The 57,671-nt window shown below is 63.0% G+C and carries 36 protein-coding genes (1 of these 36 running past the window's edge); 18 read left to right on the top strand and 18 right to left on the bottom strand.

The window, feature by feature from the left end; translation table 11 throughout:
* Nucleotides 1-2,344, bottom strand: partial view of an amino acid adenylation domain-containing protein gene (locus AC07S6_RS23165; RefSeq protein WP_495113146.1) — the 5' portion only. It extends 9,512 nt beyond the left edge of the window; 2,344 of the gene's 11,856 nt are visible here — the first part of the coding sequence; the start codon lies at nucleotides 2,342-2,344; its stop codon lies beyond the left edge, outside the window.
* Between the two features lie 3 nt (nucleotides 2,345-2,347).
* Nucleotides 2,348-16,381 carry a non-ribosomal peptide synthase/polyketide synthase gene (locus AC07S6_RS23160; protein WP_495113145.1) on the bottom strand — a complete coding sequence of 4,678 codons (14,034 nt, stop codon included), beginning with the start codon at nucleotides 16,379-16,381 and terminating at the stop codon, nucleotides 2,348-2,350.
* A 211-nt stretch (nucleotides 16,382-16,592) separates the two neighbouring features.
* Here AC07S6_RS23160 and AC07S6_RS23155 point away from each other — a divergent pair, with 211 nt between their 5' ends.
* The 3 genes from AC07S6_RS23155 (at nucleotide 16,593) to AC07S6_RS23145 (ending at nucleotide 18,447) form a co-directional block, all read left to right on the top strand.
* Entirely contained in the window at nucleotides 16,593-16,844 is a 252-nt protein-coding gene (locus AC07S6_RS23155) for a type II toxin-antitoxin system HicA family toxin (RefSeq protein WP_116665433.1), read from the top strand.
* Complete coding sequence (locus tag AC07S6_RS23150; RefSeq protein WP_495113144.1) at nucleotides 16,841-17,203, top strand: type II toxin-antitoxin system HicB family antitoxin; 363 nt, start codon at nucleotides 16,841-16,843, stop codon at nucleotides 17,201-17,203. Before AC07S6_RS23155 ends, AC07S6_RS23150 begins: the two co-directional genes overlap by 4 nt.
* A 239-nt stretch (nucleotides 17,204-17,442) precedes the next feature.
* Complete coding sequence (locus AC07S6_RS23145; protein ID WP_495113143.1) at nucleotides 17,443-18,447, top strand: family 2 encapsulin nanocompartment cargo protein terpene cyclase; 1,005 nt, start codon at nucleotides 17,443-17,445, stop codon at nucleotides 18,445-18,447.
* Between the two features lie 13 nt (nucleotides 18,448-18,460).
* Here the strand turns inward: AC07S6_RS23145 and AC07S6_RS23140 are convergent, their stop codons facing one another.
* Complete coding sequence (locus AC07S6_RS23140; protein ID WP_495113142.1) at nucleotides 18,461-19,633, bottom strand: MFS transporter; 1,173 nt, start codon at nucleotides 19,631-19,633, stop codon at nucleotides 18,461-18,463.
* Nucleotides 19,634-19,765: 132 nt separating this feature from the next.
* Between AC07S6_RS23140 and AC07S6_RS23135 the strand changes: the two genes are divergently transcribed.
* Nucleotides 19,766-20,353, top strand: a complete 588-nt coding sequence (locus AC07S6_RS23135; RefSeq protein ID WP_495113141.1) for a TetR/AcrR family transcriptional regulator — start codon at nucleotides 19,766-19,768, stop codon at nucleotides 20,351-20,353.
* Here AC07S6_RS23135 and AC07S6_RS23130 read toward each other — a convergent pair.
* Both AC07S6_RS23130 and AC07S6_RS23125 read right to left on the bottom strand, forming a co-directional pair.
* Nucleotides 20,337-21,692 (bottom strand): MATE family efflux transporter, encoded by a 1,356-nt coding sequence (locus AC07S6_RS23130; RefSeq protein ID WP_212614121.1) that lies wholly within the window; start codon nucleotides 21,690-21,692, stop codon nucleotides 20,337-20,339. The two genes, AC07S6_RS23135 and AC07S6_RS23130, sit on opposite strands and share 17 nt — an antisense overlap.
* A gap of 80 nt (nucleotides 21,693-21,772) precedes the next feature.
* Nucleotides 21,773-22,603, bottom strand: coding sequence for an IclR family transcriptional regulator (locus AC07S6_RS23125; RefSeq protein ID WP_495113140.1), 831 nt, complete (start codon nucleotides 22,601-22,603; stop codon nucleotides 21,773-21,775).
* A gap of 242 nt (nucleotides 22,604-22,845) precedes the next feature.
* Between AC07S6_RS23125 and AC07S6_RS23120 the strand changes: the two genes are divergently transcribed.
* Genes AC07S6_RS23120 through AC07S6_RS23090 form a run of 7 tightly spaced genes read left to right on the top strand, consistent with a single transcriptional unit; the run spans nucleotide 22,846 to nucleotide 29,284 of the window.
* Nucleotides 22,846-23,874 carry an ABC transporter ATP-binding protein gene (locus AC07S6_RS23120; protein ID WP_495113139.1) on the top strand — a complete coding sequence of 343 codons (1,029 nt, stop codon included), beginning with the start codon at nucleotides 22,846-22,848 and terminating at the stop codon, nucleotides 23,872-23,874.
* A complete protein-coding gene (locus tag AC07S6_RS23115) occupies nucleotides 23,871-24,716 on the top strand; it encodes an ABC transporter permease (RefSeq protein ID WP_495113138.1) in 846 nt (281 codons plus the stop codon). The genes AC07S6_RS23120 and AC07S6_RS23115 overlap by 4 nt, the downstream gene beginning before the upstream one ends.
* A 4-nt stretch (nucleotides 24,717-24,720) precedes the next feature.
* The gene (locus tag AC07S6_RS23110; protein ID WP_495113137.1) at nucleotides 24,721-25,515 is read left to right on the top strand and encodes an ABC transporter permease; all 795 of its coding nucleotides are present in this window, start codon (nucleotides 24,721-24,723) and stop codon (nucleotides 25,513-25,515) included.
* Nucleotides 25,515-25,805, top strand: coding sequence for a (2Fe-2S)-binding protein (locus AC07S6_RS23105; protein ID WP_014718832.1), 291 nt, complete (start codon nucleotides 25,515-25,517; stop codon nucleotides 25,803-25,805). Before AC07S6_RS23110 ends, AC07S6_RS23105 begins: the two co-directional genes overlap by 1 nt.
* Nucleotides 25,802-27,145, top strand: a complete 1,344-nt coding sequence (locus AC07S6_RS23100; protein WP_495113136.1) for an FAD/NAD(P)-dependent oxidoreductase — start codon at nucleotides 25,802-25,804, stop codon at nucleotides 27,143-27,145. The genes AC07S6_RS23105 and AC07S6_RS23100 overlap by 4 nt, the downstream gene beginning before the upstream one ends.
* A complete protein-coding gene (locus tag AC07S6_RS23095; protein ID WP_197882092.1) occupies nucleotides 27,142-28,239 on the top strand; it encodes an NAD(P)/FAD-dependent oxidoreductase in 1,098 nt (365 codons plus the stop codon). The genes AC07S6_RS23100 and AC07S6_RS23095 overlap by 4 nt, the downstream gene beginning before the upstream one ends.
* A gap of 13 nt (nucleotides 28,240-28,252) precedes the next feature.
* Nucleotides 28,253-29,284 carry an ABC transporter substrate-binding protein gene (locus AC07S6_RS23090; RefSeq protein WP_495113135.1) on the top strand — a complete coding sequence of 344 codons (1,032 nt, stop codon included), beginning with the start codon at nucleotides 28,253-28,255 and terminating at the stop codon, nucleotides 29,282-29,284.
* 3 nt (nucleotides 29,285-29,287) lie between these two features.
* Here AC07S6_RS23090 and AC07S6_RS23085 read toward each other — a convergent pair whose 3' ends face one another.
* On the bottom strand, nucleotides 29,288-29,935 hold the full coding sequence (locus AC07S6_RS23085; RefSeq protein WP_495113134.1) for an isochorismatase family protein: 648 nt from the start codon (nucleotides 29,933-29,935) through the stop codon (nucleotides 29,288-29,290).
* Between the two features lie 222 nt (nucleotides 29,936-30,157).
* Nucleotides 30,158-30,931, bottom strand: coding sequence for an L-iditol 2-dehydrogenase (locus AC07S6_RS23080; RefSeq protein ID WP_495113133.1), 774 nt, complete (start codon nucleotides 30,929-30,931; stop codon nucleotides 30,158-30,160).
* Nucleotides 30,932-31,185: 254 nt separating this feature from the next.
* Here AC07S6_RS23080 and AC07S6_RS23075 point away from each other — a divergent pair, with 254 nt between their 5' ends.
* The 3 genes from AC07S6_RS23075 to AC07S6_RS23065 all read left to right on the top strand — a co-directional run bounded on the left by AC07S6_RS23075 (nucleotide 31,186) and on the right by AC07S6_RS23065 (nucleotide 34,287).
* Nucleotides 31,186-32,112, top strand: a complete 927-nt coding sequence (locus AC07S6_RS23075; protein ID WP_495113132.1) for a helix-turn-helix domain-containing protein — start codon at nucleotides 31,186-31,188, stop codon at nucleotides 32,110-32,112.
* 178 nt (nucleotides 32,113-32,290) lie between these two features.
* Nucleotides 32,291-33,241, top strand: coding sequence for a nucleoside-specific channel-forming protein Tsx (locus AC07S6_RS23070; RefSeq protein WP_495113131.1), 951 nt, complete (start codon nucleotides 32,291-32,293; stop codon nucleotides 33,239-33,241).
* A gap of 14 nt (nucleotides 33,242-33,255) precedes the next feature.
* Nucleotides 33,256-34,287, top strand: a complete 1,032-nt coding sequence (locus tag AC07S6_RS23065; RefSeq protein ID WP_105226571.1) for a purine-nucleoside phosphorylase — start codon at nucleotides 33,256-33,258, stop codon at nucleotides 34,285-34,287.
* Nucleotides 34,288-34,437: 150 nt separating this feature from the next.
* Here the strand turns inward: AC07S6_RS23065 and AC07S6_RS23060 are convergent, their stop codons facing one another.
* The 6 genes from AC07S6_RS23060 to AC07S6_RS23035 all read right to left on the bottom strand — a co-directional run bounded on the left by AC07S6_RS23060 (nucleotide 34,438) and on the right by AC07S6_RS23035 (nucleotide 37,767).
* On the bottom strand, nucleotides 34,438-35,397 hold the full coding sequence (locus tag AC07S6_RS23060) for a quinone oxidoreductase family protein (RefSeq protein ID WP_495113130.1): 960 nt from the start codon (nucleotides 35,395-35,397) through the stop codon (nucleotides 34,438-34,440).
* A 28-nt stretch (nucleotides 35,398-35,425) separates the two neighbouring features.
* Nucleotides 35,426-35,599 (bottom strand): DUF1427 family protein, encoded by a 174-nt coding sequence (locus tag AC07S6_RS23055; RefSeq protein WP_014718843.1) that lies wholly within the window; start codon nucleotides 35,597-35,599, stop codon nucleotides 35,426-35,428.
* Between the two features lie 69 nt (nucleotides 35,600-35,668).
* Complete coding sequence (locus AC07S6_RS23050; protein ID WP_032902889.1) at nucleotides 35,669-36,445, bottom strand: AraC family transcriptional regulator; 777 nt, start codon at nucleotides 36,443-36,445, stop codon at nucleotides 35,669-35,671.
* A gap of 114 nt (nucleotides 36,446-36,559) precedes the next feature.
* Nucleotides 36,560-36,730, bottom strand: a complete 171-nt coding sequence (locus tag AC07S6_RS23045) for a metallothionein (protein WP_019816816.1) — start codon at nucleotides 36,728-36,730, stop codon at nucleotides 36,560-36,562.
* 88 nt (nucleotides 36,731-36,818) lie between these two features.
* Nucleotides 36,819-37,274 (bottom strand): DMT family transporter, encoded by a 456-nt coding sequence (locus AC07S6_RS23040; protein ID WP_014718845.1) that lies wholly within the window; start codon nucleotides 37,272-37,274, stop codon nucleotides 36,819-36,821.
* 4 nt (nucleotides 37,275-37,278) lie between these two features.
* Entirely contained in the window at nucleotides 37,279-37,767 is a 489-nt protein-coding gene (locus AC07S6_RS23035; RefSeq protein WP_197883834.1) for a DMT family transporter, read from the bottom strand.
* Between the two features lie 119 nt (nucleotides 37,768-37,886).
* Here AC07S6_RS23035 and AC07S6_RS23030 point away from each other — a divergent pair, with 119 nt between their 5' ends.
* Together AC07S6_RS23030 and AC07S6_RS23025 are read left to right on the top strand one after the other, a co-directional pair.
* Nucleotides 37,887-38,819 (top strand): LysR family transcriptional regulator, encoded by a 933-nt coding sequence (locus AC07S6_RS23030; protein WP_495113129.1) that lies wholly within the window; start codon nucleotides 37,887-37,889, stop codon nucleotides 38,817-38,819.
* Between the two features lie 142 nt (nucleotides 38,820-38,961).
* Nucleotides 38,962-39,219 carry a type II toxin-antitoxin system Phd/YefM family antitoxin gene (locus AC07S6_RS23025; RefSeq protein WP_197883830.1) on the top strand — a complete coding sequence of 86 codons (258 nt, stop codon included), beginning with the start codon at nucleotides 38,962-38,964 and terminating at the stop codon, nucleotides 39,217-39,219.
* Between the two features lie 12 nt (nucleotides 39,220-39,231).
* Here the strand turns inward: AC07S6_RS23025 and AC07S6_RS23020 are convergent, their stop codons facing one another.
* From AC07S6_RS23020 to AC07S6_RS23000, 5 genes are all read right to left on the bottom strand, one after another.
* Nucleotides 39,232-40,551 carry an Nramp family divalent metal transporter gene (locus tag AC07S6_RS23020; RefSeq protein ID WP_054918680.1) on the bottom strand — a complete coding sequence of 440 codons (1,320 nt, stop codon included), beginning with the start codon at nucleotides 40,549-40,551 and terminating at the stop codon, nucleotides 39,232-39,234.
* A gap of 42 nt (nucleotides 40,552-40,593) precedes the next feature.
* The gene (locus AC07S6_RS23015; protein WP_495113128.1) at nucleotides 40,594-42,147 is read right to left on the bottom strand and encodes a DUF726 domain-containing protein; all 1,554 of its coding nucleotides are present in this window, start codon (nucleotides 42,145-42,147) and stop codon (nucleotides 40,594-40,596) included.
* A 133-nt stretch (nucleotides 42,148-42,280) separates the two neighbouring features.
* Entirely contained in the window at nucleotides 42,281-42,586 is a 306-nt protein-coding gene (locus AC07S6_RS23010) for an XRE family transcriptional regulator (protein WP_105226565.1), read from the bottom strand.
* The gene (locus tag AC07S6_RS23005) at nucleotides 42,579-42,944 is read right to left on the bottom strand and encodes a type II toxin-antitoxin system RelE/ParE family toxin (protein WP_495113127.1); all 366 of its coding nucleotides are present in this window, start codon (nucleotides 42,942-42,944) and stop codon (nucleotides 42,579-42,581) included. Before AC07S6_RS23005 ends, AC07S6_RS23010 begins: the two co-directional genes overlap by 8 nt.
* Nucleotides 42,945-43,156: 212 nt before the next feature.
* A complete protein-coding gene (locus tag AC07S6_RS23000) occupies nucleotides 43,157-54,544 on the bottom strand; it encodes an autotransporter-associated beta strand repeat-containing protein (RefSeq protein ID WP_495113126.1) in 11,388 nt (3,795 codons plus the stop codon).
* Nucleotides 54,545-54,975: 431 nt separating this feature from the next.
* On the opposite strand from AC07S6_RS23000, the gene AC07S6_RS22995 reads away from it, so the two are divergent.
* Both AC07S6_RS22995 and AC07S6_RS22990 read left to right on the top strand, forming a co-directional pair.
* On the top strand, nucleotides 54,976-56,787 hold the full coding sequence (locus AC07S6_RS22995) for a monovalent cation:proton antiporter-2 (CPA2) family protein (protein WP_495113125.1): 1,812 nt from the start codon (nucleotides 54,976-54,978) through the stop codon (nucleotides 56,785-56,787).
* 72 nt (nucleotides 56,788-56,859) lie between these two features.
* Complete coding sequence (locus AC07S6_RS22990) at nucleotides 56,860-57,414, top strand: DcrB/PsbP domain-containing protein (RefSeq protein WP_490615379.1); 555 nt, start codon at nucleotides 56,860-56,862, stop codon at nucleotides 57,412-57,414.
* The last annotated feature ends 257 nt before the right edge of the window (nucleotides 57,415-57,671 follow it).

The raw sequence follows: 57,671 nt of genomic DNA, 5'->3' as shown, positions 1-57,671 counted from the left end.
GCGGGCCGTCCAACGGCATGGCTTCGCCGCCGATATGGATCTGGCGCAAGGCACCATAGGTCCTTGGGCCTGCTGCCAGGCAATCTTGCAGGAACAGCTTCCAGTAGGCCGTGGGCAAGTCGGCCAGGGTAACGCCCTGGGTGATGATCTGCCGGTACAGCTCGGCACCGTCCCACAACTGCGGGCCACGCAGTACCACGGTGGCACCAAGGGTCAGCGCCGGGTACAGCTGCTCGACGAAACCGTCGAAGTTCAAGGTGGCAAACTGCAACACTCGGTCCTGGGCAACCAGCTGCGAGTAATCCGCCGCGATGCCAGCGAACTCACTCAGTGCTGCATGGCTGATGGCAACCCCCTTGGGCTTGCCTGTGGAGCCGGAGGTATAGATCACATACGCCAGGCTCTGGGGCTCGACATCAACCGGCAAATTATCGTCGGCACGCAACGCCAACTGCGCCTGGACCCGGTCGATGTCCACCGCCAGCACCTGGGCCGGCAACGGCAGGCGCCCATGCAGGTGCGATTGAGTCAACACCAGGCCCACACCACTGTCCTCAAGCATATGCGCCAGGCGTTCGCGGGGGTACTCAGGGTCCAGCGGCACATAGGCCGCTCCTGTCTTGAGCACCGCGAGCAAGCTGACCACCATGGCAAAGGAGCGCTCCACGGCGATCCCCACCAGCCCTTGGGGGCCGACGCCCTGAGCCAGCAGGTAATGCGCCAGGCGGTTGGCCTGACGGTTCAGTTCCCCATAGCTGAGGGTCTGATCATCCAGGGCCAGGGCTTGACGTTCCGGCTGCTGATCAGCCTGGGCTTCAAACAGCCGGTGTACAGCCTCAAAGGGGGTGACACCGGCCGGAGTGTTCCAGTCCTGGAGCATCCTGTGTTGCTCAGCGGCACCCACTATTGGCAGTTCACAGAGGCGGCTGCGGGGTGCACTCACCACCGCCTGCAGCAGGTGCTGCCAATGTTGCGCCAAGCGCTCGATGGTGGCGGCATCGAACAGGTCGGTGGCGTAGGTCAGCGCGGCCCAAAGCCCGTCGGCGGATTCATGGGTGTCCAGGCTCAGGTCAAAATGGGTGGTCTGGCTGTCCCAGTCCAGTTCCACCACACGCAGGCCCGGTAACTGCTGGCCTTCGCGGCCGCCTTGGGCATCGGTCTGGTGGTTGAACATCACCTGGAACAATGGGTTGTGGCTCAAGCTGCGCTCGGGCTGCAACGCCACCACCAGTTGTTCGAACGGCAGGTCCTGATGGGCCTGGGCCTCCAGGGCGCGGCGTTTGGTTTGTTGCAGCAGCTCGGCAAAGCTCATCTGCCCGTCAAGGTCAGCCTTGAGTACCTGGGTGTTGACGAAGAAGCCGATCAGCCGCTCGGTTTCGACGCGGTTACGGTTGGCGTTCGGCACGCCAATGCGGATATCCGACTGCCCGCTGTAGCGATACAAAAGGGCTTGGAACGACGCCAGCAGTAGCATGAACGCGGTCACGCCCTCTTGCTGCGCCAGGCGCTTGAGCCCCGCCACCAGCGTCGGTTGCAGATGCACCTGCAGGCTTGCACCGCGATGGCTTTGCTGCGCCGGGCGCGGGCGGTCAAGCGGCAATTCCAGCACCGGTTGCTCGCCGCCCAGCAGGGCCTGCCAATACGCGAGTTGGCGCGCCTGTTCCCCGGCTTCCATCCAGCCGCGTTGCCACAGCGCGTAGTCGGCGTACTGGATCGGCAGTTCCGGGAGTTGCAGGTCATGGCCCTGGCTATGGGCGGCGTAGAGCTGCACCAGTTCCTCCACCATCACCTGCATCGACCAGCCATCGGAGACGATGTGGTGCTGCACCATCACCAGCACATGCTCATCCTCGGCCAGTTGCAACAGCGTCACACGCAACAACGGCGCCTGGTGCAAATCGAACGGCCGCGCCACCTCCTCTTCCACCCGCGCCATCAACTGCGCTTGGTCGACATGCGCCTGCTGGATCTGCACCCGCGCCTGCGGCATCACTGCCTGCCACAGGCGTTGACCGTCATCGACCAATTGCGTGCGCAAGCTTTCATGCCGGGCCAGCAGGCTGTCGAAACTGCGTTGTAACGCTGCCAGGTCCAAGTGCCCGTGCAAACGCAGGGCGCCAGGGATGTGGTAGGCGGTGCTGTCCTTGTCCAGTTGCCAGAGGAACCACTGGCGTTCCTGGGCGTAAGACAACGTCGGTGTGTCGCTGTCGTGGCGGGTCGGAGCAATCGGCAGTTGAGCGAAACTCATGCCCCGGCTTTGCAGGCGCTGGTAAAACTGCTGGCGCTGCTCCAGAGGCAAGCGAAGAAAGCGCGACACCAGGTCGATATTCGGGTTGGAAAGCATGGTTCAAATCGCCTCTAGTTCGCTCAAGAAGTCACGAAGGTCATCAAAATCTTCCACGCTGCCGGCGCGGAAAGTGGCTGCGGCCTGCACGTAGGCGCGCAGCGATTCAGTCTGGAACAGTTCCATCAACGGTACGTCCAGGCCGAGCTCGGCCTGCACCCGCGAGGTAATCTGGATCGCCAGCAAGGAGTGGCCACCGACATCAAAGAAGTTGTCGTTCAGGCCCACTTGCGGCAGGTGCAGGATGTCGGCCCAGATCGTGGCGATCTGCTGCTCAAGCTCGGTTTGCGGGGCCAGGTACTGCTGCTGCATCTGGCTCGCATCCGGCAGCGGCAAGCCCTTGCGGTCGAGCTTGCCGTTGGGGGTCAGCGGCATCTGCGCCAGGAATACGAAGTGGCTGGGCACCATGTAGTCCGGCAGGTCGGCTTTCAGGGCACGACGCAGGGCGTCACGGAACTCAACCTGGTCGGCCAGGCTGGCGTCGGCCGGTACCACATAGGCCACCAGTTGTTTGCCGGTCGGCCCCTCCTGGGCGACCACCACGGTTTCACCGACACTGGCTTGCTCACGCAAACGCGCTTCGATTTCCCCCAGTTCGATACGGAAACCGCGAATTTTCACCTGATGGTCGACACGCCCCAGGTAATCCACCACGCCATCCGGACGCCCGCGGGTCAGGTCGCCACTGCGATACACGCGGCTGCCGGGCTTGCCGAACGGGTCCGGCACGAAACGCTCGGCAGTCAGTGCCGGGCGCTCCAGATAACCCCGCGCCACGCCCTCGCCGCCCAGGTACAACTCGCCGGCCACGCCGATAGGTTGCAGGTTCAGTTGCGCGTCCAAGACATAACCGCTGCGGTTACCCAACAAGGTGCCGATGGGCGCGTAGACGGCGCCGCAAGGGTCGCCCTTGCGTGCCTTCCACAGCAACGGCGTGACCACGGTTTCGGTCGGGCCGTAGCCGTTGAACAGGTATTCAGGCTTCAGCGCGCGCCAGGCCAGGTCATAGCTGGCCTGGGCCACCGCATCACCGCCAAAGCAGTAGACGCGCACCGCAGGAGGGTTGCCGTCGCGCTCGGCATGTTCGGCCAACTGTTGCAGGTACACCGGGGGGAATACCGCCATGGTCACGTTATGGCGATGCATCTGCTCGTAGGTGTATTCCGGCAGCCATAGGCTGTCATCACGGATCAACACGCTGGCGCCATTGATCAGCGGGTGCATCCAGCCTTCGTGGGAGCCGTCGAAGGCGAAGGACATGAAGTGCAATTCGCAATCGGCCGGGGAGGTTTCATAGCGCTCGCCAGTGGCGATGATATGCGCCACCAGCGGGCCGTGTGACACCGCCACGCCCTTGGGCAAACCGGTGGAGCCGGAGGTGTAGATCACGTAGGCGAGGTTGTCGCCATCCAGAGCCACATCCGGTGCCGTATCGCTGTAACCGGCCCATTCTTCGGTGCGATCAATCGCCAGAGTATCCAGACCCTCGGGGACTGGCAGTTGCTGCAACGCCCGGCTGTGAGTCAGCAGCAGTTGCGCACGGCTGTCTTGCATCATGTACAGCAGGCGATCACGTGGGTATTCGATATCCAGCGGCACATACACACCGCCGGCTTTCATCACCGCCAGGAACGCCACCATGATCTCGGCACTGCGCGGCATGGCGATGGCCACCCGCACTTCCGCGCCGACGCCACGGGCGATCAAGGCATGGGCCAGGCGGTTGGCCTGGCGATCCAGTTCACCGTAAGTCAGGGTTTGCGCGTCGAATTTAACCGCCACTGCGTCCGGGGTTTGCCGGGCGCGATCGCCGACCAATTCATGCACCAGGCGCTCGGCTGAAAAACCGGTGTCGGCCTGATTCCACAGCTCAAGAATCTGCTGTTGCTCATCCTCGCCCAGCAAGCTCAATTGGCTGATGGGTTGCTGTGGGTCGATCACCATTGCCCGCAAGAGGTTCTGCCAATGCCCGGCCATGCGCTCGATGGTCGCCACGGCGAACAGATCGGTGGCATAACTCAGAGAGGCCCGCAGGGCCGTCTGGCTTTCTTCCACATCCAGCGCCAGGTCGAACTGGGCCACGCCTTCGTCCAGGTCCAGGACTTCGACGTGCAGGTCGGCCAGGCGATGCAGATGGCTGTCGGCAGCGCTCACACGGTGGTTGAACAACACTTGGAACAACGGGCTCAGGCTAAGGCTGCGCTCCGGTTGCAATGCCTGCACAAGCTGTTCGAACGGCAGGTCCTGGTGAGCCTGGGCCTCCAGGGAACGCTGACGCACCTGGTGCAGCAGTTGCTCGGTGCTCATTTGCCCGTGGATATCGGCCTTGAGCACTTGGGTGTTGACGAAGAAGCCGATCAACCCCTCGGTTTCCAGGCGATTGCGGTTGGCAATCGGCACGCCCACGCGCACATCTTCCTGGCCGCTGTAGCGATGTAGCAACGCCTGGTAAGACGCCAGCAGCAGCATCGGCAGCGTGACGCCAGCGTGCTGCGCCAGTGCGCGCAAACTGCCCAACAACTCCGGATGCAACTCGATACCCAAGCGTGCGCCACGATGGCTTGGCTGTGCCGGGCGCGGATGGTCGAACGGCAACTCCAGCACCGGTTGCTCGCCGCTCAACAGCTCGCGCCAGTAGGCCAGTTGACGCGCCTGCTCCCCCGCCTCCATCCAACCGCGCTGCCACACGGCATAATCGGCGTACTGGATCGGCAGCGCCGGCAATTGCACGTCTTGGCCTTGGCTGTTAGCGGCATACGCCTGCACCAACTCTTCGACCATCAACTGCATCGACCAGCCGTCAGAGACGATGTGATGCTGCACCAGCACGAGCACGTGGTCGTCCTCGGCCAGGCGCAGCAAGGTAACCCGCAGCAGCGGCCCACGCAGCAGGTCGAAAGGCTGGGCGACCACCTGCGCGACCCGCGCCTTGAGGCCGGCATAGTCGCTGTCGACCTGCTCGATATCGACCCGGCCCTGGGCGTCAATGACTTGAACTGCGCCGGTGGCGTCCTGACGGAAATACGTGCGCAGGCTTTCATGGCGAGCCAGCAAGCTATCAAAGCTCTCTTGCAGCGCGGTCAGGTCCAACGGCCCCTGCAAACGCAAGGCGCTGGGGATGTGATACGCGGCGCCGGCCGGGGCCAGTTGCCAGAGGAACCACTGGCGCTCCTGGGCATAAGATAGCGGCAGAGGCTGCGTGCGGTCGGCCTTGATCAACGCCGGCGCGGTGACGCCCTCCTCGCCCAAGGCCCGCACGAAATCACCCAGTAGCGGCTGTTCGAACAAGGCCTTGAGTGGGACTTCCAGCGCCAGGGCCTGACGCACCCGTGACACCACCCGCGTGGCCAGCAATGAATGCCCGCCCAACTCGAAGAAATGATCGTCGAGGCCCACCCGGGGCAATTCCAGTACCTCGGCCCAGATCGCCGCTACCTGCTGCTCACGCGGGGTGACGGGCGCTACATGGCCCTTGAGCGACAGGCTGGCATCCGGTTTGGGCAATGCCTTGCGGTCGAGCTTGCCGTTGGGGGTCAGCGGCAGGCTGTCGAGGAACAGCCACTGCGCGGGCACCATGTAGTCCGGCAAGCGCTCGCGCAGCGCGGTTTTATAGACCTGCGACGCCTGCGGCGCGGCGCTGACCAGGTAAGCGATCAGCCGGTCGTTATCGGCCAGCACCACGGCTTCGCGTACGCCGTCGAACTCACGCAAGCAGGCTTCGATTTCACCCAGCTCGATACGGAAACCCCGGACCTTGACCTGATGGTCGACGCGGCCGATGTATTCCACCACGCCGTCGGCCCGATAGCGTGCCAGGTCGCCGGTACGGTACAGGCGTTCGCCCGGAGCCCCAAACGGGTTGGGCACGAAGCGTTCGGCGGTCAGCGCCGGCTGCCCGTGGTAACCCCGCGCCAGGCCGACACCGCCGATCAGCAGCTCACCGGACACACCTTGGGGGCATGGCGTGAGACCGGCATTGAGGATGAACAAGCCGGTATTGGCGATGGGCCGTCCAACGAACGGCAATGCCTGATGCAAACGATGAGCCGCCGACCAGATGGTGGTTTCCGTCGGGCCATAGAGGTTCCACAGCGGGCCTTGCAGGTCGAGCATGCGCTGGGCCAAATCGACGGGCAGCGCTTCGCCACCGCACAGGCAGGCGATGCCACGCAGTGAATGAGCCCGTGGGCTGTCGAGCAACATGCGCCAGGTCGAAGGCGTGGCTTGCAGCACATTCGCCGCCTGACGCTGGGCCAGATCGAGGATCGCCTCGGGGTCGAGGGCCGTTGCCTGGGTGCTCAGCAACACGGTACCGCCGACACTCAGCGGCACATACAGCTCCAGGGCGAAGATGTCGAACGAGAAGGTGGTCAGCGACAACAGCCGCGCATCCTGGCCGATACTCAACGTGCCGGCCATGCCGCTGGTGAAGCTGCACAGCGCCTTGTGACGAACCATCACCCCTTTGGGCTTGCCAGTGGAGCCAGAGGTGTAGATCACGTAGGCCAGATGCTCCGGTGTCACGGCAACCTGGGGATTGTGCTGCGCTGTGCCGGCCTCCTCCACCATCAGCACCTGCACGCCGTGCGGCTGAGCCAGGTGCCCCAGCAGGTGCGGTTGCGTCAGCAATACCCGGGCGCGGCTGTCTTCAAGCATGTAGGCCAGGCGCTCTGCCGGGAATTGTGGGTCGAGCGGCACATAGGCGCCACCGGCCTTGAGGGTCGCGAGCAAGCCAACCACCATGTCCAGGGAACGCTCCACGTGCACCGCCACCAGCACGTCCGGGCCGACGCCCATGTCGATCAGACGATGGGCGAGCCGATTGGCGCGACGGTTGAGTTCGCCGTAGCTCAGGTGCTCGTCATTGAAGTGCAGCGCGATGGCTTCGGGTTGCGCCGCGGCCTGGGCCTCAAACAACTGGTGTACGCAGCGTTCGCGTGGGTAGTCGGTGTCGCTGCGGTTCCAGTCGTGCACCATGTGCTGCCATTGCGACGGGCTGAGCATCGCCAGGTCGTCCAAGGCCACCGAGGCATCCTGCAGGACTGCGCGCAGCAGGTTTTGCCAATGCTCGGCCAAGCGCTCCACGGTCGCCACGTCAAACAGATCCGTGGCGTAAGTCAGCGAGGCCCAGAGACCGTCCACCGATTCCTCGGTTTCCAGGTTCAGGTCGAATTGCGTGCTGTGACCGGCCCAATCCACGGGCTGCAAAGCCAGGCCGGGCAATTGCACCGGGGCTGAACGCAGGCTGTCCTGATGGTTGAACATCACCTGGAACAGCGGGTTATGGCTCAGGCTGCGCTCGGGCTGCAACACTTGCACGAGCTGCTCGAACGGCAGGTCCTGATGGGCCTGCGCCTCCAGGGCACGCTGCTTGACCTGGGCCAGCAACTGGTCGAACGGCATCTGCCCGTGCACGTCAGCTTGCAGCACCTGGGTGTTGACGAAAAAGCCCAGCAGTCGCTCGGTTTCGAAGCGATTACGGTTGGCGACCGGTACGCCGACACGCACCTGTGCCTGGCCGCTGTAGCGGTGCAGCAAGGTCTGGAACGAGGCCAGCAACAGCATGAACAGCGTCACGTCCTGACGCTGGGCCAGGGTCTTGAGTTCAGTCAGCAGCGCACGCTCCAGATGAATCTGGCGGCGCGCGCCACGATGGCTCTGCACTGCGGGGCGTGGATAGTCCAGCGGCAGGTCCAGCAACGAATGCTCGCGCCCCAGACGAGCGCACCAGTAATCGAGCTGGCGTTGTTGTTCCCCAGCCGCCATCCAGTCGCGCTGCCACTGGGCGTAGTCGGCGTACTGGATCGGCAAGGCCGGCAACCCTGCGTCGCCTTGGTACAGCGCCACCCACTCGTCGATCATCACTTGCATCGACCAGCCGTCAGAGATGATGTGGTGCTGGGTGATGACCAGCACATGGTGATCAGGCGCGACGATCAGCAACTTGACGCGCATCAGCGGGCCGTTGCGCAGGTCGAACGGGCGCTGGATCTCTTCGGTGACAGCCTGCTCGATAGCGCCGGCGTCGACCTCTTGTTGTTCAACCGGCACTGCCAGGCCTGGGTGGATGACTTGCACGGTGTGCTCGCCCGCCTCCACAAAGGTGGTGCGCAGCGGTTCATGGCGCTGCACCAGGGCCTCGACGGCGCGCTCCAGCGCCGCGATGTCGAGTTCACCGCGCAGGTGCAAGGCGGTGGGCACATGATAGGCCGCGCTGGTGGGATCCAATTGCCAGAGAAACCACTGCCGCTCCTGGGCAAAGGACAACGCCAGCGGCTGCTCACGGCCAACCGCCTGCATCACAGGCGCGGTATCGGCCTGCACGCCTGCGCACGCCGCTGCGAAAGCGGCCAGCGTCGGCTGCTCGAACAGGGCCCGCAACGGCACTTCCAGCTTGAGATCGTGGCGCACCCGGGAGATCACTTGGGTGGCCAGCAAGGAGTGGCCGCCGCGTTCGAAGAAGTGATCTTCCAGGCCAACCTGCTCGACCTGCAACACTGCTTGCCAGATCGCCGCCAACTCGATTTGCAATGGACTTTGCGGCGCCACGTAGGCGGCGCTGGCCTGGTTCAGGTCGGGTGTGGGCAGCGCACGGCGGTCGAGCTTGCCGTTGTGGTTCAACGGCAAGGCATCGAGGACCACCCAATGGCCCGGCACCATGTAGTCCGGCAACGTCTGGCGCAAGCGCGCCGCCAGTGCCTGTGCCTCCAGCGCTTGGCCTTCGGCGGGCACCACGTACGCCACCAACTGCACGCCGGTCGCGCTCGGCTGCGCAAGCACGGCGGCTTCTCGCACATTTGGCAAGGCTTGCAGGCTGGCTTCGATTTCGCCCATTTCGATACGCAGGCCACGAATCTTCACTTGATGGTCGATACGCCCGACGTACTCCAGCGCACCCGCCGGGTTGTACCGGGCCAGGTCGCCACTGCGATAAAGCCGCGCACCGGGCATGGCGGAAAACGGGTCCGGCAAGAAGCGCTCGGCGGTCAGCGCCGGGCGGTCGAAATAGCGTTGCGCCAAGCCAACCTCGGCACCAATGCACAGCTCGCCCACGCCATCGGTGGCCAACAGTTCGAAACCGCTGTCGAGTACATACAGGCCGCGCCCGGCAATCGCCTGCCCGATTGGCACGCCGTAGGCGTCGTTGGCATCGGCCAATTGGCACTCATGCACGCTAGAGACCACCGTGGCTTCGGTCGGCCCGTAGGTGTTGACCAGCCGCACATTGCCCAAGCCCGCGGCGTACCACGCACGCACGCCCTCCACTGACATGGCTTCACCCCCCACATGTACCTGGCGCAGCTTGCCCAGGGAGCGACGGTGCTCGGCGCACTCTTGCGCCAACAGGTACCAGTAGGCGGCGGGCAGATCGGCCAGGGTCACGCCCTGCTCGACAATCTCTTGCGCCAGTTGCCCGGCATCCCAGAGTTCATCGCCACGCATGATCAACGCCGCGCCCGCACACAGGGGCGGGAAGCACTGTTCGACAAAACCATCGAAGCTGAAGGTCGCAAACTGCAGCACGCGGTCCTCGGCGCTCAGTCGGCTGTACAGCGTGGCGCTGTCACAGAACTGGCCGAGGGCGGCATGGTCGATGGCCACGCCCTTGGGCTGGCCGGTGGAGCCAGAGGTGTAGATCACATAGGCCAGGTCAGCCGCCGCCGCGTGATTAGGCGGATTGGTCGTCGGGTAGCCGGTCAGTTCGTCGCCACTGGCGCTGAAATCCATGCGGGTCAGGCCGCGGGTCAAAGGCAAGTCGGCGAGCAAGCCGGTTTCGCTGAGCAGCACGTCCAGGCGGCTGTCGGCGAGCATGTAGGCCAAACGTTCCGCCGGGTATTCAGGGTCCAGCGGTACGTAGGCCGCCCCGCTTTTGAGCACTGCCAGCAGGCTGACGATCAATTGCGGGCCACGCCGCGAAGCCAGGCCCACCCGTTGACCGGGGCCGACACCAAGCGCCAACAGGCGATGGGCCAGGCGGTTGGCGCGCTGGTTCAACTGGGCGTAGCTCAAGCTGGCGTCACTGGCCTGCACAGCCAGGGCGTCTGGCGTCGCCTCGGCCTGGGCTGCGATACGCTGATGCACGCGCTCGTTGGCCTGGGGCGCTGCGGCTGAGCGGCTCAGAGCGAGCATCTGCCGTTGCACAGGGGCGTCGAGAAGGCGCAGGTTGCCCAGCGGCATGTGAGCGTCTGCGAGCAATTGCGCCAGCAGGTGTTGCAGGTTGGCGCTCAACTGCGCCACGTGCGCCTCGCTGAACTGGGCACGGTCATAACTGAATTCCAGGCGCAGGCTGGCGCCCAGTTCGATGCCGAGGGTCAATGGATAGTGCGTTCGCTCATGGTTGTGCAGGCGACCGAAGGTCAGGCCGGCCGGCGCGCCTTGCTTGAGCGCCTCGGCGACCGGGAAGTTCTCGAACACCAGCAAGGTGTCGAACAGCGCGCCCTGCTGGCCAGCCCAGCCCTGGATGTCGTAGAGCGGCACATGTTCATGGTCGCGCAGGCTGAGATTGAGCGCTTGCAGTTCGCTGAGCCACGTCGCGGCCGACTGGGCTGGCGAGGCTGTGCTGATGATCGGCAAAGTGTTGATGAACAGGCCCAGTTGCTGCTCGATCCCCGGCAGCGGTGCGGAACGCCCGGCCACGGTGGCACCGAAGGCGAGGCAGTCCTGGCCGGTGTAGCGTTGCAGCAACAGGCTCCAAGCCCCTTGCAACAGGGTATTGAGGGTGACTTTGTGCTGGCGTGCGAACTCGCCGAGGCGGCGGGTAAAGTCGCTCTCCAGTGCCACGTGATGGTCAGCCATGCCCACCCCGTCTACCGGCGTGCGCAGCGCTTGCGCCAGCAGAGTCGGCGCCGGCAATGCCGCCAGGGCGGATTTCCAGAACGCTTCGCCCGAGGACTGTTGTTGCAGCCAGGCGAGGTAATCGCGGAACTGCCCCAGCGGCGCCGGCACTGCCTGCCCCGCATAGTGAGCGATGACTTCACCGAGCAACTGCGCGTTACTCCAGCCGTCCATGAGGATGTGGTGGCTGGTGAAGATAAAGTGCCAGGCCGCACCGGCACCGCGCGCCAGCGTCAGGCGAAACAGCGGCGCGGCATTCAGGGCAAAACCGCGTTCGCGTTCGGCCTGGGCCAGGGTGTCGAAATCGGCGTCGGGGTCTTCGATCACTTGCAGTTGCAGGTCGACCTGGCGCTGGATCAGCTGATGAGCACTGTCCAGGCCCAGCCAATGGAAGCTGCTGCGCAGGATGTCGTGACGATCCAGTGCAGCCTGCCAGGCACGCCCGAAGGCGAGCAAATCAAGGCCCTCGATGTCGAGGCGCAACTGGTTGATATAGGCCTGTGCCTCGGGTTCCAACAGGGTGTGGAACAGCATGCCTTGCTGCATCGGCGACAGCGGATAAAGGTCGGCAATGGCCGGCCCGGCCACGGGCAAGGCATCCAGTTGCTGCTGGGTGAGGCGTGCCAGCGGGAAATCCGACGGGCTCACCTGGCCTGCCGGCGTGGCACAACAATGCTCGATCAGCGCCCTGAGTTCGGCTGCGTACTCATCCGCCAGACCTTGAACAGTTGCCGCCTCGAACATTTCCCGGCTGAACCCCCATTGCAACGACAGCTCGCCGCCATATACCTGACCTTCCAGCGTCAGCCAGTTGGCCAGCGGCGCCTCTGGATCCTGGGCCTGGCCACTGCCCTGACTGGCCGGCACGAACAGTGCCGACTCGTTGAACTGACGGTCGAACTGGCCCAGGTAGTTGAAGGTGATGCGCGGCGCGGTAAGGTTCGCAAGGCTTTCCTGTGCGTGTGGCGCGCCCAGATAGCGCAGCAGCCCGTAGCCCAGGCCTTTGTCGGGCACGGCGCGCAGTTGTTCCTTCACCGCCTTGATCGCCTCGGGCAACTCGCCTTCGGCGTGCAGGCGCACCGGGTACAGGCTGGTGAACCAGCCGACAGTGCGGCTCAGGTCGATGTCGTCAAACAGATCTTCACGGCCGTGACCTTCCAATTGGATAAGCGCAGCAGATTGCTCGCTCCAACGGCTGATCACCCGCGCCAGGGCAGTCAACAGCAGGTCGTTGACCTGGGTGCGATAGGCCGCTGGCGCGTCTTGCAGCAGTCGACGGGTGTGCTCGACGTCAAGGCGTGTTTCCAGCTTGGCACCCAGGCGGTTTTGCACGCCGCCTTCGGGGTGATCACACGGCAGTTCGGCGTCGATGGACTGGGCTTGCCAGTACGGCAGTTGCTCCTCGACGGTCTGCGCGTGGCGGTGCAACTGTTGCGCCCAGCGCTGGTAGGCACTGGTTTTTGCCGGCAGCACCTGTTCTCGGTAAGCCTGTTGCAGGTCTTCAAGCAGGATGCGCCAGGACACGCCATCCACCACCAAGTGATGGATCACCAGCAGCAAACGTTGGCTGCCATCGGCCCAATTCACCAACGCGGCGCGCAGCAGCGGGCCTTGGGCAAGGTCAAGGCTGCGCTGGGCTTCATCACACAACACCGCCAGTTCAGCGTCGGTGCTGGCCTGGCATTGCCACAACAGCGATTCGCTGACATCGGCGGCATGGCTCTGCTGCCAGCCGTCAGCCTGCTGCACAAAGCGCAGGCGCAGAGCGTCGTGATGCTGGATCAACCGCGCCAGCGCTGCCTCCAACCGTGCAGGCTCAAGCACCTCAACGGGCACCAGCAACAAGGATTGATTCCAGTGATGCCGCGCCGGGATCGGTTGGGCGAAAAAACTGTGTTGCACGGGCGTCAGCATCACCTCACCACTGACCGGGCCCTGGTCGATCAGGCTGACCTGCTCGAAGCGCGCCACCAGCGCCAGGCTGCGGATGCTCTGGTACTGGAACAGGTCACGTGGGCTCAGGCGAATGCCGGCCTGACGCGCGCGGCTGACCACCTGGATGGAGATGATCGAATCGCCGCCCAGCTCGAAGAAGTTATCGTCCTGGCCGACCTGCTCAACGCCCAGCACGTCGCTCCAGATGGCAGCCAGGGCTGTTTGCAGGTCGCCTTGGGGGGCGACAAATGCCTGCTGCTGCGCCGCATCCGGCAGTGGCAACGCCTTGCGGTCGAGCTTGCCGTTGGCGGTCACCGGCAGCTGGGGCAGCGCAATGAAATGCGTCGGCACCATGTATTCCGGCAAGCTGCCGAGCAACCAGGCCTTGAGATCCGCTGGCGCCTCGCCTGCGTGCACCAGATAGGCGATCAACTGCTTGCCGCCCTGTACCAGTACCACGGCTTCGCGCACGTGTGGATGCTGCATCAGGCGTGCTTCGATTTCGCCCAGCTCGATACGCAAGCCGCGCAATTTGACCTGATGATCGAGGCGGCCGAGGTATTCGATCACCCCATCGGCGCGTTGGCGCACGCGGTCACCGGTGCGATACAGGCGCTCGCCCGTCACGAACGGGCTGGGCACGAAACGTTCGGCAGTCAACGCCGGGCGTCGGTGGTAACTGCGCGCCAGGCCAACGCCGCCCAGGTAGAGTTCGCCACTGACACCGGCCGGCACCGGGTTGAGTTGCGCGTCCAGCACGTAGGTGCCGAGGTTGGCGATGGGGCGGCCGATGGGCACGCTGTCGGCGCCTTCGTCGATGCAGGTCCAGTGCGTGACGTCGATGGCCGCCTCGGTCGGGCCATAGAGGTTGTACAGCGCCGCAGCGGGCAACCTGGCGAACACTTGCTGTTGCGCGTCCAGGGGCAAGGCTTCGCCGCTGCACATAATGCGCGTGAGGCTTGCGCACGCCTGTACGCCCGGCTCATGGATAAACGCCTGCAACATCGACGGCACGAAGTGCAAGGTGGTAATGGCGTGCCGGCCAATGGTGTCGATCAGGCGCGCCGGTTCACGGTGTTCGCCAGGCGCCGCGACCACCAGGCGGGCGCCGGTCATCAGCGGCCAGAAGAACTCCCACACCGACACGTCAAAGCTGAACGGGGTTTTCTGCAACACCGCGTCATTGGCAACCAGGCCATACGCCTGTTGCATCCAGCTCAAGCGGTTGACCAAGGCGCGATGGCTATTGCCGGCGCCTTTGGGCTTGCCGGTGGAGCCCGAGGTGTAGATCACGTAGGCCAGGTTCAGGGCATGCAAGGCCACGTTCGGCGATTCGCTGCTGTAGCCGTCGAGCCATAGCGCCGGCTGGTCCAGGGCAATCACCTGGATACCGGCGACGGGCAGCGACGCCAGCAGGCTCTGCTGGCTGAGCAGCAGTTGTATGCCGCTGTCTTCGATCATGTAGGCCAGGCGTTCCTGGGGATACTCAGGGTCGAGAGGCACGTAGGCGCCACCGGCCTTGAGAATCGCCAGCAGGCCAACCACCATTTCGATGGAGCGCTCGATGCAGATACCCACCAGCACGTCGGGCCCTACGCCCTGCTCGCCCAGGGCATGGGCCAACTGGTTGGCGCGCGCATCCAGCTGGGCGTAGGTCAAGGTGGTGGTACCGAACACCAGTGCCGGTGCATCGGGGCTGCGCCGCGCCTGGTCTTCGATCAGGTGATGAATCCCGCGCTCGGTCGGGTACGCCTCGGTGGTCTGGTTCCAGCTGTGGACCAGCCGTTGCTGTTCAGCCGCGTCAAGCATGGGCAATTCGCCAATGCGCTTTTCGCCATCGAGCACCATGGCCTGCAACAGGCTGATCCAATGCCGGGCCATGCGCTCGATGGTGGGCGTATCGAACAAGTCATTGGCGTAGGTCAGCGCGGCATGCAGGGTGCCGGACTTTTCATAGGTGTCCAGGGTCAGGTCAAACTGGGTGGTGCGGCCTTGCCATTCCACCAGGGCCAATTCCAGCCCCGATGCGGTGCTGACCGAGGCGATGTCGGCGACTACCGGCTGATGGTTATACATCACCTGGAACAGCGGCGTGTGGCTCAGGCTGCGCTCGATTTTCAGCGCTTCCACCAGCCGTTCGAAGGGCAACTCCTGATGGGCCTGGGCGCCCAGAGCATGCTCCTTGATACCTTGCAGCAACTCGGCAACCCGCGTTTGCCCGGTCAGTTCGGTGCGCAAAACCTGGGTGTTGACGAAGAAACCGATCAGCCCCTCGACTTCGGTGCGATTGCGATTGGCAATCGGCACACCGACACGGATATCGCTTTGGCCGGTATAGCGGTGCAACAGCACATTGAAGGCGCCGAGCAGCAGCATGAACAGAGTGACGTTATGTTTTTGCGCGCAGCTGCGCAGTTGCGCGGCCAGTGCCGGCTCAATCGCGAAGTTATGCCGTGTGCCCTGGTAGCTGGGCATGGCCGGGCGCGGGTGGTCGGTGGGCAGCTCCAGAACCGGATGTTCATCGCCCAGGCGAGCCTGCCAGTACTCCAACTGGCGGGCCTGCTCGCCCGCTTCCAGCCAGCGGCGCTGCCACAGGGCGTAGTCGCTGTACTGGATGGGCAGCGCCGGCAGTTGGGGCGCTTCGTTGCGCTCATGGGCGTCATAGCAGCGGATGAACTCGTCGATCAGCACATTCATCGACCAACCGTCGGAAACGATGTGGTGCAGGGTCAGCAGCAGCACGTGTTCCTGCTCGGCAAGCTTGAGCAGTTGCACGCGCAGCAGCGGCCCGTGTTCCAGGTCGAACGGCAGCAGCGATTGACGGGTGGCGGCGGCGTTGACGGCCTGCTCCCGTGCATCGATGGACAAGGCCGTGAAGTCCAGGTGCTCGACGGTCACCGACGGCTCCACCGCCACCTGCGCCAGCCGCTCATCAGCCTGACGCTGGAACACCGTGCGCAGGGTTTCGTGCCGCGCCACCAGGCTGGCGAACGCTTGCTGCAGCGCTGGCAGGCTCAGCGCGCCGCTCAAACGCACTGCGCCGGGCAAATTGTAGGCGCCGCTGGCCGGGTCCAACTGCCATAAAAACCACATGCGCTGCTGCGCGTAGGACAGCGCCTGGCGGTCCTCCACCTCCACCCCTGCCGGAATCGGAAACCTTGAAAAATCCACGCCTTCTTTCTGCAAGGCTTGCAGGAACAGTTGGCGCTTTTCCAGGGGCAGCCCGATAAACCGGCGAGCAAGTTTCAAGGAGTCTTCAGCATTCATTTCTTGGAATCCGGGGCAATAGGCGGGAAGCACAAAGGCACGTCGTCCCTATAAAACGAACCGGGCGGGGAAAAATTAGCGAGGGGATGAGGGGGCGCCGAGTGAGCTGTCATCAGGGGTTACATCAATCCCCGGGAAGCGACTCGAACCTGAGCTAGGATTGACGAACACCACTTTTTGCAACTACATTTAGTTACACGCAGGGAACGCCGTGTCCAAAAATGAAAAGCTGCTCGCCAAACTGCTCAATGAGCACATGGCATTTACCTGGTCTGAGCTCGTCACGTTATTACGCCGATTGGGATACACACAGATTGAAGGGGCTGGAAGCCGGGTCAAGTTCGACATTGGCGACCCCAGTGCAATGATCACCCTCCACAAGCCTCACCCCGGCAACGAACTGAAACACTACATTCGGCGCCAGATCATCGAACAATTGAAATCAGGAGAACTGATTCAGTGAACAACCAACTGAAACACAAAGGCTACATCGGCTCCATCGAAGCCAGCCTCGAAGACAACTGCCTGTTCGGCAAGATCCTCTTCATCAAGGCGCTGGTGAGCTACGAAGGCAAGACGGTCGCAGCGTTGGACGCCGCGTTCAAAGAGGCGGTGGAGGATTACCTCACTACGTGCCAGGCCCTGGGCCAGACACCCGAAAAACCCTGCAAGGGTTCATTCAATGTGCGTGTCGGCCACGACCTGCACCTGGCCGCGGCCCTGGCGGCGACTCGAAAAAAAGTGACGTTGAACGACCTCACGCGCCAGGCGCTCGACGAGTTCCTGCAGCAACATGGCGCAGAGGGGCTTGCCGCCGTTTGAACGCGAGCGTGCAGGCCAGGCGCCGGCGTCCCTGGCGTCTTTCGAGGCTAGGGGCGGGCGCAAGGGGCTAGGTCATGGTGCGCCCTTATCCCTTTCTCCAACGAAATTGATTCCAAACAGAACTAACGTATCCAATTGTATTTTTCGTCCAAGCTTCTAGATTGAAAAATCAAACGCCTTCCTTTCCTGACCCTTGGTCCGCAGTAACGTCCAATGGCATAGACACGCGGAGTCTTGCTATGAACGACATCACCCCACACTCAGCCCTGCCAAAAACCACAACCCGCCTCCAGCTTCCTGCCCTTGAATGCCCGCTACCGCTAAGGGTTGATGAAGCGCTGGGTGAGCACATCAATGAGCTGTTAGTCGGATGGGTGCGGCGAACCGGTATTTTCAAGGGTCAAGTGGCGCACGTAAGGGCCTCGAATTTCGGACGTTTCGTGATGCTGTGCCACCCCGACACCGACGACGTGCAACGCTTGTTGTTGGCGGCAAAATGCATGGCCGCGTTGTTCGCGGTGGACGACCACTATTGTGATGACGAACGACGCGGCGCCAACCCCAAGTTATTGGGTGCGCGCTTATCACGTGCTCTGGCCACAATGGACAAGGCTTACCTGAACCCACCCTACGGTCGCGCACTGAAACACGCCCTTGAAGATGACCCCGTGCTGCGTGGCCTGAAAGGCTACATGAGCCATCTGGACCGCTACGGCACGGCGTCCCAAAAGGCGCGCGTACGGCACGAGACCATCGCCATGTTCGTCAGCATGGGTGCAGAGGCGTCGTGGCGAATCGAACACAGCCTGCCCCACATCTGGGAGTATCTGGCGCATCGTCAGGTCAACAGCTTTATCCCCTGCATGGCCCTCATCGATATCGTTGGCGGCTATGAGCTTGAGGCCGATATCTATTTCTCTGCGCCTGTGCGTGAAGTGGTAACGCTGGCCGCCAGCACAACCATGATCGTCAATGACCTGTTCTCCACCGCTAAAGAGCAACAGCCTGACCTCAGCGATTTCGACCTGCCCTCGTTGCTCGTACACGAACAGGGCCACTCGTTTCAGGATGCACTGGCGCTTAGTGCAGACATTCACAACGCACTCATGCGTCGCTACGAAACCAAGGAAAGACAAGCCCTGGAAGGCGCCTCGCCTTCGCTCCAGCGGTTCCTCGGCGGGGTAAAAGCCTGGTTGGCTGGCAACTACGAATGGCACCGGCACAGCGCTCGCTATCAGGTGTAAATCGACCCGGCATTCAACCCAACCGTCGATACCCCAGCACGGCTGAGCCCATGACGACGCACCCCGCCGCCAGCGCCACCCAAAACCCGCTGGTGGCGCCAAAGTGATCGATCATCCATCCCGAACTGGCGGCGCCAATGGCCACGCCGATGCTCAGGCCGGTGATCAGCCAGGTCATGCCTTCGGTCAGGCGGCTGGCCGGGACGATCTGCTCCACCATGGCCATCGACACAATCAAGGTGGGCGCGAAGAACAGCCCGGAGATAAAGATTGCAGCGGCCAAGCCGGGAATATTGCTCACCAGCAGCAAGGGCAAGGTGGTCAACGCCGTGGCTACGCCGCAGTACAGGAACTGGCGTGGCAATGGTGCCTTGAGTTTGAGGGCACCGAAGGCCAAACCGGCCAGGCACGAACCAATGGCATACACCGACAGCACAATGCTCGCCGCCGCCGGCTGGCCTTGATGCTGGGCGAAGGCCACGCTGACCACATCCACCACGCCGACGATCACGCCCATGGCCAGCAGCAAAATCATCAGGATCAATACCGACGGCGACGCAATCAGCCAGCGACCGTGTGCCCCCTGATGCGCGTGTACCGGTGGCTCGGTTTGCCGTTGCAGCACAAAGGTGGTGACGCCCACCGCCAGCAATAGCACCGCCACCAGGGGCCCGGCTTCTGGGAACACCGCCACGCTCAACCCCACCGAAATGGGCGGGCCGATGATGAAGCACACCTCATCGAGTACCGACTCCAGGGCAAATGCGGTTTGCAGCCTGGGCTGACCACGGTACAACTCGGTCCAGCGCGCCCGCACCATGGCCGACATATTGGGCATGCAGCCCGCCAGCGCGGCGAACAGAAACAGCGTCCAATTCGGCGCCTGCAACCGCGTACACAGCAGCAACATCAATAGCGCCCCGCCGCCGATCAGCGCGGCAATCGGCAGCACCCTGCCCTGGCCGTAGCGGTCCACCCAACGTGACACTTGCGGCGCGCAAATCGCCGTGGCCAGGGCAAACACCGCCGCCACCGAACCGGCCAGGCCATAGCCGCCATGTACCTGGGACAGCATGGTGATCAGGCCGATGCCGGTCATGGATATCGGCATGCGCGCCAGCATGCCCGCGAGCACAAAGGCCCGGGCACCGGGGACCTGGAATAACTCAGCGTAGGGGTTTGCCATCCTGCTTGACCTCTTGCTCGACGCCCTGGGCTTGCTATCTGAATCCATCAGGGCAAAATACATACGACGCGTATGTGGCAGATCATGCTTCGCATACGCAGCGTATGTCAATCACTTAGCCAAGACACGCCCATGAGCCGAGCCCGAGCTGAAATGATCGAAGACACCCGCGCCCGCCTCATAGCGAGCGCGCGCCGGGCCTTCGCCACCCAAGGCTATGCCAATACCTCGATGGATGACTTTACTGCCCGTGCCGGCCTGACGCGCGGTGCGCTGTATCACCACTTTGGTGACAAGAAAGGGCTGCTGGCAGCGGTGGTCGCTCAACTCGACAGCGAGATGGACGTGCGCTTGCAACGCATCTCGGAGCAGGCCGTAGAGCCTTGGAGTGGTTTTTGCGAGCGCTGTCGTGCCTATCTGCGCATGGCCCAGGACCCGGAAATCCAGCGCATTGTATTGCAGGATGCACCGGCGGTACTGGGCGACACCAGCTCCCAACAACACTGCGTGGAGTCCTTGCGCCAATTGCTGGAGGCCCTGATGCAAGCGGGCCTGATGCCTAAGGCACCGAGCCACGCACTGGCGCAGTTGATCAACGGCAGCCTGGTCAATACCGCGTTGTGGATTGCCCGGGATGAACACCCGGGCACACGGCTGGAGGAAGGCTTGCAAGGCCTGGAGTTGCTCCTGCAGGGGCTGAGCCTCACACCAACCGTTTGATCTGCTTATGCCGCCACACCAGGCGGTAATAGGCGATCTGCAATACCAGCATCGCCAGGTAGGTCACCGGAAATGCCATCCACACTCCTTCCAATCCGAAGTGGGCGTTGAACAGATAGGCCATTGGCAGTTCCACGCCAAGCACGCAGAAGATCGAGATCGCCACCGGCATCAGCACCACCCCGCTGGCGCGCATGATGCCGCCGATCACCGCCTGGAAGCCAAATACCAGAATGCTCCAGAGCATGATGTGCAGCAGGTGTTCGGCCCGTACCCGTGCGCTGTCGTCGGTGATGAACAGGCCCAGCAACCAGTGGGACAGCCCATAGCCGAGCACGATCAAGCCACCGGTGAGGCACAGGTTGATCACAAGCCCCGTGCGCAGGATCGGCCCGATACGCTCCAGGCGCCCGGCGCCGATCGCCTGGGCGCCGAGGATCGAGGCGGTGATGGCAATCGACAGCGCCGGGAACTGTACATAGTTGACGATCTGCGTCACCGCGCCATAGGCCGCCGTGGCCTGGGAACCGTGGCCGTTGACCAGGGCCAGGATGACCAACTCCGACAGCGATAGCACCACCATCTGCAAGCCCGTCGGCAGGCCGATGCGCAGGACTTTGCCGAGGATGACGCGGTCCAGGCGCAAGGCGGCAAGCAGCTCGCGGTCTGGCGCCATCACGTGGTTTTTGTGGCGCAGGCGCAGGACCAGAAACAGCATCGCCAAAGCGTTACCCACCAGCCCCGCATACACCGCACTCTGGATGCCCATGGGCGGCAGGCCGATCCAGCCGCGAATCAGCGCAGGCGTCAGCAGCAAGCCCACCAGGGTGGAGACCATCAATGCCAGCAACGGCGAAATCGTGTCGCTGACCCCACGCAACAGTTGGGTATAGAGGATGAACACCAGCAGCAACGGCATGATCAACATCATCATCTGGGCGTAGCCCACGGCATCGTCGAGCACATCCACCGGCGTGCCCAACGCCTGCAATGCCGGGCGCGCAAACAGGCTGCCCAGCACGGCGGCCACTAGGCCCACCAACGCGCCCAGGGTCAGGGTGGCACCGGTAATCACCTTGACCATCCCGGTCTCCTGGGCGCCCCATGCCTGGCCGATCAACACCGAGGCGCCCGCCCCCAGGCCGATCACCAGGGCGATAAAGAAAAACACGATGGGAAACATCCCCGACACCGCGGCCAATGCCTGGGTGCCCAGCATCTGGCCAACGTAAATGCCGTTGAGGGTGCCGGAAAAGCTTTGCAGGAAATTGGACAGCACCATCGGTGCCAGGAACAACAGATAGATTTGCCACAGCGGACGTTGCAAAGGGTTCTGCATGAAAAACGGGGCCTCGAATCACGAAAGCGTCTCAGGGTTATACCGTAACTGGATCCAATATGCTGTTGTGAAGGCCCGGGTTAACCCCCAAAGGTCTGCGACGGCCTGCGCAACGTCGGGTCAAACGGATTGAGCCGCGGCCCGATGGCCGCCGCCTCGCGCTTCAACAACTCCACCACCATCGGCAAGCGGCTCGGCCCCAGGCGGTCGCTGATGGTCGCCACGCTCAACGCCGCGACCGCATACCCGTCGCGGTTGAGGATGGGCACCGCCAGCCCTGCCATGCCTTCCAGCACACCGGTGTTGCGTGCCGCATAACCCAGCTTGCGCACGTTCTCCACTTCGGAGCGCAACAGCACTTCGTCGTACAGGTGGAAGTCCTTGAGCCGTGGCAGGTTGTAGCGGATCACCGTCTCGCGCTCTTCTTCCGGCAGAAACGCCAGGATCGCCAGGCTACCCTGCCCCACACCCAGGGCTACGCGCCCACCGATATCGCCGGTGAAGGTACGAATCGGGTACGGACCCTCGCTGCGGTCCAGGCAAATGGCGTCGAAGCCGCTGCGCGCCAGCAGGAACAGCGAGTCCCCCAGCGACGCGCTCAGGCGCAACAGGCTGGGGCGCACCAGGTCGCGCAGGTTGCCGGTCTTGCCCGCGTTGGCCGCCAACGCGAAGAACTCCAGACTCAAGCGATAGCGTTTGCTGCGTGCATCCTGCTCAACCATGCCTTCGTCCATCAGGCTGCGCAGCAGACGATGGGTGGTGGGTTGGGACAAGCCCACCTGTTGGGCGAGCTGGGTGACCCGCTCGCCGCCCTCGGGTACCTCCCCCAGGGCTCGCAGCACAGCAAACAACCGGGAGACGCTGCCCGCACCGACTTCTTTGCCGCCATCAATTCGCTCAGTGGAATTCATAACACCTAATCTCGTTAATAATTCTGCTCAATGAATAAATCGCAAAATAGTAGTCCGTTGAGTGAAATTTCACCTTCCACCCATCCTAGTCTTCGTCCTAATCTGCGTCCACAGGGGCGAATTGAACAACAACCGGCAGCCGACTTGAGATCGAGCGCCAACGCACCGGCACCGCACTTTTCGCATCTGCCCAAAACAAGAAAGCGCGTTTAGACGCGACTGAATAAAGGTGGAACGCAAACATGGCATTTCTCCAACTCAAGGCCTTGAGCAAACGCTATGGCGCCGTCGATGCGGTGGTCGCCACTGACCTGGCGGTGGAACAAGGCGAGTTCGTTTCCCTGCTCGGCCCTTCAGGCTGTGGCAAGACCACCACCCTGCAAATGATCGCCGGTTTCGTCGACGTCAGCGGCGGCCAGATCCTGCTCGACGGTCGCGACATTACCCACGCAAAACCCGCCAGCCGTGGCCTGGGCGTGGTGTTCCAGAGCTACGCGCTGTTCCCGCATATGAGCGTGCGCGACAACGTCGCCTTCGGCCTGAAGATGCGCAAGGTGTCGGCGGCCGACATCGCCACCCGCGTCAATACCGTGCTGGAGCTGGTGCGCCTGGCCCAGCATGCGCAGCGCTACCCTCGTGAGCTGTCCGGCGGCCAGCGCCAGCGCGTGGCCCTGGCCCGTGCGCTAGTGATCGAACCGCCGGTGTTGTTGCTCGATGAGCCGCTGTCCAACCTCGACGCCAACCTGCGCGAAGAGATGCAATTTGAAATCCGTCGTATCCAGTGCGCGGTGGGCATCACCACCCTGATGGTCACCCATGACCAGGCCGAAGCCCTGTCCATCAGCGACCGTGTGGTGGTGATGCAGGCCGGGCGTGTGACCCAGATCGACGCGCCGTACAAGCTCTATGAGCACCCGCGCACGCGGTTTATCTCGGACTTCGTCGGCAAGGCCAACCTGCTGGCCGGCGACTACGATGCGCTCGGCGCACCCCAAGTGCGTCACGACGGCGGCGCAGGCGAACTGACCCTGAGCCTGCGCCCGGAAAAAATCCAACTGGTGGAGCCTGGCACCGGGCGCATGCAAGGCACAGTACTGGACCGCTACTTTTTCGGCAGCCAATGGCTGTACCGCGTCCACACCGCCCTGGGCGAAATCACTGTGGTGCGCAGTAACGACGGCAGCGCACCTTTGGCTAGCGGCGCGGCAGTGGGCCTGCAATGGCAGGCCGATTTGCTGCGGGTACTGGCCGCCGATGAGGTGCACCCATGAGTCGCGGTTACCTGCTCTCGCTGCCAGCGCTGGTGCTGTTTGCCGGGCTGCTGATCGTGCCGCTGGGCTTGACCCTGGTGCTGTCGTTCAATGTGTTCGACTACCAAGTAGGCGTAAAGGCCGATGAGTGGACCCTGGCCCATTACTGGGCGCTGTTGAGCGACGCCTACTTCTACGAGATTTTCTGGCGCACGTTCTGGATCAGTGCCCTGGTGACGCTACTGTGCGTGGTGATCGGCGTGCCGGAGGCTTACATCCTCAGCCGCATGGGCACGCCGTGGCGCTCGATTTTCCTGATAGTGATCCTCACACCGCTGCTGATCTCGGTGGTGGTACGCGCGTTTGGCTGGAGCCTGCTGCTCGGCGCCGATGGCCTGGTCAACCAGGTGATCCAGGCCCTCGGCGGGCGCCCGATGAAGCTTCTGTATACGCCGTTCGCCGTGATCATTGCCTTGGTGCACGTGATGCTGCCGTTCATGATCATCCCGGTGTGGACCTCCCTGCAAAAGCTCGATCCGTCGGCCGAACAGGCGGCGTTGTCCCTGGGCGCCAGCCAGGCCACGGTGATGCGCAAGATCGTATTGCCCCAAGTGATGCCCGGTGTGCTGTCCGGCACATTGATCGTGTTCGGCCTGGCCGCCAGCTCCTTTGCGATCCCCGGTCTGCTGGGCGGGCGACGCCTGAAGATGGTCGCCACCGTGGTGTACGACCAGTACCTCTCGGAACTCAACTGGCCCATGGGCGCGACCCTCGCGGTGGCGCTGCTGTTGGTCAATCTGCTGATCATGCTGAGCTGGAATCGCATGGTCGAAGGCCGCTACAAAAAGTCCCTGGGGGTTTAAGCGCATGTCCAGAAACGGTCCTTTGGCCCTCAGCTTTCATGCGGTGGTGGTGCTGTTCATGATGGCGCCGCTGGTGGTGGTGTGCCTGGTGGCATTCACGCCAGAGAACACCTTGAGCCTGCCCACGTCGGGCTTCTCCCTGCGCTGGTTTCGCGCAGTGTTCGAACGCGCTGACTTTATCCAGGCGTTCTACAACAGCCTTATCCTGGCCTTCACCGCCGCCACGCTGGCGACCCTGATTGCGGTGCCGGCGGCCCTGGCGATCAGTCGCTATGCGTTCCCGGGGCGCAATTTTTTCAGCGCGCTGTTCCTGTCGCCCATCATCATTCCGCACCTGGTGCTGGGGGTGGCCATGCTGCGCCTGTTTGCGCTGATGGGCGTAAACGGCAGCTTTACCTGGCTGATGCTCGCGCATGTGGTGATCATCACCCCCTATGTGTTGCGCCTGGTATTGGCGGCGGCCATCGGCATTGATCGCAGTGCCGAGCAGGCCGCCGAATCCCTCGGCGCCGGGCGCTTTACGCTGTTCCGGCAGATCACCCTGCCAATGATTTTGCCTGGCGTTGCCGGTGGGTGGTTGCTGGCGTTCATCAACAGTTTCGATGAAGTGACCCTGTCGATTTTCGTCAGCTCGCCGGCCACGCAAACCCTGCCGGTGCGCATGTATGTGTACGCCACCGAGTCTATCGACCCGATGATGGCCGCCGTTTCGGCGCTGGTCATCGCACTGACGGCAGCGACCATGATTGTGCTCGACCGGGTCTACGGCCTGGACCGCGTACTGGTGGGGAAACACTGATGGCCTTGTTCAAGCGACTGAGCGAAACCCAACGCCCTGCCCTGGCCTTTACCCTCGACGGCCAACCCGCCACGGGGCTGCTCGGCGACACCCTGCTGACCGCCATGCTGACCTGTGCCGAGCACCTGCGCGGCAGCGATTTCAGCGCCGAGCGCCGCGCCGGGTTTTGCCTGATGGGTGCGTGCCAGGATTGTTGGGTGCGGCTGGCCGATGGGCGGCGGGTGCGCGCCTGTTCGACCCTGCTTGAAGACGGCCAGGCGATCAGCCGTGACCCGGGGCGCCAGCCATGAAGCCGGTGGTGATTGTGGGTGCAGGCCCGGCGGGGATCAGCGCGGCGCGCACGTTGCTCGACCACGGCATCACACCTTGCCTGGTGGATGAGAGCCCGCGCGGTGGCGGGCAGATTTATCGGCGCCAACCTCCAGGGTTTCAACGCACCGCCAGGCAGGTCTACGGGTTTGAAGCGCGCAAGGCCCAAGCCGTGCACCGCACCATGGATGAACTGGCAGCCTTGACCGACTATCGGCCCGATACCTTGGTGTGGAACGCCGAGGACGGTCGCCTGGACATGCTCAATAACGGGCGCGCCGACAGCCTCGAATACGCGCAGGTGATAGTCGCCACCGGCGCCACCGACCGCATCCTGCCTGTGCCGGGCTGGACATTGCCCGGTGTCTACAGCCTGGGCGCGGCACAAATCGCCTTGAAGTACCAAGGTTGCGCGATTGGCGAACGCGTGGTGTTTTGTGGCTCCGGGCCGTTGCTCTATTTAGTCGCGTACCAATACGCAAAGGCCGGTGCCAAGGTGCTGGCGGTGCTTGACAGTGCGCCGCTGAGCGCCCAATGCCGGGCCTTGCCAGCGCTGCTCAGGCAACCGGCGACCCTGGCCAAAGGCATGTATTACCGCGCCTGGCTGACCGCCCACGGGATTGCCGTGCATCAGGGCGCAATGCTCAAGCAGATCGACGGCGACCAACGGGTGGGTGGCATTCGCTTCGGCGAACAGACCCTGCCATGCGATGCGGTGGCCTTCGCCCACGCCCTGCGCAGCGAAACGCAATTGGCCGATCTGCTCGGCTGTGAGTTTGCCTGGAACCCGCTCAATCGCGCCTGGCTGCCGCAACGTGACAGCGCCGGGCGCAGCAGTGTCGAAGGGGTGTACCTGGCGGGCGACGGCGCCGGGATCATGGGCGCCGATGCCGCGCAAATGGCCGGCGAATGTGCCGCGCTGGCGCTGCTGGAGGATACCGGTGTAGTGGTCGACCAACACCGCCGGGCCACACTGGAGCGGCAGTTGGCGCGTATCCAGCGCTTTCGCCAGGGCCTGGAAACCGCGTTCCCCTTCCCCGAGCACTGGGCCGCGCAGGCGCCGGACGAACTGGTCCTGTGCCGCTGCGAAGAGGTCAGCGTCGGCGAGGTGCGCGCCGTGGTGGATGAAGGCCACTGGGAAATCAACCGGGTCAAAGCCCATTGCCGCGTCGGCATGGGCCGCTGCCAAGGGCGGATGTGCGGGTTGGCGGCGGCGGAAATCGTAGCAGAGCGCAGCGGCCGCGACCTCCCACAGATCGGGCGTTTGCGTGGCCAGGCGCCGATCAAGCCGCTGCCGTTTGGCGTGCAGGTGCAGCCATGATCGACGTCATCGTCTTGGGGGGTGGCATCGTCGGGGCTTCGGCGGCCTTGGTGCTCGCGCAAAAAGGCCAGCGGGTGGCACTGGTCGAACGGGATTTTTGTGGCTCGCACTCAAGCGGCGTCAATTACGGCGGCGTGCGGCGCCAGGGGCGGCCCTTGCATCAGTTACCGTTGTCCCAGCGCGCTCACCAACTGTGGGCCGACCTGCCTGGGTTGATTGGTATTGAGGGTGAATACGTGCGCTGCGGGCATTTGAAGCTGGCGCGCAGCCCCGGGGATTTTGCCGCACTGCAAGCTTACGCCGATCAGACCCGTGGCTTTGGCCTGGGCTTGCAGCTGTTGGACCGCAGCGAGTTGCGCAAGCGTTTTCCCTGGGTGGGCGACGTGGCAGTGGGCGCCTCGTTGTGCCCGGATGATGGGCATGCCAACCCGCGACTGGTGTCCCCAGCCTTTGCCCGTGCCGCCCAACGCCATGGCGCTGCGGTGTACGAGCAAGCCGAGGTGATCCGCATCGCGCACGACAGCCGACTGTTCCAGGTGCACTGCGCCAACGGCCTGCACTTGCAAGCGCCCTGGCTGCTCAACTGCGCCGGCGCCTGGGCTGGCAAGGTCGCCGCGCAATTGGGCGAGCCGGTGCCGATTATCTCGGCGCACCCGGCAATGCTGGTCACCGAGCCGCTGCGGGGAGTGATGACCGTCAGCACCGGCGTCGAGGGCGGCGGCATCTATGCCAGGCAAGTCGCCCGTGGCAATTGCATCCTCGGCGGCGGGCGCGGCTTTGCCCTCGGCCCACAGCAAGCCCGGCCGGGGCAGGCGGCGGTGCTGGAGATCCTGCGCAATGCCGGCGAACTCTACCCGTTTCTCCAGGGAGCCCAGGCCATTCGCACCTGGAGCGGCACCGAAGGTTACCTGCCGGACAACGAACCGGTGATCGGCCCCAGCAGTACCCAACCCGGCCTGCTCCACGGCTTCGGCTTTGCCGGCGCCGGGTTCCAGCTCGGCCCCGCGGTTGGTGAAGCCCTGGCAGAGATCGTCTGCGAAGGCGCCAGCCGCCAACCCATCGAAGCGTTTTCCATCCGTCGTTTCCAAGCCTGAGAGGAAAAAACCCATGCAATCACGTCTCGCGTTGTCCTGCTTGTCCCTCGCCTTGCTCACCGGCACGGCCCATGCCGCCACCACGCTGTACCTGGGGATGAACGGCGGTACCATGGAACGGGTGTACGCCGACAAGGTGCTGCCCGCCTTCGAAAAGGCCAATAACGCCAAGGTCGTGATCGTACCCGGCACCTCATCGGACATTCTTGCCAAGGTCCAGGCCAACCAGGCCAACCCGCAGATGCATGTGATGTTCCTCGACGACGGCATCATGTACCGCGCCATCTCCATGGGCCTGTGCGACAAGCTCGCGCCGAGCCCGCCACTGGAACAGATCCCGGCCAAGGCCCGAATCAAGGACGAAGCCGTGGCCGTGACCCTGGGCGTCACCGGCCTTGGCTACAACGCCAAGATGTTCAAGGACAAAGGCTGGGGCGCGCCCACCTCATGGATGGACCTGGCCGACCCGCGCTTCAAGGACAAAGTGGTGTTCCAGTCCCTGGCCTCCTCCACCTTCGGCCTGCATGGCTTCTTGATGTTCAACCGCATCCAGGGTGGCGATGAAACCAATGTGGAACCGGGTTTCAAGGCCTGGCCTACGACCGTGGGCCCCAACGTGCTGGAATACATCGCCAGCTCCGCGAAGATCTCCGAGATGGTGCAAACCGACGAGGCCGCGATCTTCCCCCTGACCCCGACCCAAGTCGCCACGCAAAAGCTGCTCGGCATACCGATGGAGTACGCGCAGCCCAAAGAAGGTGCCGTGGTGCTCAACGTGGCCGAATGCGTGATCGCCCGCAATGACCAGCCGGAACTGGCGCAGAAGCTCGCAGCGTTCTTGCTGACCGCCGAGGCCCAGGCGCCGGCGTTGGAAGAAGGTGACCAGATCCCGTCGAACCCGACCACACCCACCACCGACAAAACCCGCGCGCGGGTGGAGGCCATGCAGAGTTATCTGCAAACCGCCATTTCGATTGATTGGGACCAGGTCAACCAGGCACGGCCGCAGTGGAATGCGCGGTGGAGTCGGTCGATTGAGCGTTGAGGCTCAGCCCTGCGCAATCAGGGCCAGTTCTTCGCCGGTGCGACTGACGTGTGCACCGGCCTTGAGCAATTCGTCGACAGCCCGTACACCGCCCTCCTCGCTGATGCCTCGGCACGCCGGCAAATGCAGGATCACTTGCAAGCCGGCCTTTAGCAATTGCAACGCGGTAGTCTTGACGCAATAGTCCAGCGCCAGGCCGCCGACGATCACGCGTGCCACGCAGTGGGCCTTGAGGTACTCGATGACGCCGGTGGACAGTTTGTCGTGCAGGTCGTGGTAACAGGCGCCGTAGGGGTGCAGGTCGGGCTCGACCCCTTTCCAGATGAAGTAGTCGTAGTCATAGGGCGTGGGCAACTCATCGAGCAGGGTGAACCCTTCGGTGCCGGGCACGCAGTGGCTGACCCAGGTCACATCGGCATGGGCCAGGCCGGTGGGTTGCAGCATCTCGCTGTGCTGCCCGACCACCCAGGGTGCGTGGGGGGTGTGGGCGTCCTTGCTGCCGATGCGGTGGCCGGCGAGACTGGCCATGTAATTGAGTTCGGCACCAATGCCGTCGCCACCGGCCACTGGCAACTCGTTGGGACACAAAGGCGTGAAGCTCTTCTGGGCGTCGACGTCGAATGAAGCGATGGCAGCTTTCGAAAGGCTCATGGTCGTTCTCGGGTGGTCTGCACGTACGACCGCCTCCGGGCGAGCGTAGAAATCTTGAAGTATGGAACAGTTTACTGCGGGGATCGATGCGTTGCTGACTTACCCTATTCTCAAGAACGCTGAAGTTCAAAGGTGGGAGCTGGCTTGCCTGCGATGAGGCGAGTGAATCCACCAACGCTATCGCAGGCAAGCCAGCTCCCACAGTTGGATCAGCGTCAACCGCTAGTTCATCCAATTGCCGCCATCAACGTTATAGGTCTGGGCCACCACATAGTCGGCGTCCGCCGACGCCAGGAAGATCGCCATACCAGTCAGGTCTTCAGCCGTGCCCATCCGCCCAAACGGCACCTCATCCCCTACGCGTTTTTTCTTCTCGCCAGGCGACAGCCCTTCATGCCTGGCGAACAGCGCATCCACCCCATCCCAATGCTCACCGTCCACCACACCGGGGGCGATGGCATTGACATTGATGCCCTGCTTGATCAGGTTCAACCCCGCCGATTGCGTCAGGCTGATCACCGCCGCCTTGCTCGCACAATAAACCGCCACCAACGGCTCGCCTCGCCGCCCGGCCTGGCTCGCCATGTTGATGATCTTGCCGCCATGCCCTTGGCTGATCATCTGTCGGGCTGCGGCCTGCAGAGTGAACAGCGTGCCGGCGACGTTGATCGAGAACAGCCGTTCAAAGCTGTCGCGGGTGATGTCGATGATGGGGGCCAGGTCGAACAAGGCGGCGTTGTTGATCAGGATATCGAGCTTGCCAGCGTGGCTCACCACTGTGGCGATCGCCGCGTCGATGGAGGCCTGGTCGGTGACGTCCATCGCCACGGCGTAAGCCTGGGGCCCCAGTTCGGCGGCGGTGGCCTGGGCCTGTTGCAGGTTGATGTCGGCGATGGCCACGGTGGCGCCTTCAGCGATGTAGGCTTGGGCGAACGCACGGCCAATGCCTCGCGCCGATCCGGTGATCAGCGCGCTTTTACTTTCGAGTCGTTTCATGGGGGGTCCTGTGAAGGTTATTGCCGGTAGCCGGTGAACACCGCCGAGAACAGCTTGCCGACCTTTGTTGTTGAGCCTCGATTACAGCAGCTTGGCCTGCTGCCTCACAAACGGCTGGCGAATGCGCGGCTGATACTTTTTTAACCTGAGGCACAGGATCAAAAAAGTATCAGCCTCAGGCGAAACCAGGGCTAGCGCAGCGATTGCCAGTGCGGGTATTTTGGGAAAATTGCACCACCACAAGAGGCAGCATCATGCCCGTCAGCCCCGCCACCCTGTTCGAGCATCGCCCTGCCGAGCTTGAGGTGATCCTGACCGAACCGGAACATGGTTTTCGCTGGTTCGAACATGACTATCCCTATGAACTGGCACGCTGGAACCACCACCCTGAATTCGAAATCCACCTGATCCGCCAAGGCAGCGGCAAGCTGGTGGCGGGCGACTATATCGGTGCGTTCAGCGCAGGGCATGTCGCACTGATCGGCCCTGACCTGCCTCACGACTGGATCGGCGACCTGGCCCCCGGCGAATACCTGCACGGGCGTGATGTGGTGCTGCAATTCGACGGCGCCGCCCTGCTCGCTCTGCGCACCACCCTGCCTGAGCTCGGTGATTTACAGTCATTGTTTGCACGGGCGCGACGGGGCCTCGAATTCACCGGCGCAACCGCCACGAACGCCGCCAGGCTGATGGAGGCCATCGGCAACGCCCATGGCCTGCAACGCCTGACCCTGTTCCTGCAACTGCTCGATACGCTGAAGAACGCCCCGCCCTCACAGGCCAAGACCCTGGCCAGCCCGTGCTACGCACCGACCCTGGATGCGCGCAGCGCCGAACGTATCAACAAGGCGCTTGACTACCTGATGCGGGAACTGACCGGCGATGTACGCCTGTCGGACATCGCCCGGCAGCTGGACATGAGCGAACCTGGCTTTTCGCGGTTTTTCAAACGCAACACCGGCCACGGCTTTATCGACCTGATGCGCAAGTTCCGCGTGCAGCGTGCCTGCCGCTTGCTGTTGCACAGCCAGATGTCAGTGGCGGACATCTGCTTTGAGGTGGGCTACGCCAACCTGTCGAATTTCAATCGCCACTTTCGTATCGAAATGCACCAGACGCCGAGTGAGTACCGGCGACAGGCCGGATTGCCGATGTTCAGCCCCATCGCCTCTGCGGGATGACATCAATCCCAGTGTTTTCCTGACCAAAGCGTCGGCTAATTGCTCTTTTTTCTAAACAGTTCAAGCCATTGACCCAAGTTGGTACAACCTGTGCAAACGTTTGCGGAACGAACTTGACCGCCAAGTTCACTCCTCCCCGTCGAATCGGGTTTAAACCGCGTAAGAATAAGGACTTTCAATGCACCCCACCTCAAAGCCTCGTGCTGGTCTTGGCGTTTCGTTGCTACTGACCGCCGTTACGGGAGTACTCAGTGCACCCATTTTGGCGCAGGAAAAGCCCGTGGATGACTCAGCACAGGGCGAAACCCTCAGCCCTGAAGCCAACCCCCCGGCGAAAAAAGGCGTGTATCTGTCCGAGTGGTTTAACCAGGACCTCACGCTGATTGGCAGCAAAGACATCAGTTTCGGCCCCAAGCCTCAAGATGACGTCTACCTGGAATACGAGTACTTCGGGCGCAAGGGCCCCTTTGAGTTGTACGGCTATATCGATGTACCGAAGATCCTCACCATCGGTAACAGCAATGACAAAGGTGTGTGGGACCATGGCTCGCCAGTATTCATGGAGCATGAACCGCGGATCTCCATCGACTACCTCGCAGGACGCAGCCTGGCAATTGGCCCATTCAAGGAATGGTATGTGGCCTTTGACTGGATCTACGACCACGGCAGCCACAAGGAAAACCGCGCCAACACCCTGTACAGCGGCCTGGGCACCGATATCGACACCCACTCGCGGGTCAACCTGTCGGCCAATTTCTACGGGCGCTACCAGTGGGAAAACTACGGCGCCAGTAATGAGTATTCCTGGGACGGTTACCGAGCGCAGATGAAGTACATCGTGCCCATCGGCAAGTTCGACAACGGCGCCTCGCTGACCTACATCGGTTTCACCAACTACGATTTCGGCTCGGACCTGCACAAGGACAACCCGGCGCGCACCGCCAACTCCCTGGTGGCCACCAACGTATTGCTGTACTCGTTTACCCACCTGCGCTTTACCCTGGTCGGCCGTTACTTTCACAACGGCGGCAATTGGGAGGACGGCAGCGAGTTGAATTTCGGCGAAGGCAACTTCCGCGCACGCTCAGACGGCTGGGGTTACTACGCCGGCGTGGGCTATCAATTCTGATCAAGGAGCTGTAGATGAACGCATTGACCCGTGTCTCGCTGGCCGTCGGCCTGGCCCTATTGCCTCACGTGGTGCTGGCGGATAACCCGCCACCGATCAAGCCCAAGGTGATGCTGATCACCATGTTCGCCCCCGAGGCGCAAACCTGGATCGACCGCCTCGAGCTTAAACAAGAGGTACGCGTTCCGGGCTTGTCCGCCGAATATCCCGTGATTCGCTGCAACACCCAAGACGTGTGCCTGCTGGTGACCGGCATGGGCCAGACCAACGCTGCCGCGTCTACCCTGGCCCTGGCCTTGTCGCCTAAGTTCGACCTGCGCCAGAGTTACTTCCTGATCGCCGGAATCGCCGGTATCAGCCCCAAGCACGGCACCATCGGCACCGCCGCCTGGGCCCATTACCTGGTGGAGTTCGGCACGCAGTGGGAGTTGGATTCACGGGATGCACCCAAGGACTGGCCGACGGGCTATATCGGGATCAACACCAAGGGGCCCAACGAAAAACCACCGCTGGACTACAAGACCGAAGTGTTTGAGCTCAACCAAAAGCTGCAAGCCAAGGCGTTTGCCTTGTCGCACAAGGTGGAGCTGACAGAAAGCACAGAGTCCGCCGCCTGGCGCAAACACTACCCCGCCGCCCCGGCCAACCAGCCGCCGCAAGTCACCCGCTGCGACACCCTGGCGGGCAACACCTGGTTTTCCGGTACCCGGTTGAGCGAACGTGCCGAAGTCTGGACCAAGTTGCTCACCGACAACAAAGGCGAATACTGCACCACCCAACAGGAAGACAACTCCACCTACGAAGCGCTGCTGCGCGCCAGCCGCGAAGGCTTGGTGGATATCCAGCGTCTGGCCGTGGTGCGCGCAGGTTCCGACTTTGACCGGCCTTACCCTGGCTACAGCGAAGTGGACAACCTGCTCAAGTATGCGGACCAGGGTGGGTTTGTACCGGCGCTGGAAAACCTGTACCGCACGGGCAACCCGTTGGTCCAAGCGATTGTGAAGAACTGGTCGGCGTGGGAAAAAGGCGTTCCCGAAACCGAATAAAGATCAACACTGTGGGAGCGGGCTTGCTGTGGCGAGCAAGCTTGCTTGCGCTGGGGTGCGTAGCGCCCCCAAAAAAGCCGGCTCCAGCTGCGCTGTCGAGCGGGAGCAAGCTTCCTCGCCACAGCAAGCCCGCTCCCACATTTCTATCCATCACGGCAGGAAGATGATTTTGTCTGGGCTGCCGTTGTTCACTTCTGCATAGCACTGAACACCCTCCACCAACGCCACTTCACGCAACCCCGTAGGCAGCGGCAACAGGCCTTCATCAAAGAAGCGCCCAAACGCCTCCAGCATCACCGCGCATTGTTCGCAGCTATAGAGCAAAGAGTTGATCCCCACCAACGACCCGCCCTTACGGTACAGCGCCAGGGCCGGTAACTGCACGTGGCCGTCAACCGGGGCGGCGATGATAGCGATGCGGCCGAACGGTGCCAGCCCCGCCACCGCGGCAGGCAGCCAGAAACCGGTAGTGTCAAAGATCACGTCGGCGCCGCCCTTGAACACGGCCTGCACTTGCGCGCCCAATTCCTCCGGCTTGCCCAAGGCAATCGCCTCCAGCCCTTGGGCCTGCAACATCTCGAGCTGATCGGCCTTGCGCACGGCCGCCAATACCTGCGCACCGCGTATCTTCGCCAGCGCCAACGCCGCACTGCCGACCGCGCCGTTGGCGCCGATCACCAGCAAGCGCGTGCCCTTGCCAACGCCGCTGCGCTCCAGGGCATCCCAGGCGGTGGTATAGGGCACACCGAGGCTGGCCGCCTGGGCAAAGCTCAAGTGCATGGGTTTGTGCGCTACGCCCTTGGCTGACACGCGCAGGTATTGGGCATGGGAACCGTCAGCGAAAAACCCCAGGTCGCGACCGGTGCCCCAAACCTCCTGGCCGAGCAATGCCTGCGGGCCTTCCACCACCACGCCTGCGAAGTCACGCCCAGGGATGCGTGGCAGCGTGGTGTAGGGGAAACGGCCAAGCACGTTTTTGACGTCGCTGGGGTTCAGGCCCGCCGCGTTGACCTTGACCAGCACTTCGTCGGCAGACGGTACCGGCATGGGCACCTCCACCAGGCGCAGGTGGGCGAGGTCGCCGGTGGCGGTAAATTGCAGTGCGTTCATAGAGGGCATCCGTGGAAAGGAAAAGGGATCAGGACAACCAACCACTGACCAACTGCCGCGCCATGGGCCAGAGCTTTTCGCCGAGCAGCATGCCCATCAGGCCGACCAGTGCGATAGCGGGCGGTGCAGGCGAGCGGAAGTCCAGCGCGCCGTAGATCACGCCGACAAACAGGCCGATGGCCAAGGAAATCAAATAGCTCATGAAGGCTGCGCCCGGTTGATTGATGGGCTCAGTCTAAGGCGCGCCTGCCGTGGGTATCGGTCAAGTGCTTCAGGATTTCGGCCAACTCCGGTACTGCGACGGCGACACGCCCAGTTCGCGTCGGAACATGTCGCTGAAGCTGCTGGGCGAGTAACCCAGGGTGCGCGCTATGCCGCTCACCGACTGGCCCTGGATCAACTCCGCCGCCGCCGTGGCCAACTGCACCTGACGGCGCCACTGGGCAAACCCCATGCCCAGATGCTGCTGGAACAACCGCGCCAGGGTGCGCACGCTGGCGCCCGCGGCCTCGGCGTGCTGCTCGAACGGGATGTCCAGGGAGGGCGACGCCATGACCGCCTGGCACGCATTGATCAGCCGACGATCCGCCGCTACCGGCATGGCGATGCGAATAGGCGAGCGCCGTGCGCGTTGCAACTCCAACAGGGCCAGGCCCACCACAGCGTCATAGTAAACCGCATCACCGTGATCACCCTGCTCGACCAAGGTCACGATCAACTCCCGCAACAAGCGGCCCACTTCGATCACCTGCACCTGGCTGTCCAGCGTCGCCGCCAACGCCGGGCGCAGGTAGATATTGCGCATCTGCAAATCGGAGACCACACGGATCCCGTGCTCCACCCCCGGCGGCAACCACACCGCACGCTGGGGCGGCACTACCAGGGCTTCGCGGGGCGTCTCGACCCACATCACACCGCTCATGGCGTAGAGCAACTGGCCCCAATCGTGGCTGTGCGGTTCTACGTACAACCCACGCGGGTAGGTACGCGCCAACGGCTGCACGGGAACGGCGTGATCACTGAGGTCGGGGGGCGCGGCCAGGGCCATGGCGGTACACATCAAACAAGGACGGGCGACCATGGTAAAGACTGGTCGCCGGCAAGCGAACTATTTTTACTCATCCTGCAGGCACCGGGTGCCCGGGCCTGCAGGTCAATCCTGTCAACCGTGGGCCGACTTGGCGCATTCGCATCCCGTCGCCGCCGCGCAGGGTTCACCGTGAGCATGGTGCTCGGCACAGCCCTGGCAGCAATAGCCCTTGCCGTCTTTCATTATTGCGTCAGCGCCCAGTACACATTTGCAGTGAGGGCAAGCACAGGTTTGATCTGGCATGGTCAGACTCCTTGTTCATGGTCGTCCGATGCGGCGAGCGCCGCACCTTAAGCAGTGACCCTGGGCAAGCAAGCATGGTTCAGCGCCGTCAGTCGGCCCGGCGGCTATTACTGCGGTACATGAACACCAACGCCAGGGCGAGCAACAGCATCGCGAGGATACGACTGCCCGACAGCTCGATCGCCGGGTTGCCCAGCCAGCCAAAGTTGTCGATCAACATGCCCATGCCCAGTTGCCCGACAATCACCGCCACCGTGGCGACGGCCGTACCGACCACCGGCACCGCGCCGACCATCACCATCATGTACACCACGCCAAACAGGGCACCGGTCAATTGCCACTTTGGCACCTCCAGCAGGCTGACGGCCTGGGCCGGCTCGAAGAAAAATATCAACAACGCCGTGGTCAGCGCGCCCACCGCGAAAGTCAACAGACTGCTGCGCAATACCCCCACCGTCTGGCCCAGACGCCCATTGATAGCGGCCTGCACACTCAGCACCGCCCCCGCTGCAATCACCATCACCAACAACATAAACAGATTCATCGCCTTAGCCTCGTGCAATCAGAACCAGTGCCGCCACAATCAACGCCAACGCGATCCAGCGGTCGCCATTGACCCGTTTGCGCGCCGTGCCGAACCAGCCGAAGTGGTCGATCAACACACTCTTGCCCACCTGGCCGGAGAGGATCGCGATCATGGTCATCGCGATGCCGATGTGGGGTGTGGCCAGGGTCAACACCACCACGTACATCGGCCCCAGAAACCCGCCGATCAGCTGCCAGCGCGGCAGCTGCGTGAATGCTGGACCCTTTTGCGGGCCGCTGAACAGCAGCAGTAAAAACAGAATCGCCGTGCCAACACCAAAGATGCTCAACGTCGCCCACAAATGCCCGACCTGCGCGCCCAATGGCCCGAGCAATCCGGCCTCCACCGACAGGCCCATGCCCGCCAGAATCACCAACGGCAACAGCAGCAGCCGTAGAAGGTTATTGCTCGGCCTGGCCTGCGCCAAGCCTTCGGTGGAACGTGCCTGCATACATCACCTGTGTATCAAGAATGGAAAAACATGGCGCGCATTATCCGGTGGCCGTGCTGTGCGATAAATGGGAGTATGTTGACAACACCTTTGCGTAAAACGCACAGCCTGGAGAGATGATGCAGGGCTTGAATGAACTGAGTTTCAAGGCGCTACGCCTGTTTGTGGCCGTGCTGGACCAGGGCAGCTTTTCCGAAGTGGCCCGCCGCGAAAGCCTGGCGCCCTCCTCCATTTCGCGGCAGATTCAACTGATGGAACAGGCCGTCGGCCAGCAATTGCTCTACCGCCATACGCGTGCCGTCAGCCCCACCGAAGCCGGTCGCCTGCTGGGCCGCCACGCACGCTTGCTACTCGAGCAGTTGGAGACGGCGAACCAAGCCCTGCAGGAGCAAGACAGCGAACCCAGCGGCCTGGTGCGCATCAACGCGCCAATGGTGTTCGGCCAGCGCCACCTTTCACCCTGGCTGGGAGCGCTGTGCCGGCGCTATCCGAAGTTGCAGCTGGATATCCAGCAAACCGACACCTTCGTCGACCCGCTGCAAGATGGCACCGACCTGCTGTTTCGTATCGGCGTGCTCAATGACTCGGGCATGCAGGCGCGCATCTTCGCGCCGCAACGCTTTCGCATCGCGGCCAGCCCTGATTACTTGGCCCAACATGGCACGCCGCGCCACCCTGACGAACTGGCCCACCACCACTGCCTGGCCTACAAAGGCATCACCGGTCAGCAGCGCTGGTTCTTCCGCCGCGGCCAAGGCAACTGGACTGCCTACAGCGTCAGCGGCCCCATCACCGGCAACCACGCCGACACCCTCACCCACGCCGCCGAACAGGGCCTGGGCCTGGTGGTGTTTCCGTCCTGGCTGATTGGCGAAAGCCTGCGCGCCGGTACCTTGCAGGCGGTGCTGAGTGAGTACGAGGTCGCGACAACCCTGGAGCCCCAACAGATCGCTGCGTTGTGGCCAGGCAGCCGCAGACTGTCGTTGAAGGTGCGCACGGTGATCGACTATTTCGTGGAGTGTTTTGGGACGGTGCCGTATTGGGATCGGTGAGTGATGTTGCCGCTGCTGAACGGCGTTAGTGAAGGAAGATTCCTAGTAGAAAACGTAGGCCCGTTCTGATTTTTTGGGCCAGTATTTCTGAGGACGGTGCGCTGGGGCAGACTTTGGCAACGTCCACTGCCGAGATACCGCCATGAACGCTACGTGTTCGACACTGACTGTCTCACTCAACCAAGCAAAAGCTGATTTTTTGAAATTGGCTCATCAGGCCAACACTGGCCAGGTCATAACTATCACCAGAAATGGAGTGGCATTTGTCCAGCTTTTGGCTGTGCGAAAGGCCCCTCAACGCCGGATAGGAGCGATGAAAGGGAAACTGATTATTCCTGATGACTTTGATGCACCGTTTCCTGACAGCCTGCTTCGGGAGTTTGAGAAAACGAGCACATGACTCAATCCTAGCTCAGAACACCCACTGCCCAATCAACCATGCATTCGCCCCACTGATCACCGCGAACAAAAACCACGCCAGCAGCCGCGTGGGCAACCGGTTGACGAAGGGCCCCATCAATTGCTTGTCGCCGGTCATGCGGATCAACGGGTACAACGCAAAGGGCAATTGCAGGCTCAGGACCACCTGGCTGAGAATCAGCAGCTTGCCGATGGCATCATCACCCATCAGCCATACGCCCAGAAACGCCGGGATCAACGCCAGCCCACGGGTAATCAGGCGGCGCTGCCAGCAAGGTATACGTAGGTTGAGGTAACCCTCCATGATCACTTGGCCGGCAATGGTGCCGGTAAAGGTCGAACTCTGGCCCGAAGCCAGCAAGGCGATACCGAACAAGATGCTGGCGAAAGCACCGCCGACCAAGGGGTCGAGCAGGTGATAGGCGTCCTGGATCTCCACCACATCGGTATGGCCGGTCTTGTAGAAGGCTGCAGCCGCCAGCACCAGGATGGCGGCGTTGACCAACAGCGCCAAGGCCAGGGAGCCGATGGTGTCGATACGCGCCAGCTTGACCGCGTCCTGTTTGCTCGCCAGGTCCTTGCCGATCAGACGGGTCTGCACGATGGAGGTGTGCAGGTAGAGGTTATGGGGCATGACCGTGGCGCCGAGGATACCGATGGCCAGGTACAACGGCGCCGCATCGCTGATAGCCGACAGTGACGGGGTGAACCCGCTGAGCACGTCGGGCCAGTAAGGTTTGATCAGCACCAGTTCGATGAAAAAGCACACGCCGATGGTGGCGACCAGCGCCAGCATGATCGCTTCAAGGCGGCGAAAACCACGATTTTGCAGAGCCAGGATCAACAGCGTATCGAAAGCAGTGATGACAATGCCGGTGGTCAGCGACACGCCCAGCAACAGGTGAAACGCCAGGGCGCAGCCGAGCACTTCGGCAAGGTCTGTGGCGATGATGGAGATTTCCGCCAACACCCACTGGGTACGAGCAGAGCGCTGGCTGTAGCGCTCACGGCACAGTTGCGCCAGGTCCTTGCCAGTGGCGATACCCAGCCGTGAACACAGGCACTGCACCGCCATCCCCGCCAGGCTGGCCAGCAGCACCACAAACAACAGGCTGTAGCCGTAGCGTGAACCGGCTTCAATGGCCGTTGCCCAGTTGCCGGGGTCCATATAGCCGATGGAGATCAACAGGCCGGGGCCAGCGAACATCAGCACCCGTTTAAAAAACGAGGCCTTGGGATCAACAGCGACAGAGCCGGCCACTTCCGGCGGGCAGAACGGGGCGGTGGCGATTTTCGGCAGGCTGAATTTCACGCGGTATTCCAGGCAAATACACAAGACTTGGGCAGCAGCTTATCAGTCGGACGCGACCGTGCGCATCACCGTGTCTCGCGGCAGGTCAAACGCTTCCACCACTTGCACCACCAGCTCCAGTTCCTGGTTGAGCGCCTCGCGCTCCATGCGTTGACGAATCACGCCGATCACCAGTACCGCCAAGGTGGTGATCGAATACGCCGGGCCGGAAAACGCTCGCACCCCGCTGAACAGCAACATCGCCGCAGCCAGCGCCTGGCCCACCACCGGAATCGCCGTAGCCGCACCGCGCCGCAGGATAAACCCGGTCAGCCCGGCCAACGCCGTGCCGCTCAAGGCGGTGGTGGCCGAACGCCCCAGATTGAAACGGTTGAACAGCCCCTGCTCTTTTTGTGCAGCCGCCTTGAGCTCGGACTCGAACGCCTGGCGATCAGCGCGACTGAGTTTGTCCTTGTACTGCTCGATCAGTGTTTCTGCGACCTGCCCTTCGATCTCTGCCAGCGCCACGTGCTCAAGTGGTTGGTCGAACTTGATGCCCAGGCGTTGCGCCACATCGTCGGCAATCTGGCGATAGCCCACGCCATGGCCACGGGCCAGGTTCATAAAGCTATCACCGCCCATGCGCTGCAATTCAATGGCCAGTTTCAACGGCTCGCGCACACTGGCATCAATCGCGGCACTGCGCTTTTGCGCCATCAGTTCAGCAAGAAACTTCAGTTCCTCCGGCCGCGCTTGCACCAATGCCGGGTACAGGTCCACGTCCGCTTCGGCAAAACGCACTTCACTGCTGCGTGAGTCCACAAGGATCATGCCGCGCCGCTCCTGCAGCAAATCGGTGTACTGCACCACCGTCTTCAACTGCGGCCAATAGGCGGCATGATCGAAGCTGGCCAGGTGCACATTGGTGACCTTGGACTTGAGCGCGGGCGTTACGTCAATCGCATAGCGGCCAATGCAACGCTCGGTGTCGGGTTTCATGGCCAGCGCCCAGTCCTTGCTGGAGTGGCAGTTGATCAACCGCCCCTTGAGCGGCGCCGACACATCGTCCCAGGGGCTCGATGTACAAATCGCCCCGCCCATCAACAACAGGTTATCGAGTGGCAGTTCGCGAGCGATCTCGGGGCTGGCCAGCAAGCTCTTGACCAGGATACGCGCGCCCAGGGAGTGGCCGATCAGGTTGATACGCCGTACCGGCAGCGACTGGTCGTGCAGGTAGCCGGCCAGCTCTGGCAATAACGTCTTGGCCACTTCATCGACCCGTGCCTCGACACTTTTGTAATGGTCGAGAAAATAGGCAATGGCCTTGCCCACGCCCACCGTCGCCGCGCCCAGGCCGCCACCGCCGAGCAGCGAGGCGAGCACGTCTTTGAACGGTGCGAACAGGTTTTCCAGAAAATGCCCCGCCGGCCAGAACAACATCAGGTTGGTCGACCCTTCGATACCGGCCAGTTGCTCCTTGAAACTGCCCAGTTGCTGACGGTTGAAGAATGCCGAATAACCGTGAACATAGAGATTGAGCACATCCCCCTGGGGCTCGCCACACAAGACGAACGTGGGTTTGCGGGTGCGGTGCATTTCATCCCACTGGTGTTGCATGGGGCGGTGACTCCTGGCGGCAAGGGATGGCGATAGTAACAAACAGAGCCGACAAGGAAGGTGAATCCTGACCGACGTTCGCCACGCTCAGGACAATGGGAATAGCCTGAATCTGGCGAAGAGCCCAGCTACTTCAACAGGCAAAGTTGTCAATTTTGACCTGGCCATCCGGAAAAGTGGCGATGATTTCCAGCTCGCCCCCCATCGCACGTATGTAGTCACGCAACGTGCTGATGTACATATCAGTACGACGCTCCATCTTCGAAACCGCTGCCTGGTTGATATTCAATGCCTTTGCCAGGCTTGCCTGGCTCAGTTGCTGGGCTTTGCGCAACTCATGCAGCGGCATTTCTTTCAAGTGTTGCTGAAATATCTGCTCGGCATCGGCGCGCGCCTCAGGTGTCATGCGAGCTTTCAGTTCCGCGAATTTCTTAGCCATGGTCACGGCCCTCTCTACGCAATGAGTCTAAATGTACGTCGTACAGCTTCTCTGCCAAGGGTACGTACTCGTGGTACCAACGGTGCTGTGCGGTTTTATCGCCACCTGTCAGCAACACTGCACAGCGCCGAAAATCAAAGGCATACAACACCCTGTAAGGTCGCCCTGCATGCTGTACCCGCAACTCTCGCAGGTTGCCGTGCCGAGCACCCTTGATATCGCTGCTATGGGGAAAGCGCAGCCCAGGCCCGAACAGCCCCAGCAAATCAACACTGGCAGCCACCGACGATTGCTCCTTTGCATCCAAGCCATCCCACCACTCTTCGAATTCATCCGTGTATTCAATGTCCCAGACCATGCAAATATGCCACCCGAGGAATATAAACTCAAGTGCATAACTTTAGGCCGGCGTCGGTTGGTCGCCAGCCGTGTTCCGGAAGAAATTGTATTCACATCCTTCAGGCTGCCCGGTGAGCAATAAATGCCCTGCTTTCATGAACCAACGTACTTCTTCAAAAAATCTTCCAAAAAAAACCGCCCTTTCGGGCGGTTCAAAAAACTCGGCCGTGATCAAAAACCGAGGGAGAAACTCACGGTCACTGCGTGGTCCTTGTCGTTACGCGAGAGTTGGCCCGAATAGCCCAGGCCCAGTCTGCCGTTCTGGCTGATCTGGTAATCCAGCCCCGCTTCCACCACTGCGCTGTCCTTGGCAATCGGCACGCCTTGGGTGCTGAACGAGCCACCGCCATTGATAAAGCTCAGGTCGGCGTCGGGCTTGGTATCACCGAAGGCATGGCGCCAGCCGATGCTGCCCCGTGGGGTGATTTTCGAGCCGTTGCCCAGGGTGATGGTCTGGCCAATGCGCACGCCCAGGGTCGAGTAGGTGATGTCCTGGTCGGCATCGCCACGCAGGGCTGCCGAACCGCCTTTTTCCTTGATGGTGTCGCTGTCGTAGTTGACGTAGGCCAGGCCGGCGAACGGTTCCAGGGCCACGCTAGGGGTTTGGATGGTGTAGCCGACTTCACCGAACACCTGCGCACTGCGTGCCTTGTAATCGGCTTTGAGGCGTTGGCCCTCGGCACCGACGGCCACGTTGCGCTTGCTTTCGACGTCATGCCAGCTGTACGCCACGCCCATGCGTGCGGCGAAGGCTTCCTGCTGGTAGGCGGTGTAGGCCATCAGGTGGTAGCTGTCCACATCGGCGCTGGAATTGCGGCGCTTGGCGTCCAGGTCGCTGCGGGTGTAGCCGGCGGCCACACCGACGCGCCAGGCGTCGTCCACTTGCTTGTCGGTACCGAGCAGGAAGCCGCTGAGGTTGCGGTCCAGCTTGGCGCTGTTGCTGTCACCGCCCATATGGCCCCAGGTGCCGAGCACGCGCATCCAACCGACCATCTCGCCGTGGCAACCGGCGCTGCTCAGGTGGTTTTCGCTGGGTGCCAGGGCATTGCGCGGGTCGTCCTCGCGGTAGCAACCGGGTTGGCGCAGGCGCTCGTTGACCGCATCACGCACGTAACGCGAGTCTTCAAGCATGGCGCTGGCGGTGCTGGCGTGGATTTCGCCGGACAAGCTGTCGAAGGCCGCGCGTGCCGCCGCTGCATCACCGTTAAGCAGTGCGTTTTGCACCGCTGCGCCACCGACTCCGGTGCCTGTGCCCAACGCCGCCGCCACGCCGCGCTGGTTACCAGTGGCCGCCACGCTGGCGTAACTGACGTCGTTGCGGCTGACCGCCAGGGCCACTTGGGTTGGGCTGTAGTTCAACGCGGAAGTGAGGAACGCCAGGTTCTCCAGATTGGTGGTGGCAAAGGTACCGTTGACTGCGCCCGCGGTCAGCAGCGTATAGGTGGTGGCGCCGGCATAGGGTGCCAGGTTGACCACATTCAAGGTGCCGCCCAGGTTGGCGGTGCCGCCCACGGCCAGGGAGCCGGTGGTGGATGGGGTGATCACCAGGTTCAGCGCACCGGTACTGGCGTTGGTGAAGTTGCCGGCCACGGTCAGCTTGCCGCCGTCGGGTGTCACCGAGCCGTTGTTGACCAGCGAACCGACACTGCCGTTACCGGTCAGCCCCGCACCGTTGGCCACGGTGACTTGGCCGCCGAGCACGGCGCCTGGGTTGGCCGCGTTGCCCACTTGCAACACGCCCTCTTCCACCGCCACGGTGCCGCTGAACGGCTGGTTGCCGGTCAGCAACAGCGCGCCTGCGCCTTGCTTGATCAGCGCACCGGTGCCGCTCAAGGTGCCGCTGAACTGGCCATTGGTGCGCTGGGTAAACAACAACCGTGCGTTGTTGAGGATCCTGCCACGCAGGCTGGTGGTGGTGCCCGCCAGCGTACCGCCACTGACGGTAGTGCCGCCGGTGTAGGTATTGGCGCCAGTCAGCAGCAAGGTGCCCGCATCCAGCTTGTTGATGCCGCCGGTTCCCACCAGCGGAGCATCAATCTGGGCGGTCACGCCGGAATTGACCCGCACTGGCGCCAGGCTGCCATCCGCCGCATTGGTCGGGCTCAAGCTGCCGCCTTCGCCGGCCGTCAGCACGTAGCCGGCGTCCAGCACTTGCAGGCCAGTGAAGCCTTGGTTGCCAACCACGGTCACGGTGCCGCCCTGCCCGCCAAATACCGCGAACTGGTTGGTGGACGCCTGCCCCTGGGTGCCGGTCGGGTCAGTCCAGTTGGTGCCCGGGCCCCAGGTGCCACTGCCACCTGTAATGGTGCCATCAGGGTTGGTGGTGCCGCCGTTCCAGAACTGGATCTGCCCTGGCGCGGTTTGCACCACCAGGTTGAGCTGGTTGGCCAGCGCCGTTTGCAGGCTCAGGTTGCCCAGTGCCACAGGCAAGGTGCCAAAGGTGAGGCCGTTATCGGTCAAGCTGCCGCCGTAGCGGAACAGTTGGTACACACCGACGCCGAAGCCGCCGGTATCGCTGACGTTGAGGGTGCCGTCCAGAGTCAGGTTGCCCGCCACGTTCACCGCCGTACTGGAAGCACCCGGCGCACCGAGGGCGAAGTCCAGGGTGGTGCCCGATGACAAGGCCAGCGAACCCACCGACAGCGGCGTCGCGGCGCCGGCTTGGAGCACCGAGCCGTCGGCCATGTTCACCGCACCGCCCAGGGTGCCGCTGCCGCCGAGGGTCGCGCCGCTGGCGACTTGTACCGCGGCGCTGTTCAAGGTGCCGTTGACCAGCAGGCTGCCGGTGTTGACGTTGGTAGTACCGGTAAAGATGTTGTTGCCAGTCAGCAGCAATGCTCCGGTGCCGGTTTTGTTCAGTACACCAGCGCCGGTAAGGTTGCCGGTGTAGGTGCCGTCGGTGGCTTGCTCAAAGGTCAATGCCGCATTGTTGGCGATGGCGCCTTGCAGGCTGGTGGTATTGCCCGTGGTGCTGCCGCCGTTGAGCGTGGTACCGCCGCTGTAGGTGTTGGCACCTGTCAGCAACAAGGCGCCGCTGCCATTTTTCACCAGGCTGCCGCTGCCGCTGATCACGCCGTTGAGGGCCAGGTCGTGGCTGCCGGCCAGGGTCAGCGGGCCACCCAGGTTGAGGGTATTGGCCAGTTGCAGGTCGGTGCTGCCATCCAGTTGCGCCGCGCCGCCGACCGTCAAGGCACCACTGCCCAAGGCAGCATTATTGCCAAGGATCAATTGACCGGCGTTCAGGCCAGTGCCGCCGCTGTAGCTGTTGACGCCATTGAGCGTCAGCGCTGCCGCACCGTTTTTCACCAGGCTGCCGCTGCCGCTGATGCCACCGTTGAGGGTCAGCGCGTTGCTGCCTGCCACCGCCAAGGCACCGTTGAGCACGGCCGCATTGGCCAGGCTGACCGCCGCGTTGCTGTCCAGGGTGGTGCCGCCGGCCGCCGTCAGAGCGCCTGTGCCGAGGGCACTGTTGTTGCCCACCACCAGGGTGCCGCCATTCAGCGCGGTACCGCCGGTATAGCCATTATTGCCGTTGAGTACCAGGGTGCCACTGTCGAGCTTGGCCAGGGTGCCAGCGCCGTTGAGGGTCACGCCCAGGGTCGCGGTGGCGTTCGGGTCGACGCGCACCGCGGTGTTGCCGGTGCCGCCATTGACCAGGTTGAGCACGCCCGCCGTGCCGGAGCCCAGGGTGTAGCCATCGGTGACGAACTGCATGCCGGTGATGTTTTGCGTACCGTCCACCGTCACGTTGCCCGCCGCGCCTTGGAACACCGCGAAGCTGTTGGCCCAGCCTTGGTTGAGGGTGCCGTCGACATTGGTCCAGTTGGTATTGCCGGCGTTCCAGGTGCCGTTGCCGCCGTCAATCGCACCGTTGCCGATCAGGCTGTTGCCATCCCAGAACTGCACGGTGGTGTTGGGCGCAGTCACCAGCAGGTTGACCTTGTTGGTGATCGCGGTCTGCACTTGCAGGTCGCCCGGCACCACGCTGCCTGGCAGTGTGCCAAGAGCCAGGCCGTTATCGGTCAAGGCCCCGGTGTAGTTGATAAGGTTGTAAACGCCGCTGCCAAAGCCACCGATATCGGTGACATTGAGGTTACCGTCCAGGGTCAGATTACCGCCGACATTCAGCAGGCCTGTGCCGCCACCCAGCACCGGAGTGCCGAGACCGACATCCAGGTTCGAGTTGCCACCCAGCACCAACGAGCCCACCGACAGTGTGCTGCCGGTGGCCAGGCCGATGTGCCCACCGTCGGCCACGCTCACCGCACCGGCCAATGAGCCGCTGCCGGCCAGGGTTGCGCCGCTGTTCACCGCCACCGTGCCGCTGGCCAGGGAACCGGTGACATTCAAGGTGCCGCCGTTGACGTTGGCCGCACCGCTGATGGCATTGCTGCCGCTCAGGTTGAGCACCCCGCTGCCGTTTTTATCCAGGTTGCCGGCGCCGTTGAGCGCACCGCCAAAGCTGTTATCCAGGTTACTGCCACCCACCGCCAGCGTGTTGCCGCCAGCCACCTGTACCACGCCGTTGCCGGCCAGGCTGTTGAGGTTGGCGTTGCCACCCAGGTTGAGGCTGGCGCCGCTGCCGACAGTGACGCCGGAGGTGGTGCCCAGCGCACCATTACCCGCAGTGGTCACGCTGCCGGCCGCCACGGTCAGTGGGCCGCTGAAGCTGTTGTTGCCAGTCAGCAGCAGGTCCGCCGCGCCATTCTTGATCAGCGCTGCATTGCCAGCGAGTACGCCGGCCAGGGTCAGGTTGTTGCTGCCAGCGACGCTGAGGTCGCCATTGAGGTTGACCGCATTGGCCAGCACCAGCGGCGTGCTATTGGCCAGGGTCGCCGCACCGCCGACGGTCAGCGCGCCCGAGCCCAGGGCCGTGGTGCTGCCGAGGGTCAGCGTACCGGCATTGAGTGCCGTGCCGCCGCTGTAGGTATTGGCGCCGTTCAGGGTCAGGTTGGCGCCACCGGCCTTGCTCAACGAACCACTGCCGTCCACCACGCCGTTGAGGCTCAGGTCGTTGCTGCCGCCGACGGTGAGCGCGGCATTTAGGCTGGTGTTATTGGCCAGGGCCAACGCGGTGTTGGTGTCCAGGGTGGCTGCCCCATTGACCGCCAAGGCACCACTGCCCAGGGCCGACGCATTGCCCAGGGTCAGGGAGCCGGCATTCAACTGCGTGCCGCCCAAGTAGGCATTGGCGCCGTTGAGCGTGAGGTCGCCCGCGCCGGTTTTGGTCAGCCCACCGGTACCGCTGACCAGGCCGTTCAGGCTCAGGTCGGCGGTGCCTAGAATGCCCAGGTTGCCGGCCAGATTGACCGTATTGGCCAGGGCGACCGCCGTGCTGCTGTCGAGGGTGGTGCCGGCGGCCGCGTTCAGGGCGCCACTGCCCAGGGCCGTGTTGGAGGCCAGGATCAGGCCGCCTGCGTTAAGTGCGGTTGGGCCAGCATAGGTGTTGTTGCCACTGAGGGTCAGGTTGGCGATGCCATTCTTGATCAGGCTGCCCGTGCCCGCCACGGTGCCGGCCAGAGTCAGGGCATTGCTGCCGCCGAGGGTCAGGCTACCGTTGACGTTGAGCGCATTGGCCAGGCTGACCGCGGTGTTGCTGTCCAGGGTGGTGCCGTTGGCGGTGGTCAGTACGCCGCTGCCCAGGGCACTGTTATTGCCGACCACCAGGGTGCCGCCATCCAGGGCGGTGCCGCCGGTGTAGCTGTTGGCACCGTTAAGCACCAGGGTGCCGGTGTCGAGCTTGGCCAGGGTGCCGCCGCCGTTGAGCGCGACGCCCAGGGTGGCAGTGACGCCGGGATCGACACGTACGGCGGTGTTGCCGCCCACGCCGTTGAACAGGGTCAAGGCGCCCGCTGCCCCGCCGGCCAGGTTGTAGCCATCGGTGACGAACTGCAAACCGGTGATGGCTTGCGCGCCGTCAACCGTGACAGTGCCCGCCGTGCCTTGGAACACGGCAAAGCTGTTCGGGGTCCAGGCTGTATTGAATGCGCCGTTGACGCCGGTCCATTGGTTGCCGCCTGCACTCCAGGTGCCGCTGCCGCCTTCGATGGTGCCGTTGCCCGTGGTTTGGCTGCCATCCCAGAACTGCACATTGGTGCTGCCGTTGACCAGCAGGTTGATCTGGTTGCCAATCGCAGTTTGCAGGTCCAGGTCGCTGGCCGGGATGTTCACCGGCAGGCTGCCCAGTTGCAGGCCGTTGTTGGTCAGCCCACCGGTGTAGTCGATCAGGCGGTAGATACCCGCACCGAAGCCGCCGATATCCGTGACGTTGAGGGTGCCGTCCAGGGTCAGGTTGCCATTGACCTGAACCAGCGCCGTGCCGCCAGTGGCGGGCGCGCCGAGGCCCGCATCCAGGTTGGCGTTGGCATTGAGCAGCAGCGAACCGGTGGTCAGGGTCGCGCCGGAGTTGACGGCCAGGTGGCCGCCATCGGCGATGTTCACATTACCCAGCAAGGTGCCGGTACCGCCGAGGGTGGCGCCACTGCCCACCGCCACATTGGCGCTGGCCAGGGAACCATTGACGAGCAAGCTGCCGGCGTTGACCTGGGCGTCCCCGGTCACCACGCTGAGGCCACCGAGGGTCAAGGCGCCCGTGCCGTCTTTGGCCAGGTTGCCGAGGCCTGCCACGACCCCGTCGAAAGTGCTGTCGAGGTTATTGTTGCCGACGCTCAACGTGCTGCCGGCGCCTACGGTTGCAAGCCCGGTACCCGTGAGGGCGCCCAGGCTGGCGCTGCCGCCCAGGTTCAAGGAAGTACCGCTCGCCAGGTTGACCCCGGCGCCGACACCCAGTGCTCCATTGCCCAGCGTGGAGAGGCTGCCCGATTGCACATCGAACAGGCCGTTGAAGGTGTTAGTGCCGGTCAGGCTCAAGTCAGCCGTGCCGGTTTTGACCAGGCTACCGTTGCCGGCCAGCACGCCGGCCAGGGTCAGGTTGTTGTTGAGAGCGCCCACGGTCAGCCCAGCGTTGAGGTTGACCGCATTGGCCAATACCAGCGGCGTGCTGTTGGCCAACGTGGCCGCGCCGTTTACGTTCAAGACGCCGGTACCCAGGGCCGCTGCCGTGCCCAGGGTCAGCGTGCCGGCGTTGAGGGTGGTGCCGCCCTGGAAGGTGTTGACGCCATTGAGGATCAGGTTGGCCGCGCCGTCTTTGCTCAGGCCAGCCGTGCCGGTGACCAGGCCACCCAGGGTCAGGTCATTGCTGCCGGTGACGGCGAGGTTGGCGTCAAGCACGACGCCATTGCCCACACTCAGCGCTGCCGTGTTATCCAGGGTCGCCGTGCCGCCAACGGTGAGGTTGCCCAGGCCAAGGGCGGTGGCGCTGCCCAAGGTCAGCGTACCGGCGTTCAGGGTGGTGCCACCCAGGTAGGCGTTGGCGCCGCTGAGGATCAGATTGGCCGTGCCCTCCTTGGTCAGGCTGCCTGCACCGTTGATTGCGCCGCCGAGGGTCAGGTCAGCGGTGCCGCCGATGCCCAGGTTGCCCGCCAGATTGATCGCGTTGGTGGTGGCGACCGCCGTGCTGGCGTCCAAGGTGGTACCGCCTGCGGCATTCAACACGCCCGCGCCCAGCGCCGTATTGCTGGCCAGGATCAGCCCGCCTGCGTTCAAGGCCACGGGACCCAGGAAGGTATTGGTGCCGCCGAGTGTCAGGCCTGCCGTGCCATTCTTGACCAGGCCACCGGTGCCGCTGATGGCGCCATTGAGCGCCAATGCGTTGCTGCCGCCGACCGTCAGGCTGCCGTTGAGTACCGCATCATTGCCAAGGGTTACGGAGGCGTTGCTGTCCAGGGTGGTGCCCGCCGCAGCGGTCAGCGTGCCGGTACCCAGCGCGGTGTTGCTGCCGACCACCAACGTGCCGCCATTGAGCAAGGTGCCGCCGGTGTAACTGTTGGCACCATTGAGCACCAGCGTGCCGGTATCGAGTTTGTTCAGCACGCCCGCGCCGGCGATATCGACGCCGAGGGTGGCAGTCGCCAGTGGGTCGACGCGCACGGCGAAGTTGCCGCTGCCGGTGCTCAACTGCCCACCGGTGCCATTGACCAGGCTGTAGCCATCGGTGACGAATTGCAGACCGGTGATGGTTTGCACGCCATTCACGCTGACAGTCCCCGCCGCGCCTTGGAACACGGCAAAGCCGCCGCCCCAGGTCTGGTTGGACAGGCCGTCGGCCGAAGTCCAGTTGGTGCCACCCGCTGTCCAGGTGCCGCTGCCACCGTCAACAGTGCCGTTGGCAAGGGTGTTGCTGCCGTCCCAGAAACGAATATTCGGCGCCGCTACCACCAGGTTGACCTGGCTGCCCACTGAGGTCTGTACCAGCAGATCACCCAGGCCATAACCCAGCGGCACCGTGTTGACGTTCAATGCGCCGGTCAAGCCGCCGGTGTAGTTGATCAAGCGATACACGCCGGCGCCAAAGCCACCGGCATCGCTCACATTGAGGTCGCCGGCCAGATTCACGTTGCCACCGACATTCATCAGCGAGGTCAGCGACGGTGCGCCAAGCGCCACATCCAGACTGGCCCCGGCACTCATGTTCAGGCCGCCAGCCGACAAGGTCGTGCCACTGCCCAGCGCCAGGTGCCCGCCGCTATTGATATTCGCCGTACCCAAGAGCGAGCCACTGCCGGTGAGGGTGCCGCCGCTGTTCACGTTGACCAACGCGCTGCCCAGAGAACCATCGACATCCAGGGTGCCCGCGTTGATCGCCGTGTTACCGGTGATGCCATTGATTCCGTTGAGCGTGAGCGTGCCGGTACCCACCTTGATCAAGCTGCCCGCGCCGCTGAGATCACCGTCAAAGGTACTGCTGGTGCTGACGCCACCCACAGTGAGGTTCAAACCGCCGCCGACTGCCACACCACCTGCACCGCTGAGGCCGGCCAGGCTGGAATCGACACCCAGGTTCAGTGCGGCGCCGGTGCTGACATTGACGCCAGAGGTGTTGCCCAATGCACCGGCGCTACCGGTGGTGACGCTGCCGGAGACAATATTCAATGATCCGGTAAACGTGTTGTTGCCGCTCAAGGTCAGGTCAGCCAAGCCATTTTTGATCAGCGCACTGGCGCCGCTGAGCACGCCGCTGAGGTTCAGGTCATTGTTGCCCGCGAGCGTCAGGTCGCCATTCAAGGCAATCCCGTTGCCCAGGGTGAAGGTCGCGCTGGTATCCAGAGTTGCCGCACCGCCGACCGTCAAGGGGCCTGCGCCCAATGCGCCTGCCGTGCCCAAGGTCAACGTACCGGCGTTGAGGCTGGTACCACCGGTGAACGTGTTGGTGCCGTCAAGGGTCAGGTTGGCCAGGCCATCCTTGATCAGCGCACCCGCGCCGCTGACCACACCGCCCAGGGTCAGCCCATTGGTGCCACCGACGGTCAGCCCGGCGTTGAGGGCAATGCCATTGCCCAACGCCACCGCCGAGGTGCTGTCCAGGGTGGCGGCGCCGCCGACGGTCAAGTTGCCCAGGCCAAGCGCCGTGTTGCTGCCGAGGGTCAGGCTGCCTGCGTTCAGGGTGGTGCCACCCAGGAAGTTATTGTTGCCGCTGAGTGTCAGGCCGGCCGCGCCGTCTTTGGTCAGGCTGCCTGCACCGTTGACCGTGCCGCCCAGGGTCAGGTTGGCGCTGCCACCGATTCCAAGGTTACCGGCCAGGTTGATCGCGTTAGTCAGCGTGGCACTGGTGCTGGCGTCCAGGGTCGTGCCTGCGGCTGCATTCAACGTACCCGCACCCAAGGCACCGGTAGCGCCAATCACCAGCTTGCCGCTGTTGAGTGCCGTGTTGCCCAGGTAAGTGTTCGCTTGATTGAGGATCAGATCCGCCGGGCCGTTCTTGATCAACCCACCAAGGCCCGCCACCACACCGCCAAGGGTCAGCGCGTTGCTGCCGCCAAGGGTCAGGTTACCGCCCAGGTTGAGGTTATTGCCCAGGCTCACTGCTGCACTGGCATCCAGCGTGGTACCCGCCGAGGCGTTCAACACACTGGCGCCGAGCGCAGTATTGGAGCCAACCACCAGCGAACCGGCGTTGAGGGCCGTGGCGCCGGTGTAACTATTGTTGCCCGTAAGCACCAAGTTCGATACGCCCTCCTTGATCAACCCGGAACCACCGCTGACAACCCCGCCAAGGGTCAGCGGGTTCACGCCGTCCACGGTCAGATTGGCGTTCAAGGCGATTGCATTGCTGGTGGTCAAGGCTGCATTGCTCTGCAACGTACTCGCACCCGCAACGGTCAAGGCACCGGTACCTAGCGCCGCGGCATTGCCCAATGTAAGCGTGCCGGCGTTCAAGGTGGTACCACCCTGGAAGGTGTTGGTGCCACTGAGGATCAATTCGCCGGTACCCGCTTTGCTCACACCCGCGGCGCCCGAGATCACACCGCTCAGGGTCAGCCCGGTCGAGGCGCCCTGTACCGTTAAACCACCGGTCCCCAGGGTCATCAGGTTGGCCAGTGTCAGGCCGTTGCCGGTGGCCTCGATAGCGCCGCCGTTGGACGTGAGCACACCGCTGCCAAATGTCGCGTTGTTATTGAATTGCGCCACACCGCCATTGAGCGTAGTGCTGCCGCTGACCAACGGCCCCTGCAACGTCCAGGTGCCACTATTGATGGCCAGGTTGTTGAAGTTGACATAGTTGGCGCTTGAAGCCGTGCCGGTGCCTGTACTGCCACCACCGACGCCCGTCGTGTTTTCAAGGATCAGCGAGTTGCTGCCGCCTGCGCCGCCGTCCACCTGGCCGGTGGGCGCGAACGTCAGGTTCACGCCGATCAGTCCGCCAAGGCTTAAGCCGAGGCCGCCGCCGTTGGTCACTTGCGAGCCCGTGACTGCCGTAAAGGTGTTGGTACTGGCGGCCCCCATCGACACGCCGCCAGAGATAGTGCCGGTGTTGCGGAACGTGTTCCCTGTAGTGGAGCTCTCGAACGCCACGCGCCCGGTCAGGGTGCCGTTATTCGTCATATTGACCTGCCCGCCACCCTGCACGGCCACCACCGGGGTATCGGAAGTGAACAGCGACAGGCCGAGCAAAGAAGAAGAACCAATGACCCCGTTGTTGACGATCGTGGTGGTGCCGCCTGCGCCGTTGGTGGCGTTCAGGGCCATGCCGTCCAGCGAGGCAAGGTTCAGCCCCAGCAACGCGCCAGTACCGCGCATGATGCCGGTCGCGCTGTTGGTGATGTTCAATGCGCTGGCTGCCGTGTTGCCGATCACTACGCCACCGCTCAGCACCGAAACCAATCCGAGAAGTGCCGGGTCAATGGTGCCGGAGTTGTTCAACGTCGTGTTGTTGCCGGTCAGGGTCAGTGCTTTACCGCCCAACGTCGCATTGAGCTGCGCCCCCGCGTTGACATTGACCGTCAGGCTGTTGACTGCACTGCTGAAGGTATTGAGAAACAGCGGCAATGTCGGCACACCCGTACAGGTCACCGTCGCTCCAGCGCTGGGACTCGCCGGGCTACAGGCGGCGAACACATCCGGGCTCGCCAGCCCCATCACCAGCCCGGCCACGCCCAGGCGGATCGCAAGGGAAAGCGCAGAAATACGAGTTAAAGCGGCAGTCGCAAGTCTTTTATCCACGTTCTACTCCTTGTGGTCCAAGCCTTTCATCCGTGACTGCGTGCACGCCTTGCTTCAACGATCCACACGCATCGAATTCGAAACACCTGACCGTGGTGACTACTGATCCAGTTTTTCGAAACGTTAGTAGACCTGCGCGAAAGCCATTGAATTAAATGGTATTAATACTTTCGTAAAACCGGTGTAAGAATGGGATGAGAGCCAACATCCATTGACTGTCGCGACAAAAATACAAGTTTCAAAATGTGAAAAAGCGCTCTAATAGCGCTCTATTTCCCCTGCTGTGGAATATTTTTGTGGCCAGAGATTGCTCCCGCTCGGGTGCGCAGCGCCCGCATTTTTTTGGGGCCGCTTCGCAGCCCAGCGGGAGCAAGCTCCCTCGCCACACTGCCCCTCCCCCGAGTTGATCTACGTAAACGATGGAGTTCGTGATGCCCCATGAAGGCAATCTGTTACAAGCAGCCGTGGTGTTCCTGTTCGCCGCCGTGCTGGCCGTGCCCCTGGCCAAGCGCCTGCAATTGGGCGCGGTGCTGGGCTATCTGTTTGCCGGTGTGATCATCGGCCCGTCAGTACTCGGCCTGATCGGCAACCCGCAAAGCGTGGCGCAGTTTTCTGAACTGGGCGTGGTGTTGTTGCTGTTCATCATCGGCCTGGAATTGTCACCCAAACGTTTATGGGTAATGCGCAAGGCGGTGTTCGGTGTCGGTCTGGCCCAAGTGCTGCTCACCGGCATGGTGATGGGTGCGGTCGCGCTGTGGCTGTTTGGCCAGTCGTGGAACAGCGCCATCGTGCTGGGCCTGGGCCTGGCACTATCCTCCACGGCGTTTGGCCTGCAAAGCCTGGCCGAACGCAAGGAACTCAACCAACCCCACGGGCGCCTGGCCTTTGCCATCCTGTTGTTCCAGGACATCGCCGCCATCCCGCTGATCGCCATGGTGCCGTTGCTGGCCGGCAGCGATCATCCGACCACCGAGGCCCAAGGCCTGCAACATGTGTTGCAGATCCTCGGCAGCATCGCCGTGGTGATCATCGGCGGGCGCTACCTGTTGCGCCCGGTGTTTCGCATCGTGGCCAAGACCGGCCTGCGCGAAGTGTCCACCGCCACCGCGTTGCTGGTGGTGATCGGCACCGCCTGGCTGATGGAGTTGGTGGGCGTGTCCATGGCCTTGGGGGCCTTCCTCGCCGGCCTGCTGCTGGCGGATTCGGAATACCGTCACGAACTGGAATCCCAGATCGAGCCGTTCAAGGGCCTGCTGCTGGGGCTGTTTTTCATCAGCGTGGGCATGGGCGCCAATCTCAGTCTGCTGCTCAGCACACCGCTGGTGGTGATCGGCCTGACCCTGCTGCTGATCGGCTTGAAGCTGCCGCTGCTGTACGCCGTCGGGCGGATGGTGGGCGACCTCAACCGCGAAAGCGCTTTACGCCTGGGCGTGGTGCTGGCGGCGGGGGGTGAGTTCGCCTTTGTGGTGTTCAAGATCGGCCGCGACCAGGGCCTGTTCGAACCGCAACTGTACGACGTGCTGGTACTCACCATCACCCTGTCCATGGCCGTGACCCCGCTGCTGTTGCTGGTGTGCCCGAAGCTGTTCAAGCCCAAGGCCAAGCCGGTGGAAGTACCCGAGGAATACCGTGCCATCGAAAGCGATGCGCCCCGTGTGGTCATCGCCGGCATGGGCCGCATGGGCCAGATCGTGGCGCGCATCCTGCGCGCGCAGAACATCTCGTTCATCGCCCTCGACACCTCGGTGGAAACCATCGAGCTGACCCGCAGTTTCGGCGGTATGCCGGTGTTCTACGGCGACCCCCAGCGCCCGGAAATCCTCCACGCGGCCAAAGTCGATCAGGCGGAATTCTTCGTGATCGCCATGGACGACCCAGAGATCAACATCAAGACCGCCGAGTTGGTGCGCAACCTCTATCCGCACATGAAGATCATCGCCCGTGCGCGTAACCGCCAGCACGTACACCGCCTGGTGGACCTGGACGCTTCACCGGTGCGCGAAACCTTCTACTCCAGCCTGGAAATGAGCCGCCGTACCCTGGTCGGCCTCGGTTTGAGCCAGGCCCAGGCCGATGCGCGCATCAACCGCTTCAAGACCCACGACCAGCAGGTACTCGCCGCCCAACACGCGGTATACGACGACGCGGCCAAGGTCATGCAAACCGCCCAGGAAGCCCGTGCAGAACTGGCGCGCCTGTTTGAAATGGACAGGCTTGAGGAAGCGTCTTCCGACAAAGTGTGACGGGGCCGATGAACGAGATTGCGAATTTTCTGACAGAATACGCCGCAATTTCGTTCATCCCCGGAGTGCTTCATGGCCACGTTCACCAAGACCGCAATGCTGCTGGCCCTCGCGCTCACCGCCGGCAGCGTGTTCGCTGCTGCCAAGCCCACCACACAGACCATCTCCACCTTGGGTGGCAAGTTCACTTTCAAACTGCCCAAAGCCTACAGCGCCGACACCCTGCCCTCCGGCACGGCGCAAGACGGCACCGCTGACACCCAAGGCACCCTGTACGCTAACTCGACGACGAAAAGTGTGGTGATCGTCGCCGAAACCGTGCGCAACGATGGGGCAACTATCCAGGATAACGATCCAAAGTTCCTCGACGGCGCCGTGGCTGATTTCGTCAAAGACCAGAGCGCCGCCATGCCCGACTTCAAGAAACTGGGCGAGAAGAAACTCACTTACAAGGGCCTGGGCCTGCGCCAAGTGGACAGCAGCGCCACCCAAGGTGGTGGCAAGACCTTGAACTCCACATTCCTGGGTGGTTCGGGCAACCATTTGCTGGTGATTCAGGCCATTTCCCGGGCGGATGATGTGAAGGGGCATGCGCAGTTGGTGAAGCAGATTACAGGCGGCAAGTAGCCCCCTCTTCCAGCCAACACAAAACCCATGTGGGAGCGGGCTTGCCTACGATGGCGGTGTATCAGTCACTGAATCTTTTACTGAGCCACCGCTATCGCAGCATAGGCATCTACATAACTCTGTAAGCTCAACGGTAACCACGATGCGAAGCGAGCCGCTCTTGATCTTGCTCTTGATCTGAAGCGCCCCGTCAAACCACGCTGGCCGGAATTCGACAGGGATTTGGGGGGTAAACCGGCAGGGATGCCGGTTTAGCC

Source organism: Pseudomonas sp. GW821-FHT07B01 (genome assembly GCF_059419065.1).
This window is presented reverse-complemented; position numbering and strand designations above follow the sequence as displayed.

Coding starts and splice junctions, on each gene's coding strand:
- AC07S6_RS23145 (WP_495113143.1), top strand. CDS start 17,443: ATGAACGACATCACCCCACACTCAGCCCTGCCAAAAACCACAACCCGC.
- AC07S6_RS23160 (WP_495113145.1), bottom strand. CDS start 16,381: ATGAATGCTGAAGACTCCTTGAAACTTGCTCGCCGGTTTATCGGGCTG.
- AC07S6_RS23055 (WP_014718843.1), bottom strand. CDS start 35,599: ATGAGCTATTTGATTTCCTTGGCCATCGGCCTGTTTGTCGGCGTGATC.
- AC07S6_RS23085 (WP_495113134.1), bottom strand. CDS start 29,935: ATGAGCCTTTCGAAAGCTGCCATCGCTTCATTCGACGTCGACGCCCAG.
- AC07S6_RS23105 (WP_014718832.1), top strand. CDS start 25,515: ATGGCCTTGTTCAAGCGACTGAGCGAAACCCAACGCCCTGCCCTGGCC.
- AC07S6_RS23025 (WP_197883830.1), top strand. CDS start 38,962: ATGAACGCTACGTGTTCGACACTGACTGTCTCACTCAACCAAGCAAAA.
- AC07S6_RS23060 (WP_495113130.1), bottom strand. CDS start 35,397: ATGAACGCACTGCAATTTACCGCCACCGGCGACCTCGCCCACCTGCGC.
- AC07S6_RS23130 (WP_212614121.1), bottom strand. CDS start 21,692: ATGCAGAACCCTTTGCAACGTCCGCTGTGGCAAATCTATCTGTTGTTC.
- AC07S6_RS23005 (WP_495113127.1), bottom strand. CDS start 42,944: ATGGTCTGGGACATTGAATACACGGATGAATTCGAAGAGTGGTGGGAT.
- AC07S6_RS23065 (WP_105226571.1), top strand. CDS start 33,256: ATGAACGCATTGACCCGTGTCTCGCTGGCCGTCGGCCTGGCCCTATTG.
- AC07S6_RS23135 (WP_495113141.1), top strand. CDS start 19,766: ATGAGCCGAGCCCGAGCTGAAATGATCGAAGACACCCGCGCCCGCCTC.
- AC07S6_RS23075 (WP_495113132.1), top strand. CDS start 31,186: ATGCCCGTCAGCCCCGCCACCCTGTTCGAGCATCGCCCTGCCGAGCTT.
- AC07S6_RS23030 (WP_495113129.1), top strand. CDS start 37,887: ATGCAGGGCTTGAATGAACTGAGTTTCAAGGCGCTACGCCTGTTTGTG.
- AC07S6_RS23125 (WP_495113140.1), bottom strand. CDS start 22,603: ATGAATTCCACTGAGCGAATTGATGGCGGCAAAGAAGTCGGTGCGGGC.
- AC07S6_RS23115 (WP_495113138.1), top strand. CDS start 23,871: ATGAGTCGCGGTTACCTGCTCTCGCTGCCAGCGCTGGTGCTGTTTGCC.
- AC07S6_RS23080 (WP_495113133.1), bottom strand. CDS start 30,931: ATGAAACGACTCGAAAGTAAAAGCGCGCTGATCACCGGATCGGCGCGA.
- AC07S6_RS23015 (WP_495113128.1), bottom strand. CDS start 42,147: ATGCAACACCAGTGGGATGAAATGCACCGCACCCGCAAACCCACGTTC.
- AC07S6_RS23100 (WP_495113136.1), top strand. CDS start 25,802: ATGAAGCCGGTGGTGATTGTGGGTGCAGGCCCGGCGGGGATCAGCGCG.
- AC07S6_RS23140 (WP_495113142.1), bottom strand. CDS start 19,633: ATGGCAAACCCCTACGCTGAGTTATTCCAGGTCCCCGGTGCCCGGGCC.
- AC07S6_RS23070 (WP_495113131.1), top strand. CDS start 32,291: ATGCACCCCACCTCAAAGCCTCGTGCTGGTCTTGGCGTTTCGTTGCTA.
- AC07S6_RS23050 (WP_032902889.1), bottom strand. CDS start 36,445: ATGGCCCTGGCCGCGCCCCCCGACCTCAGTGATCACGCCGTTCCCGTG.
- AC07S6_RS23010 (WP_105226565.1), bottom strand. CDS start 42,586: ATGGCTAAGAAATTCGCGGAACTGAAAGCTCGCATGACACCTGAGGCG.
- AC07S6_RS23095 (WP_197882092.1), top strand. CDS start 27,142: ATGATCGACGTCATCGTCTTGGGGGGTGGCATCGTCGGGGCTTCGGCG.
- AC07S6_RS23120 (WP_495113139.1), top strand. CDS start 22,846: ATGGCATTTCTCCAACTCAAGGCCTTGAGCAAACGCTATGGCGCCGTC.
- AC07S6_RS23035 (WP_197883834.1), bottom strand. CDS start 37,767: ATGCAGGCACGTTCCACCGAAGGCTTGGCGCAGGCCAGGCCGAGCAAT.
- AC07S6_RS23040 (WP_014718845.1), bottom strand. CDS start 37,274: ATGAATCTGTTTATGTTGTTGGTGATGGTGATTGCAGCGGGGGCGGTG.
- AC07S6_RS23110 (WP_495113137.1), top strand. CDS start 24,721: ATGTCCAGAAACGGTCCTTTGGCCCTCAGCTTTCATGCGGTGGTGGTG.
- AC07S6_RS23045 (WP_019816816.1), bottom strand. CDS start 36,730: ATGCCAGATCAAACCTGTGCTTGCCCTCACTGCAAATGTGTACTGGGC.
- AC07S6_RS23090 (WP_495113135.1), top strand. CDS start 28,253: ATGCAATCACGTCTCGCGTTGTCCTGCTTGTCCCTCGCCTTGCTCACC.
- AC07S6_RS22995 (WP_495113125.1), top strand. CDS start 54,976: ATGCCCCATGAAGGCAATCTGTTACAAGCAGCCGTGGTGTTCCTGTTC.
- AC07S6_RS22990 (WP_490615379.1), top strand. CDS start 56,860: ATGGCCACGTTCACCAAGACCGCAATGCTGCTGGCCCTCGCGCTCACC.